The sequence below is a fragment of the Empedobacter sp. ULE_I140 genome, from assembly GCF_053482575.1.
Genome location: NZ_JBQMTX010000001.1, coordinates 3,229,600 through 3,281,851, shown reverse-complemented (window position 1 = coordinate 3,281,851; position 52,252 = coordinate 3,229,600). Strand labels below are relative to the sequence as shown.

Here is a 52,252-nt window from a genome sequence, read left to right as displayed (position 1 = left end):
TTTGCTAAATGAGAAGTTCATTTGAAATTATAAAATATACAGAAGAAAAAATAGCCGAATAAAACGAAGTCAATCCTTTAATAATGGAGCTATAGGAAATTCGAAGTTGTAAAAACATAGGTAGCAATACCAAACGAAATTATTTACAATGGAGAGTTTGATCCTGGCTCAGGATGAACGCTAGCGGGAGGCTTAACACATGCAAGCCGAGGGGTATAGTTCTTTCGGGAACTAGAGACCGGCGCACGGGTGCGTAACGCGTATGCAACTTGCCCTACTGAAAAGGATAGCCCTTCGAAAGGAGGATTAATACTTTATAACAGATTTAATGGCATCATTAGATTTTGAAAGATTTATCGCAGTAGGATAGGCATGCGTAAGATTAGTTAGTTGGTGAGGTAACGGCTCACCAAGACGATGATCTTTAGGGGGCCTGAGAGGGTGAACCCCCACACTGGTACTGAGACACGGACCAGACTCCTACGGGAGGCAGCAGTGAGGAATATTGGACAATGGGTGGAAGCCTGATCCAGCCATCCCGCGTGTAGGATGACGGCCTTATGGGTTGTAAACTACTTTTATCTGGGGATAAACCTACTTACGTGTAAGTAGCTGAAGGTACCAGAAGAATAAGCACCGGCTAACTCCGTGCCAGCAGCCGCGGTAATACGGAGGGTGCAAGCGTTATCCGGATTTATTGGGTTTAAAGGGTCCGTAGGCGGATTAATCAGTCAGTGGTGAAATCTCATAGCTTAACTATGAAACTGCCATTGATACTGTTAGTCTTGAGTGATGTTGAAGTTGCTGGAATGTGTAGTGTAGCGGTGAAATGCTTAGATATTACGCAGAACACCAATTGCGAAGGCAGGTGACTAAACATTAACTGACGCTGATGGACGAAAGCGTGGGGAGCGAACAGGATTAGATACCCTGGTAGTCCACGCCGTAAACGATGGATACTTGCTGTTGGGTTTTCGGATTCAGTGGCTAAGCGAAAGTTATAAGTATCCCACCTGGGGAGTACGTTCGCAAGAATGAAACTCAAAGGAATTGACGGGGGCCCGCACAAGCGGTGGAGCATGTGGTTTAATTCGATGATACGCGAGGAACCTTACCAAGGCTTAAATGCAATTTGACAGAACTAGAAATAGTTTTTTCTTCGGACAGAATGCAAGGTGCTGCATGGCTGTCGTCAGCTCGTGCCGTGAGGTGTTAGGTTAAGTCCTGCAACGAGCGCAACCCCTATCATTAGTTGCCAGCGTTTAAAGACGGGGACTCTAATGAGACTGCCGGTGCAAACCGCGAGGAAGGTGGGGACGACGTCAAGTCATCACGGCCCTTACGTCTTGGGCTACACACGTGCTACAATGGTAAGTACAGAGGGCAGCTACTTGGCAACAAGATGCGAATCTCAAAAACTTATCTCAGTTCGGATTGGAGTCTGCAACTCGACTCTATGAAGCTGGAATCGCTAGTAATCGCATATCAGCCATGATGCGGTGAATACGTTCCCGGGCCTTGTACACACCGCCCGTCAAGCCATGGAAGCTGGGGGTACCTGAAGTCGGTGACCGTAACAGGAGCTGCCTAGGGTAAAACTGGTAACTAGGGCTAAGTCGTAACAAGGTAGCCGTACCGGAAGGTGCGGCTGGAACATCTCATATTTAGAGAACGACGAATTTTCTTCTATTGTAAGAAGATTGATTTTGATTCGGCTTTTTATTCTGTAATATTTATAAATATATTAGAAGTTAGATATTAGAATTGAGAACTTAGATAAATCTAAATACTCATATCTCAATACTAAAATCTTACAACTAAAAAGACCACTCTTTAAGAGTATTAAAGAGTCTCATAGCTCAGCTGGTTAGAGCGCTACACTGATAATGTAGAGGTCGGCAGTTCGAGTCTGCCTGAGACTACTGAAATAGTTTTGAGTATTAAGTCTTGAGTTAAAAGTTTAAAAATAAACAACTCATTACTTACAACTTATCACTTATTACTTAATAAGAGGGGGATTAGCTCAGCTGGCTAGAGCGCTTGCCTTGCACGCAAGAGGTCATCGGTTCGACTCCGATATTCTCCACAAGCTTAATGCTTAAAGCATTAAGAGAAGAGTTCATTGACATTATTAGAAACAGATTATAAATTTATTTATAATCGCATACAATCAAAAACAAACAGATTTAGAAATAAATTAAAGTTTTATAAAGGTATACAATTAATCAAGAAAACGAGTAAGATTAACATAACCGCTCAATAATATGACGGTTAAATCGAGAAAAAAGTTACAAAGGGCGTACGGCGGATGCCTAGGCTTTGAGAGGCGATGAAGGACGTGATAAGCTGCGATAAGCTACGGGGAGCGGCACATACGCATTAATCCGTAGATTTCCGAATGGGACAACCCGGCATGTTGAAGACATGTCACTCTAATTTATTAGAGAGCGAACGTTGGGAACTGAAACATCTAAGTACCAATAGGAAAAGAAATCAATTGAGATTCCGTAAGTAGTGGCGAGCGAACGCGGATTAGCCCTAAAGACTTTATAAGGATAACAGAATAACCTGGAAAGGTTAACCGTAGAGGGTGATAGTCCCGTAAGTGAAATTTTTATATAGTTGATAACGAGTAAGGCGGAACACGAGAAATTCTGTCCGAATATGGGAGGACCATCTTCCAAGGCTAAATACTCCTCAAAGACCGATAGTGAACTAGTACTGTGAAGGAAAGGTGAAAAGCATTTCGAATAGAAAGTTGAAATAGAACCTGAAACCGTACGCCTACAAGCGGTCGGAGCACGTAAGTGTGACGGCGTGCCTTTTGCATAATGAGCCTACGAGTTAATGTTGCTGGCAAGGTTAAGCACTTCAGGTGCGGAGCCGTAGCGAAAGCGAGTCTGAATAGGGCGCTATAGTCAGTAGTATTAGACGCGAAACCTTGTGATCTACCCATGGGCAGGTTGAAGCTTTGGTAACACAAAGTGGAGGACCGAACCGGTTGACGTTGAAAAGTCTTCGGATGACCTGTGGGTAGGGGTGAAAGGCCAATCAAACTGGGAAATAGCTCGTACTCCCCGAAATGCATTTAGGTGCAGCGTTTAGTAAAGTATATTAGAGGTAGAGCTACTGATTGGATGCGGGGGCTTCACCGCCTACCAATTCCTGACAAACTCCGAATGCTAATATATGTTTCTAGGCAGTGAGGGCATGGGTGCTAAGGTCCATGTCCGAGAGGGAAAGAACCCAGACCATCAGCTAAGGTCCCCAAATATATGCTAAGTTGAAAAAACGCGGTTGGATTGCATAGACAGCTAGGATGTTAGCTTGGAAGCAGCTATTCATTTAACGAGTGCGTAACAGCTCACTAGTCGAGCGATCCGGCATGGATAATAATCGGGCATAAGCATATTACCGAAGCTATGGATTAGTACATTAGTACTACTGGTAGGGGAGCATTCTAACGGCGCAGAAGTCATCTGGTAATGGATGGTGGAGCTTTTAGAAAAGAAAATGTAGGCATGAGTAACGATAAAATAAGTGAGAAACTTATTCGCCGTAAGACTAAGGGTTCCTCAGCTATGCTAATCAGCTGAGGGTTAGTCGGGACCTAACACGAACCCTAACGGGGTAGTGGATGGCAAACGGGTTAATATTCCCGTACCTGCACTCAATAAAAGTGACGAATGATTGTAGGAGGTGCGTACTGACGGAATAGTACGTTGAACCTACGTAAAGTAGGGATAGTACACGAAGACTTCGGTTAGAGTGATAATCCTCTGAAAATTGTTCCAAGAAATAGCGAGATGTGCAGCCCGTACCGTAAACCGACACAGGTGGTCGAGGAGAGTATCCTAAGGCGCTCGAGCGATTCATGGTTAAGGAATTAGGCAAAATAGACCTGTAACTTCGGGAGAAAGGTCGCTGACAGCAATGTCAGCCTCAGTAAAAAGGCCCAGGCGACTGTTTATCAAAAACACAGGACTCTGCAAAATAGAAATATGACGTATAGGGTCTGACACCTGCCCGGTGCTGGAAGGTTAAGGAAGGAGCTTAGAGGTAACTCGAAGGTTTTGACTGAAGCCCCAGTAAACGGCGGCCGTAACTATAACGGTCCTAAGGTAGCGAAATTCCTTGTCGGGTAAGTTCCGACCTGCACGAATGGTGTAACGATCTGGGCACTGTCTCAACCATGATCTCGGTGAAATTGTAGTATCGGTGAAGATGCCGGTTAATCGCAACGGGACGAAAAGACCCTGTGAACCTTTACTATAGCTTTGTATTGACTTCGGGTAAATAATGTGTAGGATAGGTGGGAGACTATGAAGCAGTATCGCTAGGTATTGTGGAGTCATTGTTGAAATACCACCCTTTATTTACTTGGAGCCTAACTTCTTTATGGAAGGACAGTGCATGGTGGGTAGTTTGACTGGGGTGGTCGCCTCCAAAAGAGTAACGGAGGCTTTCAAAGGTACCCTCAGCACGCTTGGTAACCGTGCGTAGAGTGTAATGGCATAAGGGTGCTTGACTGTGAGACCAACAAGTCGATCAGGTGCGAAAGCAGGACATAGTGATCCGGTGGTTCCGTATGGAAGGGCCATCGCTCAAAGGATAAAAGGTACTCCGGGGATAACAGGCTAGTCTCCCCCAAGAGCTCACATCGACGGGGAGGTTCGGCACCTCGATGTCGGCTCGTCACATCCTGGGGCTGGAGAAGGTCCCAAGGGTTGGGCTGTTCGCCCATTAAAGTGGCACGCGAGCTGGGTTCAGAACGTCGTGAGACAGTTCGGTCTCTATCTGTTGTGATCGTTAGAAGTTTGAGCGGAGTTGACTCTAGTACGAGAGGACCGTGTTGAACAAACCTCTGGTGTATCAGTTGTGCCGCCAGGTGCACCGCTGAGTAGCTACGTTTGGAAGAGATAAGCACTGAAAGCATATAAGTGCGAAACTCGCCGCAAGATAAGACTTCTTTAAAGGGTCGTTGTAGACTACAACGTTGATAGGCTATAGATGTAAAGGCAGTGATGTCATAGTCGAGTAGTACTAATTACCCATAGACTTTTTCTAAAAAAGTAGAACGAATCAAAGCTAATGATAGCAATATCAAAAATAAAAAAGATTAAATACTAAGATTGATTTAATCGTCATAGAGAAGGTTAGTTAATCTTATTTGGATTAATAGAGTAATACCAAAGATTGTGTGAAGGCTTTAGGCCTAAAGCTTTAAGCTTAATGCATAAAGCTATCTAATAATGTCAAAATATACTAGGAACTAAGACCTATACAAAAATATTAGGGTGACTATAGCTGCAGGGCTCACCTCTTCCCATTCCGAACAGAGAAGTTAAGCCTGCCTGCGCCGATGGTACTGTTACTTACGGGAGAGTAGGTCGTCGCCAGTTTTTATTAAAAGCCTCAAGTGAACAACTTGAGGCTTTTTTTGTGGGTATACGTCGCGCTTTAGACTGAACGTTTTAAGCTTTACGCATCTCCAGACTATGTTTTATAAAACAAGAAGCTTCCAATCAGTAAATAAGAGGCTTCTAATTAGTCAACAAGAAGCTTCCTTTTTACAACTAACTCAGAACTTACAACTCATAACTCGAAAACAGCCCTATAATCTCCTCAAGGGGATAGTTTAACTTCTATTCCTATTCCTTTAAGTCTTATGTCTTATAACTTATCACTCAAAACTCAGAACTTATAACCCGCGTTAGGGATAGTAGTAAAAATCCTTTTGTAGGAATTGGAACTTTCTTACTTGAAATTGAATCTTCTTCTACAAAAGATTGGAACGGATAGTCCGACCGAAGGGAACGCCCAAATTAATTTTTGTTAGGCACTATAAATTATTTGAAATTTATTAATTTATATAGATCATTTATTTTTTTAATAGAATCATTATCTAAATAATATAGGAAAAATAGGTTCTTGTCTATCTCAACAAAACCAGTAATCATATAAGATTTTTCGTTTTTTGATTCAATTAATAAATCAGGTTTATAATCATTGTTAATATCTAGCTCAACCATACCTTTTAAAGCATAAAGCTTTATTCTATCATTTATAATTGAATCGATGGGATTTCCTTTTATATTATAATTTACAATGGGTTTATGTATAAAGAAATCATCTGGAAAGTACATTTCTTCATATTTAGTATTTTCAAAATTATATACATCAGGACTCCGAAAAAATGATATTTTTTTCATCATTCTTTTATTAATTTCGATAATTTCTCCTAAGTTATATATCCTTATGATTGATTTTATTTTATCATCAATTGTTTCAGGATTGTATGTGTAATTTAAATTTACTTGCCTTACTTTATTTGATTTGGAATCGAAATTTACTGTAATATTCTTTAAGTTTTTATCGTCAACAATTGAAAACAAGTGAGAATTAAAAGATTTTAACGATTTAAATTGTGCATTATTTACAGGTGGAACTTTATAATAAAGTTCATTATAAGATTCAAATTGATAATTATTAAAAGTCTTACGAACTAAATATAAAGTATAAGTTGCAGAAAGTACCAATAATATAAAGAATAGAAATATAAATATCTTTTTCATAATTAATTATTATCGAAATATCAATTGTAGTAGCTTTCATAGATGCTTTTACAAGTGTTATCCATTCATATTCATTATCCATAAATATATGAATAAAAAAGAATTACACATACAAAAAAAAGCCCAACCAAAGTTGAGCTTGTATTTATCCAAAATAAAATGAATCGCGATCATTTAGAAAATTGAAATGCTTTCGAGTTTTATCTTGTTCTTCTTTATCAATTTCGAACTGTAAAATTTCGGGATGATTGTTAATTGTTTCCAAATCTTGTCCCAATGTATCAAATAAATGCGAATCGCCTTGATACTCGAGATTATAGCCATCTACGCCAATTCTATTTACACCAGCAATAAAAGCCATATTTTCGATTGCTCGAGCTTTTAGGAGTGAAATCCAAGCTTCTCGACGTGCTTTTGGCCAACTAGCGTTACAAAGTATCAAATCGTAGGGATTTTCCTCAGTATTGCGAATCCAAACTGGAAATCGTAAATCGTAGCAAACAATAGGACGAATTTGCCATCCTTTATAATCTATCGTTACAATTTTATCTCCTGCAGAATATACCCCAGCTTCTTTTCCGTAACTGAACAAATGTTTCTTATCGTAAATATAAATAGAGCCGCTTGGACAGATGAAATAAAATCGGTTATAGTATTTATCGTTTTCATGTGTAGAAATGCTTCCAGCAATCACAGAATTCAATTCTTTGGCTTTGTGTTGCATCCATTCGAAGGTTTCTCCAAAAGGTTTTTGACCAATTTTTTCTACATTCATCGAAAATCCCGAAGCAAACATTTCTGGTAACAATATAATATCAGTTTGATGATTGGCTAATAATTCATTTAAATAAGCGTGATTAGCTTTTGCATCTTCCCAGATTATATCGTATTGTATTAATGATATTTTAAGTTTATTTTGAATCTCCATTGTTAATAAATTTTTGATCTAATTTTGGTTTATTAGATTGGTTGATGATGTAATACATAAAGATAAATATAAAAAAACCAATAAACGAACCACCAACGGTATCAATCGCAAAATGGCGCGATAAGTAGATTCTACTAATTGCGATACTTGGAAAATGAAGTGCAAAAAATAATTGTAACCATCTGTTTTTGGTTAATAAACATAAAGTCATCGAAATTATTGCAGCTGTTAATGAATGTCCTGAAGGAAAAGTTGAAGCCATTTGTATCGCATAATCTTTGACTAGAATAATGTCTATTTTTTTCTGTGTAAAATAATATCCAGGACGTAAAACTTGTTCGAAATAGACATTCTTAAAGAAAACACTAATTGTTGTTGCAACTGCTCCAGAAACTAATAAATAATAAAAATATCTTCGAGTTGTTTTCCAAAATAGATAACCAAGAAGTATAAAAAATAAATAATAGGTTCCGAAATCGGTATAAAAAACAAAGAGTTTATCGAGATAATGATTGCTGTATTGATTGAAATGCAGATGTAATTCGTCGCGACCATAATATTGCGTCATAGCAATTGCAGCAAAATTGTAGATAAAAAAAACGACAAAAAATGGCCAAATTCTTAGAAATAAATCTTTTTGTTGATTCATTTGAGTTGGGTTTTTAAATAACATTTATGATGAGATTCCAAATAAGTCTAGAATGACATTCATTCAAATTTAAGCAAAAAAAAAACTTGACTAAATAGCCAAGTTTTAAAACGTTTTAATATTGTTTAAAAAAATTATTTTACTTTTTCTACGATTGCTTTGAAAGCTTCTGGATTGTTCATCGCTAAGTCAGCTAAAACTTTACGATTTAATTCAATTCCAGCTTTGTGGATAGCTCCCATAAATTTAGAGTAAGACAATCCGTGTAATCTTGCTCCAGCGTTAATTCTTTGAATCCATAACGCACGGAAATTTCTTTTCTTTTGACGTCTATCGCGGTAAGCGTATACTAAACCTTTTTCTACTGCATTTTTAGCAACAGTCCAAACGTTTTTTCTTCTTCCGTAATATCCTTTTGCAAGTTTTAAAACTCTTTTTCTTCTAGCTCTTGACGCAACTGCGTTTACTGATCTTGGCATAATTTTTAATTTTTTTGTAGTGGGCGAGATTGCTCTGCTTTAAGGCCCATCGACAGGGTTAATAATGAATTAATAAACCAAATAAGAACACGTTCTTATTTTAATCTTAATTGTTGTTTTACTGAATGAACATCAGCTTGATCAACTAAACCAGTTTGAGTTAAATTTCTCTTTTGTTTAGTCTCTTTTTTTGTTAGGATGTGGCTTTTAAAAGCGTGTTTTCTTTTAATTTTACCTGTTCCTGTTAATTTGAAACGTTTTTTCGCTCCAGATTTTGTTTTTAATTTTGGCATGATTACAAATATTTAAAATTAAAACGTTTTTTATTTTTTGTAAGATGATAAGAACCTAATTATTTCTTAGGTCCCATCATCATAATCATTCTTTTACCTTCAAGTTTTGGCATTTGTTCTACTTTTCCAACATCTTCCAATTCTTGAGCTAAACGTAACAATAAGATTTCTCCTTGATCTTTAAAGATAATAGAACGTCCTTTGAAGAAAACATACGCTTTCAATTTTGAACCTTCTTCTAAGAAAGATCTTGCGTGACGTCTTTTGAATTCGTAATCATGATCATCTGTTTGAGGACCGAAACGAATTTCTTTCACGACAACTTTCTGCTGTTTAGCTTTAAGTTCTTTTTCTTTTTTCTTTTGTTCGTATAAGAATTTTTTGTACTCTACGACACGACAAACAGGTGGAATGGCTTTTTCACTGATCATTACCAAATCTAAACCTTGTTCTTCTGCAAGTTCTAAAGCTTTAGCTATTGGATATACACCAGGTTCTATACCTTCTCCAACAACGCGTACTTCTTTCGCGTCAATCTTATCATTGATCTTGTGTTGATCTTCCTTAATTACTCTGGCTGGACCTCTGCCGCCTTTTCTTCTAATTGCGATAGTTATTCTGTTTTAAATTATTTTAATTTGATTTGTTCTTTCATGAAGTCGATAAACGCTTGAATCGTCATCTCTCCTAAATCACCTTCTCCGTGTCTTCTTACAGAAACTGTACCGTTTTCTGCTTCTTTTTCACCGATGATTAACATGAAAGGAATTTTACCGATTTCGGCATCACGGATTTTTTTACCAGTTTTCTCGTTTCTACTGTCAATCAGTCCGTTAATTTCTTCTTCGGCCAGCAAATTTAATACTTTTTCTCCATATTCCACATATTTTTCGCTAATTGGTAAAATTGTGAATAAATCTGGTGTTAACCAAAGTGGTAAATTCCCTGCTGTATTTTCTAACAAAATGGCAATGAAACGTTCCATAGAGCCGAATGGCGCACGGTGAATCATTACTGGTCTGTGTTTTTCGTTGTCTGCTCCAGTGTAAGTTAAATCAAAACGATCTGGTAAATTATAATCCACTTGGATTGTTCCTAATTGCCATTGACGTCCTAATGCATCTTTCACCATAAAGTCTAACTTAGGTCCATAGAATGCAGCTTCGCCATATTCTACAACTGTTGGTAAACCTTTTTCTGCTGATGCTGTGATAATTGCTTGTTCAGCTTTTTCCCAGTTTTCGTCAGATCCGATGTATTTTTCTTTATTCTCTGGATCTCTTAATGAGATTTGAGCCGAATAATTATCAAATCCAAGATTTGTAAATACATATAATACTAAATCAATTACTTTTTTGAATTCTTCTAATAATTGATCTGGTGTACAGAATAAGTGAGCATCATCTTGAGTAAATCCACGAACACGCGTTAAACCGTGTAATTCTCCTGATTGTTCGTAACGATAAACTGTACCAAACTCTGCATAACGTTTTGGTAAATCGCGGTACGACCATTGAGATGTTTTGTAAATCTCACAATGATGTGGACAGTTCATTGGTTTTAACAAGAATTCTTCTCCTTCGTTTGGCGTTTTAATTGGCTGAAAACTATCTGCACCATATTTTGCATAGTGACCAGAAGTTACATACAATTCTTTTTGACCAATGTGTGGAGAAATTACCATTTCGTAACCCATTTTTTGTTGCTCTTTCAATAAGAAGTTTTCTAATTTTCTTCTCAAAGCAGCTCCTTTTGGTAACCAAAGTGGTAAACCTGCACCAACTTTTTCAGAGAAAGCAAATAAACCTAATTCTTTCCCTAATTTACGGTGATCACGTTTTTTTGCTTCTTCTAATAACTCAAGATATTCTGTTAAATCTTTTTGTTTTGTGAATGTAATACCATAAACACGAGTCAACATCTTGTTTTTCTCATCTCCACGCCAATAAGCTCCCGCAACATTCAAGATTTTTGCAGCTTTCACAATTCCAGTGTTTGGAATGTGTCCACCACGACATAAATCTGTAAAATTATCGTGTGTACAGAATGTAATATCTCCATCTTGTAGATTAGAGATTAATTCTATTTTGTATTCATTGTCTTTGTATGTCTCTAATGCTTCTGCTTTTGAAACTGAATATAATTTGAATTCAGCTTTTTTCTTTGCATTCTCTAACATTGCTTTTTCTACTTTCGCAAAATCAGCTTCTGTAAATTTATCCTCACCAAAATCAACATCGTAATAGAAACCTTTGTCAATCGCAGGTCCAATAGTTAATTTAGCATTTGGATAAAACTCTAAAATAGCTTGCGCTAATAAGTGAGCAGATGAATGCCAAAAAGCTTTTTTACCCATTTCATCATTCCAGGTTAACAATTTGATCGTTGCATCTGTGGTGATTGGGGTTGTTGTTTCAACTTGTTGATCGTTTACTATAGCCGAAATTACATTACGTGCTAAACCTTCACTAATGCTTAGCGCCACGTCCATAGGAGTTACGCCACTCTCATACTGTCTTACACTTCCATCTGGAAGAGAAATGTTTATCATCTTACTTTTAGAATTTGTACTAGGATGCAAAATTACGAATTTTCTGTAAGTTGACGAAATTTTTAAAGGGTTGATTTTGTTTGATTATTGATTATTTAGAATATTTTAAATATTAACTAGATGTCATACTGAAACGAGTTCCTTTAGATTTGAAAATCTTAAATTGTAGTATAAAAAGAAGAGAAAAGAGTTTGAGTACACTATAACGAGTTCAGAGCTATATAATCTCATATTCTGATTAAGACTCAACTCTTTCTTATCAAATTCTCAAATAGAAATTCGGGTTAAAAACCCATTAGTAAGGAATCGAGTTATTGATAAGTTTCTCTTCTCATTAAATTCAAATTTATGGAAAAAATTGTTATTGGTATTGATGTGAGTAAATTAACTTTAGACATCTGCATTCAAGAAAATGGAGTGAATCGTTTTGATACTATTGCTAATACTGAAAAAGCTATCAAATCTTTTTTGAAACAATTTGTTAAGAGACAAAATATTCTAATTGGAATGGAGAATACAGGGAGATTTAACATCCTTCTTTACAACGTATTAATTCAACATTCTTTTGCTGTTTATGTCATCAATCCTTTGCATTTGAAAAAAAGTATGGGATTAGTTAGAGGTAAAAATGATAAAATTGACAGCGAACGTATTGCTGTATTTTTACTTAAAAATTATATGGATCTTCAACAGTGGAAGCCTAATTCGAAAGTCATTGAAAAGATAAAATTATTGAATGCTGAAAGAAAACATCGCGTTAAAATAAGAGCAGGATTACTAGCTCAAGCAAAAGATGAACAATTCTTAAAATCAACTATGGATAAAGCTGTATTACGCTTAAACACTAAGCTTATTGATGTCTTAACGAAACAAATTAATGAAATAGAAGAAAGAATCTATCAATTAATTAACGAAGATGAACAGCTTCATAATCATTATAAAAGAATACAATCAATTCCTGGTGTAGGAAAAGTTTTAGCATTTAATATGTTGATTAAAACAGATGGTTTTACAACCATAAATACACCTAGACAAATGGCTTGCTATGCTGGAATAGCTCCATTTGATTTTCAATCTGGAACTTCCATAAGGCGAAAACCGAAAGTTTCATCAATGGCTGATAAAGATTTGAAGAAACTATTGCATTTAGCTGCAATGAGTGCTATTCGTTTAGATAATGACTTGGCTATTTATTATCATCGAAAGGTAGAAGAAGGGAAAAATAAAATGTCGGTCTTAAACGCAGTCAGAAATAAAATAATTCACAGAATTTATGCACTAATTAAAAATCAAAATATTTATAAAAATAACTTGGTTTTGTCATAGAAATCAGAAAGAAGCCCAACTTTTTTGCCTAATTCTATATTATTATCCAACATATATTTTTCGAAAGTAGAATAATCAATTCCTTTTTCTTTCGTTTTTTCTAAGATCGTTTCATCAGGATAAACTCTCGAACCAAAAGGTAAAGAATATAAAAAAGGTCCATCTGCAAAAAGTTGAACTGAGGTGAATAGAGTCAATAGAAAAGTAAAAAGTAGTTTTTTCATAAGGTTGATTTTTATATAATTAGAAATTTTATTGAATATTTTTTCAATTTTTAGATGATTTAACATGAATAAAATTTATTATTAAAGCATTTTCTTTATATTAATTCAAACAAGACAATTCTTCAAATTGTTCTTTTAGAAAATAGTTTTTACATATATTTAACAAATTAATACATCACACGTGAGTCAAATAAATAATACTGAAGAAAAAGAATTACAAAGAGGCCTTACTAACCGACATATTCAATTGATTGCTTTAGGTGGCGCGATTGGAACTGGTTTGTTTTTAGGAATTGGACCTGCTGCTGTTTTAGCTGGACCATCTGTTATTTTGGGATATGCAATTGCAGGAATTATAGCCTTTTTTATTATGCGCCAATTAGGAGAAATGGTTGTTAACGAGCCTGTTTCAGGAAGCTTTAGTCATTTTGCATATAAATATTGGGGATCTTTTGCTGGATTTGCTTCTGGTTGGAATTATTGGATTCTTTACGTTTTAGTAAGTATGTCCGAATTGACTGCAATCGGAATTTATGTACAATTTTGGTGGCCAGAAATTCCATTATGGGCGTCGAGTTTGTTCTTTTTTATTGTGATTAACGCATTGAATTTAGGCTCAGTAAAAATGTTTGGTGAAGCTGAATTTTGGTTTTCTATCATCAAAGTAATTGCCATTATTGCTATGATAATCTTCGGAGCTTACTTATTAATAAGCGGAACTGGAGGTGAACAAGCAACAATACAAAATCTTTGGAACAACGGAGGTTTTTTTCCAAAAGGTTGGTTATCTGGTAATAGCGAAGGCGGTTTTAGTGGATTATTCGCCGCAATGGCTCTTATTATGTTTTCTTTTGGAGGTTTAGAATTGATTGGCATCACAGCTGCTGAAGCTAAAAATCCAGAAAAAACAATTCCAAAAGCAACCAATCAAGTAATTTATAGAATTTTAATCTTCTATGTTGGAGCATTAATTATCTTATTTTCGTTAGCTCCTTGGGAAACGATTACGGATAAAAGTAGTCCTTTTGTAATGGTTTTTGAGAATTTGAATCATTTGAAACTAAATATTTTTGGTAACACAATTGATTTTTCAAGATTAATTGCCAATGCACTAAACATTATTGTTTTGACGGCTGCTTTATCAGTTTACAATAGCTCTGTTTACAGTAATAGTAGAATGTTATATGGTTTGGCAGAACAAGGAAATGCGCCTAAATTCTTAAAAAAATTAAACAAAAATCACGTCCCTGTTATGGCGATTTTAGTTTCATCTTTTTTCGCAGCAATTTGTATTTTAATTAATAAAATAATTCCAGAAGATGCATTTCATGTATTGATGTCTTTAGTGGTTTCTTCGTTGGTAATTAACTGGATTATGATTTCGATAACACATCTTAAATACCGAAAACAAAAGAATTTGGAGAATACAAAAACATTATTTCCATCTTTCTTGTATCCTATCAGTAATTATATTTGTCTAATTTTCTTATTTGGAATTTTAGTGATTATGTGGTTTACAGGACTTAAAATTTCAGTAGAATTAATTCCAGTTTGGTTGATCTTCCTTTACATCGCTTATCGAATTGTAAAAGAAAATAAAAAGACTAAGAATTCTTGATAAATTTTAATTTAAAATAGTTCATATAAAAGCTTCAAGATTACTTGAAGCTTTTTAATTTTACATCATGAAAAAAATAGTTGTTGGATTCATTTTGATGATGAGTTCTATTGTGTTTTCACAAGAAATTTATCAAGTTATAGCGCAAGAAGGATTGACAGTTAGAACAAGTCCGAATGGAAAACGAATTGGTAAAATTCCGTATGGATATCCTGTTAAAATTTCAGAAAAAGGTGAAGCGTTTGCAATTAAAGATAATGGGAAAGCAAAAAGTGGAAACTGGGTGAAATTAGATGTTAGCTCGTCTAAATTAATTTTGGATGAAGGAGTTAATGATTCTTCTGCTCAAGGCGATTTGTATGCGTTTAGTGGTTATTTAATCACACAACAAAATTTTGTCAATCAATTCGAAACAGAAATTTCTACGCACCCAGCTTTTAGCGAATTTTATTTAGCAACAGCTTACAAATGCTTCGCAATTAAAGGCGACTTTTTTGGTGACGGTGTGGTGGATTATTTATATAGAATGATTGATACAAAAGGAAATATCCGTTTATTTATTGTGAATAATATGAAAAAAGGAAGTCAAATTTATGGTTTGGGAGGAGCAAAAGATCCGTTCAAAATTACAAATTATGATTTCGGAACGTTGATGATGATTCCAAAAGGAACGCCACTTTATTCGAATTATAAAGATGGAGTGAAACGAAATTTAAATGGAGTTTCTAAAAATGAAATCGTAACTTTAGATCATGATGCGATTTATGTAAATCAAGATAATGCGAAGGAAGGTGGATTTATTTACCGAAAAGATGGTAAATGGAATTGGTTGAATCAAAAATAAAATTAAAATAATTATGCAAAATATAGAAGGTAAAGTAGCTTATATAACGGGGGGAACAAAAGGAATTGGATTAGGAATTGCAAAATCATTGGTAGAAAACGGTTTGAAAGTAGCAATTTCTGGACGAAATATTGATGATGTTGAAAAGGCACGTCATTATTTAGGAAATCAAAATGTATTGGCGATTCAGTCGGATGTGAGACATTTCGAAGATGAACAAAATGCAATTGAGCAAATTATTTCTGCGTTTGGACGTTTGGATATTGTGATTGCAAATGCTGGTTTAGGGAAGTTTGCTCCAGTTGATGAACTTTCTTTAGAAGATTGGAATGCGATGATTGATACAAATTTGACGGGAGTTTTTCATACGATAAAAGCTTCAGTTGAAGCATTAAAAGTTTCGAAAGGATATTATATTTCGATTGCTTCTTTGGCTGGAACAAATTTCTTTGCGAATGGAGCTGGTTACAATGCTTCGAAATTTGGAGTTGTTGGTTTTACGCAGGCTGCGATGCTAGATTTGAGAAATTATGATATCAAATGTACAACGATTATGCCTGGTTCTGTGACTTCAAATTTTAATGATCATGTGCCAAATTCTGAGGATGGATGGAAAATTCAACCTAAAGATTTAGGACAAATGATCGTTGATTTATTGAAAATGAATCCAAATGTTTTGCCAAGTAAAATAGAAGTTCGTCCTACGAAAACAAAATAATTTAAAGATCTCGATAAGAGATCTTTTTTTATGAAGAAAATATTTCGTAATTACCAATAGTTTACATAGTTTCGTGGAAAAATAAGAAATACAATAAAGGTATTTTTTAATGAACCCTTTTTAATGAGTTTTAAAAAATCAGTCAATCATTTTCGTCGTACAATTATGCGTCGATTAACAGGAGGAATAGGTGATGGTAATTTGCCAAAAGTAGACAAAGAAAAACCTCTTGAACTTAATAGAGTACTGATAAACAGACCCAATCAGCGTCTGGGAAATATTCTATTGATTACACCTTTGATTCAGGAAATTATCCGATATAATCCAGATATTAAAATTGACTTATTTGTAAAAGGAAAGGTCGCTCCGATTATTTTTGAGAACTATCCTCAAGTTGATCAAATTATTGAATTACCTAAAAAACCTTTCAAAGAATTGATTCAATACGCTAAAGTTTGGCTAAAAATCAAGAAAAAGGATTACGATTTAGTGATTAATGTTGATAAAAATTCATCTTCAGGACGACTTTCAACTTCTTTTGCGAATTCTAAGTATAAAATTTTTGGGAATGAATTTGAAATGAATTCGAATCAAGAAATTCATATTCATCAAGCGCAATATCCAGTTTATCTGTTTAGAAAATTCATAGAATTATTTAAAAATAAAGAAGGGAATTTAGATATTCCAACTCTAAATATTCAGCTAACAGAGAAAGAATCTTTGAAAGGAGTAGAAATGTTAAATGAATTGATTCAAGATCCTTCAAAGAGAACGTTGGCGTTTTTTACGTATGCAACAGGTGTAAAATGTTATGATGAGGAATGGTGGATAGAATTTTATAATTTATTTTATCCAAAATATTCGCAAGAATATAATCTAATTGAAATTTTACCTGTCGAAAATATTTCGATGTTAAATCATAGATTGCCTACTTATTATAGTAAAGATGTGAGAGAAATTGCAGCGTTGATGAAAAGTTGCGAATTTGTGATTGCAGCCGATTCTGGTATGATGCATTTGAGTTGTGCTGCGTCTACAAAAACAATTGGTTTGTTTAAAGATCAAAGCTTCTTAGAGCGTTATAAACCTTATGGAGTAGGAAATGCTGTAGTCTTGATTAATAATGAAGATAAGAGGATTCTTATTCAAGAAATGGATAAATTATTGGTTTAAAAAGCTGTTTTTTATCATTGAATAAAATTTATATTGATTTGATATAGAGTAAATTAACTTCTATAAAAATATTTTAATTTCGTTTGATAATTTCATAGCTTTGTCCTTTGAAATAATATAAAAATGTCAACAGAGTTTACAATTGTTATCCCAATTTATAATGAGGAAGATAACTTGATAAGATTGGAAGAAACAATGAATCAATATCTGTCAAAGTCAATAAAACAGACTGAAATTTTATTGATTAATGATGGTTCTAAAGACAAAAGTTTGGCTCTTATGAAAGAGATTTGTAGTAGAAATCAAGCTTTTCATTATATTTCTTTTGACAAAAATTATGGCTTATCTGCTGCTATAAAAGCTGGTTTTGATACAGTGAAATCTAAATGGGTTGGTTATATTGATGCAGATTTACAGACAGATCCAGAAGATTTCAATAAATTATTAGAGTTAGCAGATCAATTTGATTTGGTGACTGGTGTTCGTGCAGATCGCAAAGATTCTTTCGTGAAAAATATGTCATCTAAAATTGCCAATTCTATTCGTAGAGCATTTACCAATGACGGAATGGATGATACAGGTTGCCCATTAAAAGTTATAGATGCTGAAAAAGCGAAAAAAATTCCGATGTTCAAAGGATTGCACCGATTTTTACCAGCTATGATTTTATTACAAAACGGAACAGTAACTCAAGTTCCTGTCAAACATTTTCCACGTATAGCAGGCGAATCAAAATTCAATTTATGGAATCGTTTATTAGGACCGTTAATGGATTGTTTTGCATTTGTTTGGATGAAGGAAAAATACATCAATTATAAAATTCAAGAAAGAGCATAATGCCAAATTGGGTTATCATCAGTATTGGATTTCTTGCACAAGCACTTTTTTCGAGTCGTCTTATTTTACAATGGATTGTTTCCGAAAAGAATAAAAAAGTTCTTACACCAAAATTATTTTGGGAAGTTAGCTTGTTTGCCTCTGTTTTGCTATTTTTATATGGTTATTTGCGTCATGATTTTTCAATTATGTTGGGACAAACATTGACGTATTATATCTATATCAGAAATATTCAACTTCAAAATCATTGGAAAGAATTTCCAAAAATAGTACGTATTTTTCTGTATATTTTTCCTGCATTAATTGTTTTTTATGGCTTCAATAACGGAATTTTTGATGTAGATTTATTATTCAAAAACGAAAAAATTCCGATGTGGCTTTTATTTTTAGGAGTCGTATCTCAGGTACTTTTTACATTTCGTTTCGTCTATCAATGGATTTATTCCGAACGAAAACACGAATCGCAATTACCAATGGGATTTTGGGCAATTAGTTTAACAGGATCATTGTTGATTTTAATTTACGCGATTATTCGAAAAGATCCCGTTTTATTTGTTGGTCATTTTATGGGATTTATCGTTTATGCTCGAAATATATTAATCAAACGAAAAGAAAAAAATGGTTCAGTGGATTAAGCAAAATTCAGTTTTATTTTTAATCATCGTAACAATTTTGATGTTGTTTGTCAATCTTGGCGCTTTACAAACCAACATTATGGAAGCTCGAAACATTATTTCGGCGCGAGAAATGGTACACGATGGAAATTGGATTTTTACCACGCTTAACGGTTTGCCTCGTTATGAAAAGCCACCTTTACCAACTTGGATTACAGCTGTTTTTGGAAGTGTTTTTGGTTTCGAAAACTTTTTTTGGCTACGCATTCCAGTTGTTCTAATTACCATTTTATTAGTCGTTTGGTTCTATAAAACATTAACGCATTTCGATTTAACAAAACAACAAGTTGTTAATTCTTCATTGGTTTTAATCACTTCATTTTACGTATTTTTCTCAGGGAGAGATAACAATTGGGACATGTACACGCATAGTTTTGTGATGGGAGCAATATTGTTTTTGGTGAAAGAATTTCAATCATCAAAATTTAATTTATTCAATTTTATTGCTGCATTTTTCTTGTTGGCTTGTTCGATAATGAGCAAAGGTCCAGTTTCGTTGTATGCGTTATTTTTACCTTTTTTAATTGCCTATTTTATTGTTTATAGATACAAATTAGGAAGAAATTTAGGAATTACAATTTTAACGATAATATTAGGTTGTGTTGTAGGATTTGCATGGATGATGTATGTGAAATATTTTGATCCAGAACATTTTTTAGCGGCTTCTCAAAAGGAAGTGAACAATTGGCATAGCTATAATACTCGCCCAATTTATTATTATTGGAGTTTCTTTACGCAATCTGGTTTATGGACAATTCCGGCTTTGGTAAGTTTGATTTATCCCTATCTAAAGAATAAAGTTGCAAACAAAAAAGCCTATCAATTTGCTTGGTTATGGACGATTTTATCGGTGGTTTTATTATCTGTAATTCCAGAAAAAAAATCAAGATATTTATTACCAGTTTTAATTCCTTTAGCGATGAATATTGGCTTTTATATCGAATATTTACGATTAGAATTCAAAAATTTATCAAATAAAACTGAACGATATTTTACCAATTTTGCGTTTGGTTTATACGGAATAATAGGAATCGCAATTTCAGTTGGTGTTTTTATTTATACAAAAGATCGTTTGTCAGAATTTTTGGTTTGGTCGATTCCTTTTGCTGTCGTAGGATTAATTTTAGGAATCTCAATTTTTAAAGGATTAAAGATAAAATCATTCGAACAGATATTTTACTCAACTATTTTATTGATGTGCTCAGTTGTTGCGTTTGGATTTCCACTTTCCAAATTAACTTTTTCCGAAGAATTGTATTCTTCTGCTAAAAATCTGAAAAAATTAGAACAACAAAATCAAATCAAAACATACGAATGGCAAAGTTTTGTTCCTGAAATAGTGTTGGATTATGGGACTTCAATTCCTGCAATTAACGATGGAAAGAAAACTATCTTTCCGAAAGAAGAGAAATTTGGAATGTTAGCAAGTCCGTCAGATTCTACTTTTTTTGCGGATCATTTCAATAATTATTCAATCAAAAAAATTGGTGTGGTCGATTTGAATCATTCTTCAAAAAATCAAAAAAATTATAACGATCGTATCCAAAGAAACTATTATTTGATTCAAAAAAAGTGATTAAATTTCGAGTAAAATTTTTAGCTTAAATTTTCGTTATTCTAATAAAATCTTTTGCAGTTTCGGATTCTATTTTTTCTATGTTTTTGGTTAGTGAACAGTTTTGTTTTTGCTCAACATTTTGGGTGGAAAAATCCTAATTTTAGACAAGATTCTGTTCAACTTTCTGATACGATAAAGCTGCAAAATAAAGGAATTTTGTCAGAAAAATTTCAAATTTTAGATTCAATAGGAAATCCAATTTCAAAAGAATTTTATACGATAAATTTTGAACGAAACGAGGTTTATTTCAATTCTTCAATCGCCAAACAAATGGTGAAAATTCAGTATTTTGTTAATCCAAAATTAGCCGAATCTGTTTTTTATGCCAAAAATCCGAATATCATTGTTAATGATGCAAAACCAGTTGATATTTTTCATCGAATAGAACCGAATTCAAAACAAGCGAACAAAGATGTTTTTGATGGTTTGAATAGCAAAGGATCAATGGTTCGTGGAATTCGTTTCGGGAATAATCAAAGTGCGTCTGTGCAATCTTCGTTGGATTTGGAATTGTCTGGAAAATTATCGGATGATATTACAGTAAATGCGGCGATTGCGGATAATAATGTGCCAATAGAATCGGATGGATACACGCAAAATTTGCAAGAATTTGATAAAGTTTACATCGAATTAGCCAGTAAAAATTCGAAAATTAGAGCTGGACATATTGATATTAATACCAATCAAGAACGAGATTTTTTCAATCCATTTAATCAAAAAGTAACAGGTTTACAATTGTCAACTCAGTTAAAAAGCGAAAAATCCTCGACCAATATTTTTGCTTCTGGAAGCATTACACGAGGTGAATTTATGCGTGTTAATTTTGTTGGACAAGACGGAAATCAAGGTCCTTACAGGCTTTCTGGAAAGAATAATGAATTGTATGTGATTATTATTTCGGGAAGTGAAAAAGTATATATTGATGGTGTTTTGTTGGAGCGTGGCGAGCAAAATGATTATGTAATTAATTACAATACAGGAGAAATTTCTTTCACTTCAAACCGATTGATTACCGCAAATACGCGTATTAATGTGGAGTATTTGTACAATTCTCGAAATTATTCACAAGTTTTACTTTATGGTGGAGCTGAATACGAATCGGAACGATTGAAATTGTCAGGTTTTTTCTTTTCTCAAGGAGATTCGAAGAATAATTCACTTGGAAATGATTTGACAGATGCTGAAAAGCAAATTTTGGCAAATGCAGGGAATGATCCAGATAAAATGTACACCATTTCTGCAGAGAAAACGACGTATGATTCGAATAAAATCTTGTATCGAAAAGTAAATCAAAATGGATTAGATATTTTTGAATATTCGACGGATCCAAACGATGAATTGTATCAAGTGGCTTTCACGTATGTTGGCGCTAATCAAGGAAATTATCGACAAATAAATGCGAATCAAAATGGGAAAGTCTTTCAATATAACGAAGCAATTGCTGGAGTTTTACAAGGTGATTATGAACCAATAAAGCAATTAATTTCGCCTAAAAAGTTGCAGATTTATACGTTGAATGGACAATATCAATTGAGAAATAATGGAAATGTTGGTTTTAATTTAGGTTTGAGTAATTATGATCAAAATTTATTTTCATCGATTGATGATCAAAACAATTCTGGTTTAGCAACTCGTGTTTATGGTGAAAAAACATTTTCTTTCAAAAATTGGAAAATTACACCTTATGCGGAATGGAATTTTATTAATAAAAATTATAAAAGTGCAGAGCGTTTACGAGCTGTTGAATTTGCACGAGATTTTAATTTGGAACAAGAATTAAGTGGCGTAAATCAGAATTTTATCACAGCAAAAATCAATTCATCTTGGAAAGAAAAATTTAATGCACAATATAAATTCGATTATCTTGAAAATACTGGTTTGTACAAAGGTTTGAGAAATCAACTTGATGCAAATTATAAAACTGAAAAAGACGAAATCGTTGCGCAAGCAAATATTTTATCAACAAAAGCAACGCTTCAAAATACCAATTTTGCGCGTTATATGGTAGATGGAAAACGAAAAATTGGAAATAAATTTTGGGTTGGAGCGAGAGTTTGGGGCGAGAATAATGACATGGATGATTTGACAAAAAATCAAAAATCAGATTTAAGTTTTAAATGGAATGAATTTCAGTTGAAAGGAGGTTTTGCAGATTCGCTTGGTCATAAAATCGATTTGACGGTTTATCAACGTCAAGACGATTCGGTTCGTTTAGGGACTTGGCAAAATATTCAACAAAGTAAAGGAGCTATTTTTAATTCAACATTAATACAAAAACAAAATCATCAATTAAATTTAAATTTCCATTATCGACGAGTTAATTATCAATTTTTAGATGCGCCGAACGAAGATTTTATGACAGGAAGCGTAAAATGGTACAAAGCTTTTTTCAATCAAGGTTTACAATTAAATGTAGATTATGAAGTGGGAAGCGGTGTGGAACCGCAGCGTGAATTTCAGTATGTAAAAGTTTCGGATGGAATGGGAATTTACAAATGGACGGATTATAACGGCGATGGAATTGAGCAAATTGACGAGTTTGAAGTGGCAGAATTTATCGACCAAGCAAATTATATTCGCGTGTATACGAATACAATCGAGTATTTGAAAACGAATAAAAATCAATTCAATTTTACGTTGCGTTTTCGTCCAAAACAAGTTTTTAATACCGAAAATGAATTCTGGAATCGTTGGATGTTTCAGCAAAATATCTCGGCAAGTAACTCGTTGCGCAAAGAAGGAACGACGTTAGAATGGAATCCTTTTACGAATTCGGCTCAAATTTTAGGTAAAACAAGAAGTATTCGTTCGTCGATTTTCTTTAATCAAGGAACACAATATAAATGGTCGTCAAATTTTATTTACAATCAACAACAATCCCAAACGTATGTTTACACAGGTTCTGAATACCGTGATTCAGACAGTTATTTGTTGCAAGCGCGTTATAAGATTTTGCAAGATCTAATCGCAAGTTTCGATACTGAATATATGGTGATTAACAGCGATTCTGAATTATTTTTGAGTAGACGATATAAGTTAAATAATCTTCGTTTATCACCAAAAATTACGTATCAAACAGAAAAAAATCTTGTTGCGTCGTTGTTTTATAATTATCAAAATAAGAAGAATGTTTCGGGTGAAGAGCAATTAAATCAGTCGGATTTGGGAACAGAAATTCAATGGAACGGTTCGGATAAAATGAGTTTGTTGGGAAGTTTTAGTTTTATCAACAATAAATTTATCGGAAACCAAGAATCTGTTGTTGGAAATCAAATGATGGAAGGTTTGCGCGCTGGAAATAATTTTGTTTGGCAGTTGCAAATCCAACGGCAAATCACAAGTTTTTTGCAATTGAATATTTCGTATGATGGACGAAAAACCGAAGAAAATAAGCCAATACATACGGGAAGTGTGCAAGTGCAAGCGAGGTTTTAAATAAAAAAAGACGATTTTATAAAATCGTCTTTTATTATTATTTTTACATTCTATTTACTTCATCTTGATTTCCAGTTTCGCGATTTTTTACTGATAATTTATTACTTCCGAATTTATAATTCAATCCAATTCTTATGCTTTGAGTATCCCATACATTCGCAAAAGTTTGTACGATTCCATTGTTATTTTGTGATAAATATTCTTGCGCTTTGAAAATATCTGTTGCATTCAAACTCAATTCTAATTTTTTATCTAACATCAAATATTTGAACGAAAGATTGAAACGAGCATAAGGTTTTAGTTTATAATTTTGGAAAGTTTCTCCAAAATTTTGAAAATAAATCAAGTTAATAAACATCGTTTTTTGTTGATTAAGCGTAAAATCATTTGTCGAAAATAATGAACTCGACCAACCTTTGAATCGCTTAGAAGAAATTGCAACATTTGCGCTCGAATAAGAAACTTCAAAAGTAGTAACGCTTGACCACCATTTTGTAGGATTTATCGTCATATTTTGGCTCAAACCAAAGCTATCCGAATCTACAAAATTCATCCAAACAAAAGTATTATGTTTTGTGTTCTCATCAATGATTGAAGCTTGATTGACACCATCTCTCAAACTTGAATAATAAAGTCGAGTATCAAATTTTTTGTAAGTAAAAGTAAGTTCTAAATTGTGTGTAAAAGCTGGTTTCAAAAAAGGATTTCCTTCGTTGTAAACATATTCGTTTTGTATCATTCGAAAAGGATTTAAACTTTCGTAATTTGGACGATTGATACGACGCGAATAATTAATTCCTAAACTTTTACTTTTATCAAAAGTATGCAACAAATAAAATGACGGAAACAGTTTGATATAATCTGTTTTATTCGTTTGATTATTTTCTCTCGAAAAACCTTCTGTTTGTGTTGCTTCTAATCTCAAACCAGCTTGCATCTGCCATTTTTCTCCAAACTTTTTACTTCCGTTCAAATAAATTGCTTCGTTATTTTCTTTGTATTTGAAAAGATTCGACAAATTTTCATCAAATGTATAGTTGTAATTTTCGTCTGCTTTATATGCTTCAACCAAATTATTTGATTTTGATTGCGAAAATTTAGCACCAAAACTCCAATTGAAATTTGTTAAAGGAAGTTCTACATCAATTTTTGTCGAAAAATTCTCAATTCGATTGTTTAAATTACTTTTTCCACTAAAAAAAGAATTTTCTATTAACTGATTATTTTTGTAAGAATTGGTTGCATAAGTTCTATTCATTGGAGATGAATAATTGGCGTAATCGGCATCAAACGAAATCTTTTTACCTAATGAATCAAGTGCAAATTCAGAATAAAGATTGACCAAAGATTGATTCGTCTTACTATTTTCAAAAGAATTTCCTTTATTTGTTTGATAAACTTCGTTCGCTAAATTCTTGAAAAACATTTCTTGTGGATTTTCTGAATTATATTTCGAATTGTTGAATGAAAATTTAGAACCAATTGTCCATTTATCGGTTAATTTATAATCAACAGAGAATCGCCCTCCAAGATATTTATTAATATAATCTGTGTAAGAAATGTTATGTCTGCGCGCGTCAGAGAAAAATAATTCGTTGTTCCATGTTCTTAGAAATCTTCTATCTCCAGCATTCAACGAAGTCTGAACTGTCCATTTATCTTTTTGTAAATTGTAAGCTGCATTGTAGCGCTCTGTGTTTCTTTTACTTCGCGTATATGATGCTCCAATAGTGGAATTCCAGCTATTATTTTTTATTTTTTTTGTTACAATATTTATAATTCCACTATTTCCTTCTGCTTCATATTTTGCAGGCGGAGTCGTGATGACTTCAATTTTTGAAATATCAGAAGCGCTAATACTTTCCAAATAATTAATCAAATCCGTTTGTGACATATAAGTTGGTTTGTCATCAATCAAAACCATTACAGAATTTTTTCCAGAAACCGCAATATTATCATTTGTTACATTCAAACCAGGAGTGACGCGCAAAACATCCATTGCAGTTCCGCCAGCCGCTGAAGTAGAATTTTCTACATTGAAAACAAACCGATCGATTTTTCGTTCCATGATTTTCTTTTCTGCTCCAACGACAACTTCTTTCAAGTTTGTAGATGTTTTAATTTCAATCTTTCCTAAATCGATAGAATTATTCAATTGAATATCTTTCTGAAAAACAATTTCTTCAAAATAGTTGATTTCAAATTTGTACGTATTTTTCTTTGCTTCAATAGCGAATTTTCCAAGTTCATCTGTTGTTAAATTGATAATTGTGTCTTGATTAGATAAGGTAATGTCAACATAAGGAAGCGCTTTATTTTGCTCCATAACTTCGCCTGTTAGTGTATAGTTTTGAGCAAATAGAAAACTAGCGCTAAATAAAATGATAAGTTGAATAAATGTTTTCATGTTGAATTAATTTTAAACAAATATTCTCCAAATCGATTCTTTTTGAACTTTAAAATCGACAAACCCTACTATATTATCGACGAATTTGATTAAAACCAAAAACCTCGAGAATCTCTTGAGGTTTTTGATTTAATTTATTTTTCCTTCATAATAAACAGGATTTCCTTTTTCATCGAAACCAATTATAGTTAATTGATAATCTTTTGGTTTATCGTTGTTGAAATATTCTATTTCTGTGTCTTCTCCTGGAGCTGTATACAAATTAGGATTCCAAAATAAAGTACTTCTTATGTCATTCGGAACATCGTTGTAAAGCGATTCGTAATCATCATTGTTAAAATATGGAAGGGATTGATTATAACCACCAATTTGAATTAAATTATTAGGTAACATAGGCGTGTTATCAACTGGCGCATCACTTCCTCGTTTAGAGTAAATTGCAATTGCATTACCAAGTAAACCAGCGCCTTTGAAAATTTTTACCATCGCAATATCTCTAGGATTAATACTAGTTAAATTATCTGAAGTCATTTTCATTTCGTTCCAATAAATTGCAACTTCAGAATTTCTAATTTTTGGAACTCCGTTAGAAACCGTTAATCCTGCAACTCGTCCAGCTAAAAAGTCCATAATATTTGTATAACCTTCTATTGGCTGAGATTCGTTTACGAAATCTATCACAGTTTCGTTTATGTTATTGAACATTCCGCTACTTAATTCATTGTTCAGCTTCTCAGTTTTCGATTTTTTATCCGCTTTTACAACAACTTCTTTCAGACGAATACTTTTATCATTGATGATTTTGATGTTCTGTTTATACGTATTCTGCTTCTCGACTTCTTCTTTATTCGTAATTTCTTCTAATAAATAAGGCGTTGCAGGCAATTTGGATTTATAACTTGTACTTTTATAATTTGGCACAACAGATAAAGTTAAAGTTCCGTTGTTGGCAGATTTTCCATTTTCCGAATTCAAGAAATAATTCATCGCCATTGGCCCATAATAAAACAAATTATTCATCTCGAAGTTTCCTTCATAATCAGTATCAAGCGTTGCAAATTCTTTTCCATTATTCTGCATTTTATAAATAATACTCAACGAAGCATTGCTCAATTCTCTCCCGTTATTATATGCTTTCACTTTGTAGGAAAGATATCTACGATCGTTGTCAATAGTAGGTTTTACGATATTTCCAACCACTAAATCTTCCCAATTAAATCTTTTCCATTTTTCTGTTATTAAAAGCGCATCCAGATTTTCTGAGAATTCATTATTTTTAAAATATTGTGTAGGATGATTAATTTTCGAACTAAAATCTCGCGTCAATAACATTGCAGAAATTAAATTGTCTTCATCATTATTTTTTTGATCTTTGATAACAGCCGAAAAATTAATTTCTTCAGGATATTTTACCTTAATTGTGTTTAATTCTCGTGGATTAGCCGTTGTTTCGAAAGAAATTTCAGGTTTTTTGTACGATTCTTTTGGATTGATAAATATCAAACGATGAGCAACCTGAATATCATTTGCATCAAAAATGGCAATGTTCAAAATACCTTTGTCATTGTCTAAAACCTCTTTTGGAACATAAGTTGAAACCGATTCCACACTTTTTACAATTTGAGAACTCATTACAAGTTCATTATTAATTGTTCCAATAATTTTATGATTCAATAAAGGATTTTCTTGATTGATGCTTTTTAATTGGATCACAATGTCTTTGCTATTTCGAACAACTTTCATCAGAATCCCATCTTTTTTAGCTTCAGGTAAATCAATAATTTGTTGATTTCCTTTTTCGTCATTTAATTGTACTTGATAAGATTTGCCTTCTTCTGCTCTCAACGCAAAAGTCGCAACGTTTTCATCTAGATTATCAAATGTTGTAATTTTATTGGTAGGATTATTTTTCTCGAATACAAAACCATTCCATTTTTTTGGTAAATCTCCGTCCGATTTTAATCTTACAGCAAATTTAGTTGTCTGATTTTGAATAAAATTTCCACCTTCAGCAAAAGCTTTCGCATTCCATTTCAAATTTGGATTTGGAACAAGTTTTAACTTAGAATTTGGATTATAAATTTTAATTTGATTGATATGTTGAAATTCTTCTGAGAAGAAAGTCATGTACGTTGTGTAGGCTCTTACAAAGTAAATTCCTTCCTCGTTTTCGTTTTTGGTATTTAGCGTTCCGTCACTTTCACCGTTTACAATCGGAACCAATTTTCGGTCGATTATTTTTTTGTCTTTATCGTATAATTCTACAATAAGATTTGTAGAAATTAAGCTAGGTTTGTAGCCATTTAATGTATAAGCTTTGAACCAAATATTATCTCCAGCAATATAATCTTTCTTATCAAATAATAAATAAACTTTTTCCTGAGCGTAATTTGTATCCAGACTTTTTATAGCAGTTTCCAATTTTGATTGCGCAAAAGTTGTAATCGAGCAAAAGTATAATGCGAGTAAATAAATATATTTCATGCGAGAATGATTAATCTAATAGAATGAATTTGAATTCTTAAAATTATCATTATTTAGATGATTTTCATTCATACTTTTTATTAAAATTTATCATAACTTTTGATTGAATGACGATTTTTCTTCTCGAATAATGTTAATTTTTGTTAATGAATTTAATTAAAAGACTTTAACAAAAAAACCTCGAGAATTTCTCGAGGTTTTGATTTATAAAGAAATGTTGTTAGATTAAATTCCGTCAACAATTGCATTTAATGTTGCAGATGGACGCATTGCAGCAGTTGTTTTAGCAAAATCTGCTTTGTAGTAACCACCAATATCTTGAGGTTTACCTTGCGCACCAATTAACTCTTCGTTAATTTTTGCTTCGTTTTCTTCCATAGCTTTTGCAACAGGAGCAAATTTAGCAGCTAAATCAGCATCTTTTGTTTGATTTGCTAACGCTTCTGCCCAATACATTGCTAAATAGAAGTGAGAACCACGGTTATCGATAGTTCCTAATTTACGACCTGGAGATTTGTCAGTTGCTAAGAATTTAGCATTTGCTTCATCTAAGGCATCAGCTAAAGTTTGAGCTTTTGCATTTCCTTGTGTTTGAGAAACGTGCTCTAAAGAAGCTTGTAATGCTAAGAATTCACCTAAAGAATCCCAACGTAAGTAACCTTCTTCTACGAATTGCTCAATGTGTTTTGGAGCAGATCCTCCCGCACCAGTTTCGAATAATCCACCTCCGTTCATTAATGGAACGATAGATAACATTTTAGCAGAAGTTCCTAATTCTAAAATTGGGAATAAATCTGTTAAGTAGTCACGTAAAACGTTACCAGAAACAGAAATAGTATCTTTTCCTTCTCTTGCACGGCTTAAAGTTTCTTTCATCGCGTCTTTAACGTCCATGATACGAATATCTAAACCTGTTGTATCGTGATCAGCTAAGTATTTTTCAACTTTTTTGATGATTTGTTGATCGTGAGCTCTTCCTTTATCTAACCAGAAAATTGCTGGAGTATCAGATAAACGAGATCTGTTAACCGCTAATTTAACCCAGTCTTGAATAGGAGCGTCTTTAGTTTGAGACATTCTGAAAATATCAGAAGTTTCAACTTTTTGCTCTAATAAAGTGTTTCCGTTTGCGTCTTCAACTTTGATAGTTCCGTTTGCAGGAGCTTGGAAAGTTTTGTCGTGAGAACCATATTCTTCCGCTTTTTGAGCCATTAATCCAACATTAGGAACTGAACCCATTGTTGTAGGATCTAAAGCTCCATTTGCTTTCATATCGTCTACAACAGCTTCGTAGAAACCAGCGTAAGAACGGTCTGGAATAATAGCTACTGTATCTTCTTCAGCACCATCTTTGTTCCACATTTTACCTCCGTTTCTTACCAATGCAGCCATAGATGCATCAACAATAATATCAGAAGGAACGTGGAAGTTAGTAATTCCTTTATCAGAATTCACCATTGCTACACGTGGTCCGTTTGCTAAATCAGCTTCAATTGCAGCTTTAATTTCTGTTTCTTGAGGTTGACCTTTGATTTTTTCGAATAAATCAGCTAAACCATTGTTTGGATTAATATCTAATGCTTTGAAAGTATCAGCATATTTTACGAAAACATCTTTAAAGAAAGTTTCAACGATAGCTCCAAAAATAACTGGATCAGAAACTTTCATCATTGTTGCTTTTAAGTGAGCAGACAATAATACGTTTTTGTCTTTTGCTTCTTGAATCGCTTCTTGAACAAATGATCTTAAAGAGTTTAAGTTCATTACAGAAGAATCAATTACTTCTCCAGCTTTTAAAGGTGCTGCTGATTTTAATTCTTGAACAGAACCATCTTCTCCGTAAAATTTGATTGTATATTCAGTTGCGTTTTCTAATGTAGTTGAATTTTCAGTACCATAGAAATCACCGGATTTCATGTAAGCAACTTCTGTTTTGCTGTCTGTAGCCCAAGCTCCCATTTTGTGAGGATTAGCTTTTGCATAGTTTTTAACAGCTTTCGGTGCACGACGGTCAGAGTTTCCTTCACGTAAAACTGGATTTACAGCAGAACCTAAAACTTTTCCGTATCTAGCTTTGATTGCTTTTTCATCTTCATTTTTTGGTTCAGCTGGATAATTTGGTACAGCAAAACCTTTCGCCTGCAATTCTGCAATCGCTTCGTCTAACTGAGGAACAGAAGCCGAAATATTAGGTAACTTAATGATATTTGCTTCCGGAGTAGTCGCCAAAGCTCCTAATTCTGCTAAAGCATCAGGAATTCTTTGTTCTTCTTTTAAGAATTCAGGGAAATTAGCTAAAATACGTCCAGCTAAAGAAATATCTGGAACTTCGATTGTAATATCAGCTGTTTTCGTGAATCCTTGTACGATTGGCAAAAATGAGTGAGTTGCCAACATCGGAGCTTCATCCGTAAGTGTGTAATGAATTTTTGACATTATGTTTTAAATTTTTTTGAGACTATTTTAATAATAGTCAATTAAAAATACATTTTTTCAATTTTGAATGCAGAAACTGCAAACTTTGCAAATATACAATATTTAGCAGATTAAGTTGACCATAAATCAATCATTTACACTAATTTTAGTATAATTTTTAACATGATTTTTGATAGGTCGTCAAGTTGATAATTTATTGAAAGAAAATTGTTCAAGTTGATAATTTTTGACTGATTTTTTTTTCAATTTTATGTATAAGTTCACTTTTGAGAAAGTCGTCTTTTTAATGCTTCTTAAGAAACCAATTTTTATAAACTTAGTTTCTTTCTTAATTTTGCAGAAAACAATTCTTTTGAAACAAAATTTAGCGACAATCGCATTTTATAATGTCGAAAATTTTTATTCTAAATCTTCAGACGAATCTTTTTTGCCCAGTAATTTTATCAAATGGAAAGATAATCGTTATGATACAAAGGTGAATAAGATTGCATTTTGCATCTCTAAAATTGGTAAATTAGAAACAAATGAATTGCCATATTTGGTTGGTTTGGCTGAGGTTGAAAATGAAGAAGTTTTGCAAGATTTGATTCAAAATGATTTTTTGAAAGATGGCGATTATAAAACACTTTTATATGAATCATTAGACGAAAGAAAAATAAATGTTGGATTAATTTATCGTCAACAATTTTTTGAAGTTTTAGAAAGCGAACCAATTAGATTTGTCTTTAAAGATCAATATGATACAAAATCTTACACACGGGATATTTTATATGTGAAAGGAAATTTAGTTGGCGAAATTATTCATCTTTTTATTGTTCATTTACCTTCTAAAATTGATAAAGAAGTCAATCAATTAAAACGTCAACATATTTTTAAAACGATTCGAAAAAGAATTAACGATTTGTTAACCGAAAATTATTCGGAAAAAATTGTAGTGATGGGAGATTTTAATGATTCTCCAACAAATTCTGACTTAATTGATGAATTGGATACACGTTCTAAACAAGAAGAAATAAACAGAAACGAATTATTCAACCCAATGGTCAGTCTACAATCCTATAAAAGAGGTTCGATGATCTTTAAAAAACAATGGATGTTGTTTGATCAACAGCTTTTTTCGAAAGGATTTTTTACTTCTCAATCAAATTTAGAATATATAAAAACAGATATTTTTGATGCTGATTTTTTGAAGAATACAGGCGGAAAATCAACTGGTTTGCCATTCAGAACTTTTGTTGGCGGAAAATATTTCGGTGGATATAGCGATCATTTTCCCGTTTATACCATTTTAAAATATTAAATTTGTAGCAGTATAATTTAAGAATAGGTGAGAATCCACGAAAATGGTCAGGTTGAGATTGACGGAATCGATAAGTTGATTCTGAATGCCTTTATGGACAATGCTAACATGCCTGTTTCGCAATTAGCAAAAGAATTAGGTATATCAAATACGGCAGTTCATCAACGTATCAAGAAATTAGAAGCTTCTGGTGTGATTGATTCAACTAAAGTAATTGTAAATCCTACAATTTTAGGTTATTCAACGATGTCATTTGTTGGTGTTTTTATGGACAAACCTTCTTCTTATAAATTAGTTGTGAAAGCTTTGGAAGAGATTCCAGAAGTAGTGGAAGCTCATTTTACAACGGGAAATTACGGGATTTTCCTTAAAATTTTGAGTCGTGATAATCTACATTTAATGAATGTGTTGAACAAAAAAATTCAGCAAATTGATGGCGTTACACGTACAGAAACTATAATTTCGTTGGAGCAACCAATAGATAGACAAATAAAACTTTAATATACAAAGATGAATATTAATCAATATTTAGACTCGACGTATCTTAAAACACCTGAACAAGCAGGTATTTCGAATTCTGATACATTAGAGATGGTGCATAAGTTAGCACAAGAAGCTATTGATAATGATATCTATGCGGTAATGATTCGTCCTGATTATGTAAGATCAGTTCGTGAATTATTGGATGAGAAAAAATCGAATGTTGTTTTGGGAACTGTAATTGGTTTTCCTGAAGGGACTTACGATTTGAATGAAAAGTTGAGAGAAGCGCAAAAAGCAATTGCTGATGGAGCCGATGAATTAGATTTTGTAGTAAACTACGAAGCGTTCAAAAAAGGTGATAGCGATAAAGTAAAAGAAGAAGTAGAAGCTGCAACATTAGTCGCATTGCGTGAAGGTAAAGTTGTAAAATGGATTATCGAAACTGCTGCTTTAACAGATGAACAGATTGTTGGTATAACACAATTAATTCGTGATACTGTTTTAGAGAAAGCAGGTGAAGAAAATGCATCAAAAGTTTTTGTAAAATCTTCTACAGGTTTTTATAAAACTGAAAATGGAGAACCAAATGGAGCAAACGAGCATGTTATTAAATTGATGCTTGAAAATTCAGGTTCACTTCCAGTGAAAGCTTCTGGTGGAGTTCGCACAACAGAAGAAGCTGAAAAAATGATCGCTTTAGGCGTGAAAAGAATTGGAACATCATCTGCTTTAGCGATTGTAAAAGGAGAGCAAGGAGCAAAAGGTTATTAGAAAATTTCTACATTATAATACATTTAAAAGTCTCAATATTTATTGAGACTTTTTTTTATTCATTAAAAATAAGCTTTCTTTTTTAGTTAATTTTTTAAAATACTTAAATAGCATATTGTATTTTATTATTTTTGGAGCACTAAAATTATAACTTGATTTATATCAAGTAATTTGGTTAAAAATGGTCGTAATTTTGCATTGATAACACTGATAAAATAGTATAGACGTATGTTGTGGAATAATCGTAAAGTTTATAATAATTTGGTTTTTGATGTAGGTATAACTGCATTTGAATTGAATGATATCCTACATACAGAAAAATTGAGAAAAGAGTTATCCGTTGATGACTATTTTGGAATAATCTGGTCTGGTTCTAAAAAATTTGTTCATAAAATAAATGGAAAAGAATATTCGATTCCTAAAAACCATTTTCTTTTTATAGCTCCCAATATCTCTCAAGAATTTGTGAAACAAACTACTCGTACTGATGCTTATTATATTGTTTTTAAACAAGAATTTTATTCAAAATCAATCGAAGAAAACTTGAAGTTAGAAAATTCTACACTTTTTTCGCGAGATATTATAAATATTGTTGAGAATACAATTTGTTCTGCGCCAATTTTTGAGGCTAATTATTTGCAATATTTCATTACTGCATTCGAAAATGAATTAGATATGAAGCTTGCTCATAATCTCTTGGAACGTATTATTATCAATGGTCAAATGGAAACATTTGATATGCAAACCCAATTTATACAAGATGATTTTGATGTAGAACTTGCGACAAAATTCAAAAAACTTTTACAAGAAAATGTCAAGGAAAATAAACAAGTATCTTTTTACAGTGATAAACTTTTTATTACAAAAAGAAGGTTAGATAAAGCAACTCAAATCGTTTTTGGAAAAACAGCAAAAGAAATGATTGTGGAAGAATTGATGAAAAATGCAAAGATTTTATTAGTCAACTCAAAAATGTCAATAAAAGACATTGCGCTGGAACTCAATTTCCTTCAAGAAACCAATTTTACTGCGTTTTTCAAGAAAAACACTGGGATTTCTCCGACTAAATTCAGACAAAGCACTCCGAATTAAATAGTTAGAAATGTCGTTTTTCATCATCTTTTGGTATGATTTAATCTTTTAAGAATAAAAAACAACTTCTACATTTGCATCGCATTTGAGAATAACCAATCTTAAATATACAAACTACCAGTTTATTTAACAAATATTTTTTAATAAATTTTAACAAATTATAAAATCATGAAAAAATTAGCATTTTTTTTAACAGTTTTCTGTGGATTAGTTTCTGGAATGGCTTTAGCTCAAGAGACAGCAACAGCAAAATTGAATGTAAAATTAAACCCAATTCAAACAATTGTTATTGGTGGTACTGAAGTAAACTTAGAATATACAACAAAAGACGATTATTCTAAGGGTGTTACATCAAACATGATCGACCACTTAATTGTATATAGTACTGGTGGTTTTGCTGTAAAAGTAAGATCTGAAAATGAAAACTTAGTTAGAGAAAAAGGTGAAAGTAAAATTGCTGTAAAAACAATTAACTTAGTAGCAACTTTAGGTTCAGATAATAAATCAAAATCAACTTTCAGTAAAGTTGTATTAGATACATCAGACAAAAACTTGATTTCTAGTAAAGTTGGTGGTACAGATTTAAAATTCAACGTTGCGTATAATGGAAAAGGAGGAGACGCTTATGTTAACAAATATAACAATGTTGAGAAACCTACCGTGTATACAACTACTGTAACTTATACAATAGAAGCACAATAATATAAAAAATAGGAAGTGATATTGAAAAATATCACTTCTGTTTTTGCTTATGAAAGTTCTTCGTTTTTTAACAATCGTTTCTTTTTTAGCATTAATCGTTTCAACTAAGATTAGTGCACAATCAGGTATTACTGTAAGTCCACCAAGGACTTATTTTGCGTTAAATCCTGGTGAGTCTGAGCGTAAAAAGATTATGGTAACCAATGTAAGTGATGTACATACATTAGAGTTGTCTGTTTCTTTTAATGATTGGAAGTATGATGAGTTTGGAGGTAATGTTGTCTCTGAACCTAATACTTTACCAACAAGTAATGCAAACTGGATCACAGTTTTACCAAGTAATACATTTACACTTTTGCCAAGAGAATCGAAAGAAATAGAAGTTCTGATGCAAGTTCCAGAAAAGATAAACACAGAGAGTGTGCATACAGCAATGATGTACATCACGCAAACAAATCCGATTGCTGGACAAAATAAAAGTGGAGAAAATATTATATTCTCGATTCGTACAGGTATCAAAATTTATCAACGGTTAAATATTGCACGTGATACAAATGTAGAGTTTACAAATTTTGTTTACGATAAAACTGAAAATCGTTTGGTGCTTAATATTTCCAATGAAGGAAATGTTTGGAGCGAAGGAACGATTACAAATGAAATCATTAATCAAGAAAATGGTCAACAAATAAAATTGCAAGATGCAGTTTTTTATAGTTTACCAACTGATAAAAGAATTGTATATATACCATTGCCAAAGGATTTGCCAAAAGGCTCGTATATTGTTACCTCAACTTTAAGTTTTGAGAAAGATGATCAATTGAAAATTGCTGAATTGACGTTCTCAAATGATAAATAATAATTTGTTTCAGAAAATAGTTTCAACAATTACATTATTGTTGACAATGGCAGTTTCTGCTCAGTTTACGTTAAATGCTCATAATAAAGGTTGGGTGCAAGTAAATGGAAGTAATGGAGTTACGACGGCTAATGTTGTGGCTGTAGAAATGCACATGTCTGGTGCTTTAAATTATAAAAATTGGTCTTTAGTTGCGCGTGTTGTTTCGCCTATTGTAAATTCTGAGAAAAAAGAATTTCCTGTCGAAAAACTGAAACTAAAATTTAATAATTATACAACTTCTCAATATTATTCAGAGAATTATCCTACAATAAATCAATTAGGAGTTATTCAGAATAACATCGCGATGAGTTTTTCTCCAAATTATTTTATTCGAAATTCTCCTTTAACAATAGCAACATCAGCAGGAAAATATGGAGCAATTGTCTTGAATTATGATATTGTGATTGATGCAGGAACATATCTAAATGCTCTAAAATCATGGAACAATTATCCTATTCAATTCGAGTTTTCTTTATTGAATGAATTTGGAACCCTGATTGGTAAAAGTCTTTTTCCGATTGAAATGCAAATTAGTCCAAACGGAAATTACGAATCAGCTCCGGCGTTTTCTATTGCGGTCGATGGTTCTGCTGTAAATGCAGAATTGGTTTTCAATACAATACAAGATTATAGAAATGGTGTGAAGAAAGAATATCAAAATGGCTTAATTGTTTCTTCTGATACAGCTTACGATATTCAAGTTTCGTCGATTAATCAATATTTACAATCAAGTGATGCGCAGAATTTGGAATTAAATTCAATCAATGTTCAGATAAAAGACACCGAAACAAATAATCTTTCTAAGGTTATAAAACTTTCGAATTACAATCAATCATTGATGACGAATAGTTCTAAAACAGCTTCAAAAAAGTATAATATTATTTATTATACAACTCCGTCGGATAATAAAATTTTGAATAGTAAACCTGGGAATTATTCAACTTCTTTGTTGTACACGATTACACCTTTGTAAAACAATATGTTCTTTTCAATCAATTATTTTCGGAGCGTATTTTTTATTCTGCTTATGCTTGTTAGCGGACAAAATTTGCGTGCTCAAGCTATAAATAATGGTTTGAAATTTAGTACAATAAAAGAAGTTAAATTAGAAGATAGCAACAACTTTTCTGTTATTCTTCAATTAGAAAATACAACCAATGATACGATAAATGCTCGTCTAGGACTTAAAATCCCTTCGGCTATAAGATCGTATTCGCAAGATAATCTTCAAATAAAAATCAATCCAAACAAGAAGGCTTTTATTCCTATGCAATTTACGGTGAGTAAATCGCAAATGGCTGGGAAGTTAGATTTAGAATTCAATATTATTGATTTTTTAAGTAAAAAAGAAATAGGAAAATCTGTTACTTCAGTTGTTGTTTTACAAAAGAGAAACATCAAAATTTTTCCTGTCCAGAGTAATATTTTTTACCGTCAAGAAGGAGATTCTATTCATTATGAATTAAAAGTAATGAATATGGGAAATCAAGCCGAAGAAATTTTGTTAACCAATGTACTTCCTGATTTCAGAGGAAGTTATACTTATAATAACAAACGACTTATAGTTGAAGCTTTTCAAGAAAAAATTGTTCGATTTTCTAAATATGTCGACCGAGATATGATTAAAATTGAAAGTTTTCAGGCAAATGTTTCGGGTTATACAACGACCAAAGATTTTGCAGGAAATGTGTTTTTTACGATACAGAATGCAAGTTCCAATCGTGTGTATATAGATCCAACAATGCTAAATCAGAATTGGACCAATTTTTCTTCAAATTATGTTCGATTAACTGCTCGCGATATTAATTCTGCTAATGCGAATTATAACTTAATGGCTCATCAAGAATTTTCGGTTGGGTTGAATGAATTTGCATATAATATTAATGGAACAACTTGGAATAAGAATCAAGACATGGTTTTGACAGATTCTTGGGTGAAATATCAACGCAAAGACAAAGGAATTTTAATCGGATCAATCAATAACAACGATTTTGATATTCCAGTTAACGGACGAGGAGTGATGTTGTTTAATAATTATGATAAGAATGATAACCGAATTGTAGTCGGAACGGTCGAAAAAAATTATAATTTATTAGATGATTTGACGAACGATGTTTTCAAGAATAGCAACACAACTTTTGCGAATGGACGATTTTTAATAAAAGATAAAAACGAATTAGAAACAACAGCTTTGTTAGATAGAACTTCTTCTACAACGAACTTTATTTTGACAAATGGTTACAAATGGATTACACCAAATAAGTGGAATCATTCAGTGAAATTTGGGTATGGTTTGTCAAAATTTAAAGAGACAAATGATGTTGAAAATTCATTATCGGTTTCTGCAAATGTTTCTGGAACAATTGGTAAATTTGATTTTTATAGTTCCAATTATTACAGTTCGGGGTATTATCCGGGGACGCGACGTGGAGCATTGTATCTTAATCAGCGTTTTCAACGAACGTTTTCTAAATTTTCGTTGTGGTCTTCGTTAACGGTTACCAATAACAATCCGAAATCTATCGATCCATATTTGATGAATTATACAAAAGCGAATGAGTCGAAAGCGTTACGTTTTGAGACGGGTATATCATTCAAATTGGCAAGTCATTTTAATGTTTCGATTTCTCCTAAATTGAATTTAGAAAAATCAAATATTCTGAATTATGAGACGTTTAAGTATATGCCGATGGACTTTAAATCAGCTTATTTGAACGGAACATTTACGTGGTTGTCTAATTCTCGTGTGCATCAGTTGGTGTTGAATGCTTTGGGAGGATTTTCTGAACTAAAAGAATTGAGAAATGCTGATCCAATTGTTTATGGACAATTAACGTGGAGTGTTAAAAACTTTCAGTTAAACTCAATTTATCAAAGAGGAAGTATGATGATTGCAGAAGTTTATTCGATGAATAATTTAAATCATCAATTAGAACGTTTTACAAATTCGGCGAGTTTTCGTCAAAGCTTTTTTCAAAAAAAATTAAATACAGCAGTTTCTACTTATTATAATATTGACAAAAATTTTGGAAATACCCTAACTTTTGGAGCTTCTGTGGATTATCAACCAATTGATAATTTTATTGTAAGTACACAAGCGAATTTTAGTCATTATGATTCGAAAACTTTTAACAACAAACAAACTTATTTGCAGGTTGGTGTTCAATATAATTTGCCTGCGAAACGCACTGTGACAGATGTAAAAGAAGGAACATTGAATTTGTTTGTGTTTTATGATTACAATGCAAATGGTATTTTTGATGAAGGTGATAAAGTGGCTGATAGTCGTAATGTAAAGATAAATGAAACGAATTTTATTACAGATTTAGAAGGAAATATCAAGTATAAAAAAGTTCCTTATGGTAATTATATAATCAAACTTCCTGGACAAAAATGGTTTGCACAAGATTTCGCGGTTAATATCAATGCGAAAACGACTTCTATTTCTATTCCAATGCAACAAACTGGTATTGTGAGAGGAAAAGTTGAGTATGAATTATCTTCAAATTTGGAGTATCAGGTTTCGGCAAATTTATTCGGATTTACATTGATTTTTAATCACGAAAATGGACAGGTTTTTACAGTTAAAACAAATGATAGAGGTGAATATACAGCTTTTTTACCTGTCGGAAATTATACGTTTCATCTTGTAGAAAATAGTTTACCAGAACATGTTTATGCAAAAACATATTTGAATAAAGTAACGGTAGAAAAGGAACAAAATACAGAATATGAACCGCTTATTTTGAAAATTAAGGAGCGAAAAGTTAACATCAAACGTTTTGGTAATTAATGGATATTTTGATTTACTTTGCATCAAAATAAAACCTAAATGCCACTAACTTTTTGCCATCCAGCAATTGTTCTTGCGCTAAAAAAGCTAAAATCGAATTGGTTTTCGATGACGGGATTAATCATTGGTTCGATGTCGCCAGATTTAGAATATTTCTCTCGAATGGAGATTGTAGCGACGTATATTCATTTGTTTTGAGGCGTTTTGTATTTTGATTTACCAATTGCTCTTATTTATTGTTTCGTTTTTCACTTATTTGTCCGAAATGTTTTAATTCATCATTTACCTTATTTTTTTAAAGAACGATTTGCTCAATTCCTAATTTTTGATTGGATTGATTATTTCAAAAAACATTGGATAATTGTAATTCTCTCAATTATAATAGGTGCATATTCACATCTTTCTTGGGATGCTTTTACCCATGAATGGGGATTTTTTGCGAAACATTTTCATGCTTTACAGAAAACTTGGGTTCAAATTCCTTTCAAAAATTTCGAAGTAAAAGGGTATAAATTTCAACAACATTTTAGCACTTTTTTAGGTACGATTTTTATCGCTTTTTGGATTTATAAAATGCCAAAACAAATTCTTCTAAAAACTAAATTTGATTACATTTTTTGGTTAAAAGTAGTTCTATTTACAACTATTATTTCCACAATACGATTAGTTTTCTTCCCAATAGAAATTGGATTAAGCAACATCATTGTCGTTATCGGAATGAGTATTTTTTTGAGTTTGATTATTTTTGGGTTAATGGAGAAACTATTAATAAAAAAATAAAAGGTTATCAAATAATTGACAACCTTTTATTTTAGAAGTGATTAAAAACTCACTTTATCTTTTATATAATTTCCGTTTTGACAGAATTGTTTCAATTCATTTTCGATAAAAATTTCAATAGCTTCCGCATCTTGCGAAGGATACAATAAATGAATATTTGCTCCTGCATCAAGTGTAAAATATAATTGATTTCCAGTTTCACGACGGAATTCCCACAGTTTTTCTAAAGCTGCAACTGTATTTGGTTTCATCAAAATAAACGCAGGATTCGACATCATCATCATGGCGTGCAACGTTAAGGCTTCGTGTTCCACTAATTCTCCAAATGCTTTGATATCGCCAGATTTTAAAATTGGTAATAAAGCTTTTAAGTTTTCATTTGCTTCCACAAAACGACGTTCTGCATACGGATGTCCATTCATTAAATTGTGACCAACAGTAGAAGAAACCGATTTTTGACCTTCGTGAATCAATAAAATGGTATCATGAAAAGTTTTGAAAACATCATGAATTTCGACATCTGGATATTTTGTTCCAAATAAATCTGAACTACCTTCGATAAAATCATTTTCTCCCCATTCAACCAAACCTTTGTAAACCGAGCGACAAGCACTTCCAGAACCTAAACGAGCCAAAAAAGAAGCTTTTTTCTTGGCGTCTTCTTCAGATAAATTAGCTCCTAACATATTCTCAATTTGAACTAAACACAAAGCCATTGCCGACATTCCAGAAGCAGAAGAAGCAATTCCAGAACTATGTGGAAACGAATTATGTGTGTGAACTTCAAATTTGAATTGATTCAAAAATGGAATATATGCTGTAATTCTTTCGAAAAAAGTAATGATTTTTGGTGCAAAACTTTCTTTTAATTCACCTTCCAAATAAACGTCTACCTCAAAAGTATCTGAAGTTTTTGGAGAAAATCTTAATTCAGTTTCCGTGTAACTATTCGTTAATGTGTAACTGATAGAGCTATTGGTTGGGATTTGATTTTTCTTTTTTCCCCAATATTTAACCAACGCAATATTTGATGGACTTTTAGCTGAAACGCTTCCTGATGTTAATTCTGAAGCAGTTATTGAAAGTGTTGAAATGAATTGTTGTTCCATAAAACAAAAGTAAACTATTTTGTAGAATTTAGTTTTTGAAAACGAGTATAATGATAATCCACGGCATCTTTTACCGAAATGAAATTGTAATCTAATGCTTTTACGACTTTAGAATTATCGTATTTTGTCACAGATGTTAACGAATAATAATTGGCTTTCGTCATGTATTTTCCTCCAAAAATGCGACTGAAAATAGAAAGGTTTTTAATGATTTTTAACGTTGAATTCGAAACGTTTTTTACAGATCGCTTGCTATTGATTGCGACATAATCAAATACTTCTTTGTATGTTTTATTTTCAGAAATTACAATGAATTTTTGATTAAAAAGTTGCTTGTCAATCAACTGAAATAAAATGTTGACAACGTCTCGTACATCAACAAAAGCTGTTCCGCCAGAAGGAGCATAATCATTTTTCGAGGAATTTTGTTGGAACAAACTTTCGCTTGCGCGTTTTGTATCTAACGTCCCGATGATGACACCTGGGTTAATAATAATCACCTTAACACCTTCTTGTGAAGCGCGCCAAACTTCCATCTCAGCTCTAAATTTTGAAATAGAATACGACGAATGCGTTAAGCTATTGTTCCAAGGAGAAAGTTCATCAATCATTTTTGTAACAGGATTGATATCATCCATGGAAGCAATAGAACTGATGAAGAAAAATTCTTTCACGCCAGAATCAATCGCTTCATTTACTAAAGATTCAGTTCCTAAAATATTCGTATTGAAAATTTCTTCTTCTTGACGTTCATCAAATGAAACAAAAGCCGCAGCGTGATAAATTGTCTCGATTCCGTCTAATAAATTCGGAAGTTCAGTTACATCCAACAAATCACCATCAATCCAATTGATATAGCTATAAAATTGCGATGCATTTTGTTCTGCAAAGAAATTTTCGATGGTTTTTGTGTTGGATGTTTTTCGTTTTAAAGCACGAATAGGCTGTTGCTTTTTTGCTAATTCTACCAACAAATGCGCACCAACCAAACCTGTTCCTCCCGTTACGAAAATCATACTGAATTATAAATATCTCTTTTTCTTGAACCAAAAGTAAATAAAAATTATCACTAATAACATGATAAGTAAACAAATTGGATAACCTAATTTGTAATTCAATTCGGGCATAAAATCGAAATTCATTCCATAAATACCAGCGATAAATGTTAAGGGTAAGAAAAATGCTGAAAAAACGGTAAGCGTTTGCATGATTTCGTTAGATTTCTGTCCATTTAACGAAAGATAAATTGTTAACAAACTTTGTACATCATCTACAATTTGCGAATGTAAGTGTAACATTTTTACGTTTTCTTCGTACAAATCCTGCGATGAACTTGTCTTTTTGTTATCTGCGCGATATTCTTTCAGTGCTTCAAGCGTATAATCTAATATTTTTTTGCAAGCTGTAGCTTCTCGTTTGATTTTATATAAGGTAGGAAGTTTAATTTTTCTGAAATCATCCGTAAAAATCAAATGTTCGAGTTGATTAACTTCTTCGTCCATTTGATATGCAGGCTCTTCGTAAGTTTTGATGGTTTCGGAAATAATACGATATAAAATACCTTTGATTAAGATTCTAGAAGAATCAGTATTAGCTAAATACTTTTTATGAATTTTGTCAAAAATATCCGTTTCCTTTTGATGAACAGTCACAATAAAATCTGCACCGATGTAAATACTGATTTTGTGACTAAATTCTCGAACAGTGTTTTTCAACATACGGTGTTCTTTATCAAAAAAACGAATTAACAAAAACGAAACTTTTGAATCATCTGATTCATATTTAGGTAAATGTCCAGGCTCCAAACTATCTTCAATCGTTAATTTCTGAAAACAATATTTTGTAGCAATTTCATCTAACTCAATTTTTGTTGGATTTTGTAAATTAATCCATTTGAATTTTTCATTCTCGAAAAGTGTTTGCATGACGATTAGATATTGATTATAATAATACAAAAATATTATATTGTTGAGATTAATTTTATTTATTGATTTTTCATTAAATAGGTGTTATTGTTAAAAATAATTTATTTTATTTAACAATAATTGAAAATATCACTTTATAATGTTAAAAAAACATTTTTTTTTTTTTATCATGTTAAAAAATGTTAATATTGTATTAAAATAAACTATAAATACACATGAGAAAAAAATTGACTTCTTTGTCATTGTTAGCTTTTCTTGGGTTGAGTACAGCAGTATTTGCTCAAACAAAAGGAACAGTGAATGATGCAAATGGTTTTCCTGAAGCTGATATTGAAGTTTCAGTAAAAGGAACTGATAAGGTTGCTTATACAGATGAGAATGGTAACTTTGATATTGATGCTAAAATTGGTGATACATTAATTATTGATGGAAAGGAATATATCGTTTCTAAAAATGATTTAGGTGTTTTAAAACCGAGCAAATCAGAAATTGTAGATTTAGAAGAAACAGTTGTTACAGCATATGGTTCTCAAAAAAGAGAGACTATTGTTGGATCAAATACTCAAATTAATTCAGATAAATTTGAGGATAGACCCTTAACTAATATTGGGAAAGCTTTAGAAGGAGCTTCTTCAGGAGTTCAGTTTTCTACTACATCTGGACAACCAGGAAATTCAACAAATATTAGAATTAGAGGTTTTTCTTCGTATAACTTAAGTAATGCACCTTTATATGTAGTAGACGGAGCTATTTTTACGGGCAGTTTAAGTGATATTAATCCTAATGATATTGAATCTTTAAATATTCTTAAAGATGCAGCGTCGACTTCTTTATATGGAGCATCGGCTGCAAATGGTGTTGTAATGATTACAACAAAAAAAGGAAGAAAAGGGAAAAAAGGGAATTTCACTTTCACTTCTAATACAGGTGTTGTAACAAGAGCTTACAAAGATTATGAAACTGTAGGTCCAGAGGATTATTATAGATTAACATGGACAGCTATGAGAAATGGCTATATGGAGTCAAATCCTAATGTTACAGAGCAACAAGCAAATGATTATGCATCTAAGAATTTGATTACAGGTACTTTGAAGAATAATATCTATAATGTGCCAGATGATCAGGTTATTATTAATGGACAGTTAAATCCTTTGGCTAAAAAATTGTACGATGATTTTAATTGGCAAGATTATGTGACTAGAGTTGGTAGTATTGCTCAATATAATTTAAGTTTTGCTGGTGCAGATGATAAATCAGATTACTTTGCATCTATTGGTTACAATAATGAAAAAGGGTATGTGATTAAATCTGATTTTGAAAGATACTCTGCAAGAGTAAAAGCAAATAGTAAGGTAACAAGTTGGTTGAAATTAGGAGGAGATATTTCTGGAAGTTTAACAAAATCTGCTTTAGCTGATAGTGATGGAGGATCTTCATACATAAATCCTTTTTATATAGCAAGATTTATGGCGCCTATTTATTCTCCATTTTTATATGATGCTCAAGGTAATAAAGTTTATGATATTGAAGGTAATCAAAAATATGATGGAGTTACTACAAGGGGTAGAGCAGGAGGTTCTGCTGGTAGAAATGTATTGCAAGAGACTTTATTGAATGATAAGTATGAAAAAACTACATCTGTTTTCACTAGATGGTTTGCAGAATTGCAATTAGCAAAAGGATTGACGTTAACTGGTAATTTATCTTATGATGTTCAAAATTACTACTATCAATCTTATCAAAATAATGTTGTCGGTGATGGTGCAGGAAAAGGAAGATTGTATAATCAAAATCAAAGAACTGTCGGAATTACAATCAACCAAATTTTAAACTATAGTAAATCTTTTGGAAAACATAATTTTGAATTTTTAGTTGGACATGAATCTTTCATCAGAAATGTAAAGTATAATTATCAAGGAAAAGAAGGGCAAATTATTCCGGGAATCTTAGAATTAGTAAATTTTACAACTAGTACATCTAATACAGGTTATACATGGGATTTATCTAAAGAATCATTCTTTGGTCGTGTAAATTACGATTATAATAGATTATACTCTGTTTCTGCATCGATTAGACAAGATGAATCTTCTCGTTTCTCTCCGGATAAAAATAAAGGAATTTTCTGGTCAGCTGGAGCTGCATGGAACATAGGAAATGAATCATTTTTACAAAATACATTTGTTAATTCTTTAAAACTAAGATCATCTTATGGAGAAGTAGGAAATGATGGAGGTTTAGGGTCTACTCCAGGTTATCAAGCTGATTTAAGCTTATATGGTTTAGGATGGAATAATGGATCAGAACCAGGTGTAATGTTGAGCCAAATCGGTAATCCAGCATTAACATGGGAGACTAATAAGCAATTTGATGTAGGAGTTGATTTTGGATTATTTAATAATCGTATTTCAGGATCGATAGAGTACTATAACAGAAAAAGTGATCAAATGATTTTCTCAGTACCTACTCCAGGTTCAGCAGGTGTACCAGGAAATAGTATCGATCGAAATTTAGGGACAATGCAAAATAAAGGAATAGAGGTTTCTTTAAATTTTGGAATTGTACGTAGTGATAATGTTAAATGGGATTTAGGTGTAAACGCATCAACTATAGAAAATACTATGGTTAAAATGCCAGGGGATCAACAAGAGATTATTAACGGAACTAAAAAAATTACTAAAGGAAGATCAATTTATGATTTCTGGTTAAGAAAATTCTATGGAGTAGACTCTGACACAGGACGTTCATTGTATTATCAAGATCCTACTAAAGGTGATGATGGAAATACTAAAACCATTAATGGGCAAAAATTCACATATAATCATGTAAATGCAGAATATGATTATGTAGCTTCTGCTATTCCTGATTTATACGGAAGTTTTACAACTAATTTAGAAGTGAAAGGATTTTATTTAAATGCTTTGTTTACATATCAAATAGGTGGAAAAACGTATGACGGTAACTATACTGGGTTTGTGAGTCTTAATCCAAACGGAACTGCTTTACATAAAGATATGTTAAATGCATGGACGAAACCAGGTGATGTAACGAGTGTAAATAAGTTTTCAACAAATAATACAACTCAAAATTTAGCAGCTTCTTCTAGATGGTTAGTTGATTCGGATTATTTAGCGTTTAGAACACTTACTTTTGGATATAACTTTAAGAAAAGTATGATCGAAAGTCTTGGTTTATCTAGTCTTAAAATGTACATCAGTGGTGAAAATATTGCAGCTTGGACAGCTAGAACAGGATTAGAGGCTGTACAGAGTTTTAATGGAACGACAACTTATAGATACTTGCCTTCAAGAACAGTAAGTGTTGGATTAAATGTTCAATTTTAAAATCAAACTAAATGAAAAAAATAAAATATATATTACCAGCAATATTGCTAGGTTCGACGATATTGGTGTCATCTTGTAACGAAGATTTTACAGATACAAAACCAACTTCTTCGGTTGGAGATCAACAAATTTATTCTACTGCAGATAACTTAATGGCTGCTGTGAGCGGAATGCATAGAAATATGTATGTTCGTTGGGGAGACCAAGGACAAGTTGGTTATTTTGGAATGTTGATGAGAAATGACCTTTTAGCAGACGATCTTATTTACCCTTCTGTTGGAAATAACTGGTTTGTGACTGATATGAGATGGGAGCATCAAGTTAATGATAACTCTACTGTTGCAGGTTATATCTGGAATTATTGGTACCGTGTAATTAGAAATGCAAATAATATAATTACTTACGGTAAAGATGCAACGGGGGATCCTAAATTAAAAGATCAAGCTACGGGTGAAGCATATGCTTATAGAGCTTTTGCTTTATTTGATTTGGTTCAAAAATTTAGTAGTAGATATGTCGGAGGTCAAGATAATAAACAAGATGGAGTTATTATTAGAACAGACCCTAATGATATGGGACAGAAAGCAAGAGCAAGTGTAGAGGAGGTTTACAAGCAAATTTGGGCTGATTTAGACGCTGCAGAGACTCTTTTGACAGGGAAAACAAAAGCTAATAATTCACATTTTGGAGTTGATAATGTTCAGGGTCTTAAAGCTCGTGTAGCATTAGTTCAACAAGATTATAAAAAAGCAGCTGATTTTGCTAAGAAAGCAAGAACTGGTAAAGTTTTGATGAGCCAAGAGGATTACAAAAAAGGTTTTAATGATTATACAAACCCAGAATGGATGTGGGGAGTTAGAATAGCGAGTGATCAAGATGATGTTTTTGGAAACTTTGGTGCTTATATGACACGTAATTTTAATTCAGGACAAATTAGATCAGCTCCTAAAGTAATGAGTAAAAAATTATATGACTTATTCCCAAGTACTGATGTACGCAGACAATTAACAGATCCAACAGGATATCATTTACCATGGTTTTCTGAAACAAATAGTGCTGGTAAAGTAGTAAGAAAATCTCCTTATACTGCATATTCAGCTTTTGCATATACATCTGAGAAGTTTATGACAACTAATCCAGCGAATGCTAATACTGATGTTCCGTTTATGCGTGTGTCAGAAATGTATTTAATTGAAGCAGAGGCTAAATATATGTCTGGAGATGAAGCAGGTTCAAAAACTGTATTAACAGAGTTGGTTAAAGCAAGAGATAAGTCTTTTACAAGTTTTACAACTACAGGAGTTGCTTATCTTGACCAAGTTTTATTAAATAGAAGAATGGAACTTTGGGGAGAAGGTTTTAGATTTCTTGACTTGAAAAGAAGAGGCGAAGCCTTAGATCGAACTGGTTCTAATTTTGTGACTGTTGTAATCAATAGTGTTTTTAAAGTAGAAGCGAATGACAAAAGATGGACCTACTTGATTCCAAGAACAGAAATTGAAGCTAACCCATTGTGTAAGCAAAATCCATCTTAACATTTTATATATAATTTATCCTCATAAAATTATATAGCCAAGTCAAGGTTTTCCTTAAGGAAAACCTTGACTTTTTATTTTAAACACTATTATTATCAATCTAAAAATCATAACTTTGCAACTCGTAAAAATTTGATAAAAAAATATATTAAAATACTATGAATCCATTAATTGAAGAATTGACTTGGAGAGGATTGGTTCACAATATTATGCCAGGGACAGAAGAACAACTAAATAAAGAAATGACTTCTGGTTATGTAGGTTTCGATCCTACAGCAGATTCTCTTCACGTGGGAAGTTTGGTTCCTATTTTCTTATTGGTTCATTTGCAACGTCACGGTCATCGTCCAATCGCCTTGGTTGGTGGTGCAACTGGTTTTATCGGTGATCCTACTGGTAAAGCAGCAGAGAGAAGTTTATTAGACGAAGAAACATTGAATAAATATGTAGCTGGAATTAAAGCACAATTGTCTCGTTTCTTAGATTTTGATACGAATAATGGAAATTCAGCTTTATTGGTGAATAACTATGATTGGATGAAAGATTTTTCGTTCATCGATTTTGCTCGTAATGTAGGAAAACACATTACTGTAAATTATATGATGGCGAAAGATTCAGTAAAATCTAGACTTTCTTCTGAATCGAATGTCGGAATGTCTTTCACAGAATTTACATATCAATTGATTCAAGGATATGATTATTTACATTTGTACAAAGAATTAGGTGCAAAATTGCAAATGGGAGGTTCTGATCAATGGGGAAATATTACAACAGGAACAGAATTAATTCGTCGTACAGTACAAGGTGAAGCTTTTGCTTTTACTTGTCCATTAACAACTAAAGCGGACGGAACTAAATTTGGAAAATCGGAAGGAGGCGAAAATATTTGGTTAGATAAAAACCGTACTTCTCCTTATAAATTCTACCAATTTTGGTTAAATCAAGCGGATGCTGATGCTGAACGTTACATCAAAATTTATACGTTCTTAGAAAAAGAAGCGATTGATGACTTAATCGAGCGTCATCGTCAAGAGCCACATTTACGCGAATTACAACGTAAATTAGCAACTGAAATTACAATTTTAGTTCATGGTGTTGAAGAATTACGCAAAGCAGAAAAAGCATCTCAAGTTTTATTCGGAAAATCAACTTCAGAAGATTTGAAAGAATTAGATGGAGATACTTTCTTATCAGTTTTCGAAGGTGTGCCTCAAGCAACTATTGCAAAAACTGATATCGAAGCGGGATTGGATATTGTTACTGCTTTAGCAGAAAAATCAGGCTTCTTAAAATCAAATTCAGAAGCGCGTCGTGAATTAAAAGCAAACGCAATTTCTGTAAACAAAGAAAAAGTAGCGGAAGAATTTGTATTAACAACAGAAAATTTAATTGCTGATAAATATGTTTTATTACAAAAAGGTAAAAAGAATTATTTCATCTTAATTGTTGAATAATTTTTTAGATAAAACATTTCCAAAATAGAAAGCAAGCTGAATTAAGCTTGCTTTTTGGTTTGAAAACTATTTTTTTATCTCAATTCTGAAAGATAATCTTTAATTGCTCCAGAAAGATTTCCATTCGAATTTTCTAAAACACGTAAAAAAGCACTTCCGATAATTGCTCCATCTGCGTAATTCCAAGCTTTTTCTACATCAGCTTTTGTCGAAATTCCAAATCCTATTTGATGTGGTTTTGTTAAACCTAAATTTTTAACATTTGACAAAAAATCTTCATTATAATTAGATTGTGTAGCACCAGTTGTAGCTGAACTCGAAACGATATAAACAAATCCAGAAGTTGCATCATTAATCTCTTTAATGCGTTTTTCTGTTGTTAAAGGTGTAATTAAAAATGTAACTTTTTGATCGTATTTCTCAAATAATTCTTTGTGTTGCGTCAAGTAAATTTCGTACGGCATATCAGGTAAAATCAAGCCTGAAACTCCACTTTCTTGACAATTTTGTAAGAATTTTTCTAATCCAAATGTCATTACTTGGTTGTAATAACCCATCAAAACAATTGGTGCAGAAATTTCATTTTGAACCGATTTTAATTGCTCAAACAAAATGTCCAATGTCATTCCATTTGCTAACGCTTTTTCGCTTGTAGCCTGTATTGTTGGACCATCAGCCAAAGGATCAGAATATGGAATACCGACTTCGATAATGTCAACATTGTTTTGATCTAATTCTTTTAAAATAACAGGGGTATCCGATAAATTCGGATACCCAGCTGTTGTGTATATTGTAATGAGGTTTTTATTTTTTTGACTAAATAATTGCTCTAATTTGTTCATTTTTATTTTGCTTGTTTTAATAAGATTGTATAGACTGGAAAGTGGTCAGAATAACCGTTTGCACGATAAGTATCGCCGCTCCACATACGGTTAGGGAATCCTTTATATGCACCTTCTGTCGCTTTTAAATAATCTTTGTTGTAAATTTCAGTTTTGAAGATTTTATACGTTGAATAATCTTTATTTTTTGTAACCAATGATGAAGTTGAGATAAATTGATCAAATAGATTCCAAGCATCACGATAAGCTAAAGTACCAACACCTTTTTTATATAAAGGTAACATAGGATCGTAATATCCGTTATCCGAAACTTTAGCAATTTCTCCAGCCGGATCAAATATGTTTTTAATACTTGGAGAAATAGGATCATCATTAAAATCACCCATTGCAATTACTTTTGCATTTGGATTTTTAGATTTTAACTCATCAAAAATTCCTTTCATCACCTTTGCTGCTTCCATACGAGCTGGCATCGAAACTTTTTCTCCACCACTACGAGAAGGCCAGTGATTCACTAAAAAAGTGATTTCTTCACCGTCTAATAAACCTGTAACTTGTAGAATATCACGCGTATATTTGCGTTTACCTTCAGCATCATAATTGAAAATTGGATGAGGTCTTGCATCAATAACCTTGAAACGAGATTTTTGATACAATAAACCTGTATCAACTCCACGAGCATCAAACGAATTGAAATGAACAACACCATAATCGTATTTTTTCAAAGCAGAGCTTTTTGCTAAATCTTCTAAAGTTTCTCTTGTCTCGATCTCACAAATACCTACGATTACTGGAGCAGAGCCTGTAACATCTGCGCCTAATTCGCTAATAACTTTTGAAATATTATTGACTTTTTGGAAATATTTTTCTGTATTCCATCTTTTATTTCCGTTTGGTAAAAATTCTTCTTGAAGAATTAATGGACGGATAATTTTCTTTCCTTTTATATTTTCGTACG

At 32.5% G+C, this 52,252-nt stretch carries 36 protein-coding genes, 2 tRNA genes, 3 rRNA genes and 1 pseudogene (1 of these 42 cut by a window edge); 26 read left to right on the top strand and 16 right to left on the bottom strand.

Annotated elements, in window-relative coordinates:
• Positions 1-145: 145 nt before the first annotated feature.
• From ACTS9J_RS15745 to rrf, 5 genes are all read left to right on the top strand, one after another.
• Positions 146-1,664: ribosomal RNA gene (locus ACTS9J_RS15745) — 16S ribosomal RNA — on the top strand.
• A 184-nt stretch (positions 1,665-1,848) separates the two neighbouring features.
• A tRNA-Ile gene (locus ACTS9J_RS15740) sits at positions 1,849-1,922 on the top strand.
• A gap of 90 nt (positions 1,923-2,012) precedes the next feature.
• Positions 2,013-2,086: transfer RNA gene (locus tag ACTS9J_RS15735), tRNA-Ala, on the top strand.
• Positions 2,087-2,281: 195 nt separating this feature from the next.
• Positions 2,282-5,067: ribosomal RNA gene (locus tag ACTS9J_RS15730) — 23S ribosomal RNA — on the top strand.
• 226 nt (positions 5,068-5,293) lie between these two features.
• Positions 5,294-5,402 (top strand): 5S ribosomal RNA (rrf, locus tag ACTS9J_RS15725).
• The 16S, 23S and 5S rRNA genes sit together here with 2 tRNA genes alongside, the layout of an rRNA operon.
• A gap of 447 nt (positions 5,403-5,849) precedes the next feature.
• On the opposite strand, the gene ACTS9J_RS15720 is transcribed toward rrf, so the two are convergent.
• From ACTS9J_RS15720 to thrS, 7 genes are all read right to left on the bottom strand, one after another.
• Entirely contained in the window at positions 5,850-6,575 is a 726-nt protein-coding gene (locus ACTS9J_RS15720) for a hypothetical protein (protein WP_286496430.1), read from the bottom strand.
• A 145-nt stretch (positions 6,576-6,720) separates the two neighbouring features.
• The gene (locus ACTS9J_RS15715) at positions 6,721-7,503 is read right to left on the bottom strand and encodes a nitrilase-related carbon-nitrogen hydrolase (protein ID WP_286496429.1); all 783 of its coding nucleotides are present in this window, start codon (positions 7,501-7,503) and stop codon (positions 6,721-6,723) included.
• Positions 7,487-8,152 carry a phosphatase PAP2 family protein gene (locus ACTS9J_RS15710; RefSeq protein WP_185144154.1) on the bottom strand — a complete coding sequence of 222 codons (666 nt, stop codon included), beginning with the start codon at positions 8,150-8,152 and terminating at the stop codon, positions 7,487-7,489. Before ACTS9J_RS15710 ends, ACTS9J_RS15715 begins: the two co-directional genes overlap by 17 nt.
• Positions 8,153-8,286: 134 nt before the next feature.
• Positions 8,287-8,631 carry a 50S ribosomal protein L20 gene (gene rplT, locus ACTS9J_RS15705; RefSeq protein WP_038337134.1) on the bottom strand — a complete coding sequence of 115 codons (345 nt, stop codon included), beginning with the start codon at positions 8,629-8,631 and terminating at the stop codon, positions 8,287-8,289.
• Between the two features lie 95 nt (positions 8,632-8,726).
• On the bottom strand, positions 8,727-8,924 hold the full coding sequence (gene rpmI, locus ACTS9J_RS15700; protein WP_038337133.1) for a 50S ribosomal protein L35: 198 nt from the start codon (positions 8,922-8,924) through the stop codon (positions 8,727-8,729).
• Between the two features lie 59 nt (positions 8,925-8,983).
• Entirely contained in the window at positions 8,984-9,493 is a 510-nt protein-coding gene (infC, locus tag ACTS9J_RS15695; RefSeq protein ID WP_236688239.1) for a translation initiation factor IF-3, read from the bottom strand.
• A 59-nt stretch (positions 9,494-9,552) separates the two neighbouring features.
• Positions 9,553-11,475: a threonine--tRNA ligase gene (gene thrS, locus ACTS9J_RS15690; RefSeq protein ID WP_416411148.1), complete on the bottom strand. Its 1,923-nt coding sequence runs from the start codon at positions 11,473-11,475 to the stop codon at positions 9,553-9,555.
• A gap of 348 nt (positions 11,476-11,823) precedes the next feature.
• Between thrS and ACTS9J_RS15685 the strand changes: the two genes are divergently transcribed.
• Entirely contained in the window at positions 11,824-12,801 is a 978-nt protein-coding gene (locus ACTS9J_RS15685) for an IS110 family transposase (protein ID WP_038337380.1), read from the top strand.
• Here ACTS9J_RS15685 and ACTS9J_RS15680 read toward each other — a convergent pair.
• Positions 12,774-13,025 carry a hypothetical protein gene (locus tag ACTS9J_RS15680; protein WP_448353460.1) on the bottom strand — a complete coding sequence of 84 codons (252 nt, stop codon included), beginning with the start codon at positions 13,023-13,025 and terminating at the stop codon, positions 12,774-12,776. The two genes, ACTS9J_RS15685 and ACTS9J_RS15680, sit on opposite strands and share 28 nt — an antisense overlap.
• Positions 13,026-13,206: 181 nt before the next feature.
• Here ACTS9J_RS15680 and ACTS9J_RS15675 point away from each other — a divergent pair, with 181 nt between their 5' ends.
• The 8 genes from ACTS9J_RS15675 to ACTS9J_RS15640 all read left to right on the top strand — a co-directional run bounded on the left by ACTS9J_RS15675 (position 13,207) and on the right by ACTS9J_RS15640 (position 23,942).
• Complete coding sequence (locus ACTS9J_RS15675; RefSeq protein ID WP_371875724.1) at positions 13,207-14,643, top strand: amino acid permease; 1,437 nt, start codon at positions 13,207-13,209, stop codon at positions 14,641-14,643.
• A gap of 67 nt (positions 14,644-14,710) precedes the next feature.
• Entirely contained in the window at positions 14,711-15,487 is a 777-nt protein-coding gene (locus tag ACTS9J_RS15670; protein ID WP_448353459.1) for a hypothetical protein, read from the top strand.
• Positions 15,488-15,500: 13 nt separating this feature from the next.
• Positions 15,501-16,205: an SDR family oxidoreductase gene (locus ACTS9J_RS15665; RefSeq protein WP_448353458.1), complete on the top strand. Its 705-nt coding sequence runs from the start codon at positions 15,501-15,503 to the stop codon at positions 16,203-16,205.
• Between the two features lie 123 nt (positions 16,206-16,328).
• Positions 16,329-17,378, top strand: a complete 1,050-nt coding sequence (locus tag ACTS9J_RS15660; RefSeq protein WP_448353457.1) for a glycosyltransferase family 9 protein — start codon at positions 16,329-16,331, stop codon at positions 17,376-17,378.
• 123 nt (positions 17,379-17,501) lie between these two features.
• Positions 17,502-18,215 carry a glycosyltransferase family 2 protein gene (locus ACTS9J_RS15655; protein WP_448353456.1) on the top strand — a complete coding sequence of 238 codons (714 nt, stop codon included), beginning with the start codon at positions 17,502-17,504 and terminating at the stop codon, positions 18,213-18,215.
• Positions 18,215-18,850 (top strand): lipid-A-disaccharide synthase N-terminal domain-containing protein, encoded by a 636-nt coding sequence (locus ACTS9J_RS15650; RefSeq protein ID WP_221855455.1) that lies wholly within the window; start codon positions 18,215-18,217, stop codon positions 18,848-18,850. Before ACTS9J_RS15655 ends, ACTS9J_RS15650 begins: the two co-directional genes overlap by 1 nt.
• On the top strand, positions 18,834-20,465 hold the full coding sequence (locus tag ACTS9J_RS15645) for an ArnT family glycosyltransferase (protein WP_125349996.1): 1,632 nt from the start codon (positions 18,834-18,836) through the stop codon (positions 20,463-20,465). Before ACTS9J_RS15650 ends, ACTS9J_RS15645 begins: the two co-directional genes overlap by 17 nt.
• 93 nt (positions 20,466-20,558) lie before the next feature.
• Entirely contained in the window at positions 20,559-23,942 is a 3,384-nt protein-coding gene (locus ACTS9J_RS15640; protein ID WP_280050062.1) for a hypothetical protein, read from the top strand.
• Positions 23,943-23,985: 43 nt separating this feature from the next.
• Here ACTS9J_RS15640 and ACTS9J_RS15635 read toward each other — a convergent pair whose 3' ends face one another.
• The 3 genes from ACTS9J_RS15635 to ACTS9J_RS15625 all read right to left on the bottom strand — a co-directional run bounded on the left by ACTS9J_RS15635 (position 23,986) and on the right by ACTS9J_RS15625 (position 31,269).
• On the bottom strand, positions 23,986-26,349 hold the full coding sequence (locus tag ACTS9J_RS15635; RefSeq protein ID WP_448353455.1) for a TonB-dependent receptor domain-containing protein: 2,364 nt from the start codon (positions 26,347-26,349) through the stop codon (positions 23,986-23,988).
• 129 nt (positions 26,350-26,478) lie between these two features.
• On the bottom strand, positions 26,479-28,833 hold the full coding sequence (locus ACTS9J_RS15630) for a hypothetical protein (RefSeq protein ID WP_448353454.1): 2,355 nt from the start codon (positions 28,831-28,833) through the stop codon (positions 26,479-26,481).
• A 225-nt stretch (positions 28,834-29,058) separates the two neighbouring features.
• Positions 29,059-31,269: an NADP-dependent isocitrate dehydrogenase gene (locus tag ACTS9J_RS15625; RefSeq protein WP_448353453.1), complete on the bottom strand. Its 2,211-nt coding sequence runs from the start codon at positions 31,267-31,269 to the stop codon at positions 29,059-29,061.
• Positions 31,270-31,621: 352 nt separating this feature from the next.
• On the opposite strand from ACTS9J_RS15625, the gene ACTS9J_RS15620 reads away from it, so the two are divergent.
• The 9 genes and pseudogenes from ACTS9J_RS15620 to ACTS9J_RS15580 all read left to right on the top strand — a co-directional run bounded on the left by ACTS9J_RS15620 (position 31,622) and on the right by ACTS9J_RS15580 (position 41,088).
• Positions 31,622-32,569: an endonuclease/exonuclease/phosphatase family protein gene (locus ACTS9J_RS15620; RefSeq protein ID WP_448353452.1), complete on the top strand. Its 948-nt coding sequence runs from the start codon at positions 31,622-31,624 to the stop codon at positions 32,567-32,569.
• Between the two features lie 27 nt (positions 32,570-32,596).
• On the top strand, positions 32,597-33,070 hold the full coding sequence (locus ACTS9J_RS15615; RefSeq protein ID WP_180905762.1) for an Lrp/AsnC ligand binding domain-containing protein: 474 nt from the start codon (positions 32,597-32,599) through the stop codon (positions 33,068-33,070).
• A 9-nt stretch (positions 33,071-33,079) separates the two neighbouring features.
• Complete coding sequence (deoC, locus tag ACTS9J_RS15610) at positions 33,080-33,823, top strand: deoxyribose-phosphate aldolase (protein ID WP_180905763.1); 744 nt, start codon at positions 33,080-33,082, stop codon at positions 33,821-33,823.
• Between the two features lie 228 nt (positions 33,824-34,051).
• Positions 34,052-34,915 (top strand): helix-turn-helix domain-containing protein, encoded by an 864-nt coding sequence (locus ACTS9J_RS15605; RefSeq protein ID WP_448353451.1) that lies wholly within the window; start codon positions 34,052-34,054, stop codon positions 34,913-34,915.
• A 168-nt stretch (positions 34,916-35,083) separates the two neighbouring features.
• Positions 35,084-35,617, top strand: a complete 534-nt coding sequence (locus ACTS9J_RS15600; RefSeq protein WP_448353450.1) for a hypothetical protein — start codon at positions 35,084-35,086, stop codon at positions 35,615-35,617.
• A gap of 49 nt (positions 35,618-35,666) precedes the next feature.
• The gene (locus tag ACTS9J_RS15595; RefSeq protein WP_313252711.1) at positions 35,667-36,473 is read left to right on the top strand and encodes a molecular chaperone; all 807 of its coding nucleotides are present in this window, start codon (positions 35,667-35,669) and stop codon (positions 36,471-36,473) included.
• Positions 36,463-37,488, top strand: coding sequence for a hypothetical protein (locus tag ACTS9J_RS15590; RefSeq protein ID WP_448353449.1), 1,026 nt, complete (start codon positions 36,463-36,465; stop codon positions 37,486-37,488). The genes ACTS9J_RS15595 and ACTS9J_RS15590 overlap by 11 nt, the downstream gene beginning before the upstream one ends.
• A gap of 102 nt (positions 37,489-37,590) precedes the next feature.
• A complete protein-coding gene (locus tag ACTS9J_RS15585; protein WP_448353448.1) occupies positions 37,591-40,308 on the top strand; it encodes a COG1470 family protein in 2,718 nt (905 codons plus the stop codon).
• A gap of 39 nt (positions 40,309-40,347) precedes the next feature.
• Positions 40,348-41,088: pseudogene (locus ACTS9J_RS15580) on the top strand (DUF4184 family protein).
• A gap of 41 nt (positions 41,089-41,129) precedes the next feature.
• On the opposite strand, the gene ACTS9J_RS15575 reads toward ACTS9J_RS15580, so the two are convergent.
• Genes ACTS9J_RS15575 through ACTS9J_RS15565 form a run of 3 tightly spaced genes read right to left on the bottom strand, consistent with a single transcriptional unit; the run spans position 41,130 to position 44,122 of the window.
• On the bottom strand, positions 41,130-42,197 hold the full coding sequence (locus ACTS9J_RS15575; RefSeq protein ID WP_448353447.1) for a diphosphomevalonate/mevalonate 3,5-bisphosphate decarboxylase family protein: 1,068 nt from the start codon (positions 42,195-42,197) through the stop codon (positions 41,130-41,132).
• 14 nt (positions 42,198-42,211) lie between these two features.
• Complete coding sequence (locus ACTS9J_RS15570; RefSeq protein ID WP_448353446.1) at positions 42,212-43,213, bottom strand: NAD-dependent epimerase/dehydratase family protein; 1,002 nt, start codon at positions 43,211-43,213, stop codon at positions 42,212-42,214.
• A gap of 6 nt (positions 43,214-43,219) precedes the next feature.
• A complete protein-coding gene (locus tag ACTS9J_RS15565; protein WP_448353445.1) occupies positions 43,220-44,122 on the bottom strand; it encodes a CorA family divalent cation transporter in 903 nt (300 codons plus the stop codon).
• A gap of 215 nt (positions 44,123-44,337) precedes the next feature.
• Here ACTS9J_RS15565 and ACTS9J_RS15560 point away from each other — a divergent pair, with 215 nt between their 5' ends.
• The 3 genes from ACTS9J_RS15560 to tyrS all read left to right on the top strand — a co-directional run bounded on the left by ACTS9J_RS15560 (position 44,338) and on the right by tyrS (position 50,452).
• Complete coding sequence (locus tag ACTS9J_RS15560) at positions 44,338-47,463, top strand: SusC/RagA family TonB-linked outer membrane protein (RefSeq protein WP_448353444.1); 3,126 nt, start codon at positions 44,338-44,340, stop codon at positions 47,461-47,463.
• An 11-nt stretch (positions 47,464-47,474) separates the two neighbouring features.
• Positions 47,475-48,998 carry a RagB/SusD family nutrient uptake outer membrane protein gene (locus ACTS9J_RS15555; RefSeq protein WP_448353443.1) on the top strand — a complete coding sequence of 508 codons (1,524 nt, stop codon included), beginning with the start codon at positions 47,475-47,477 and terminating at the stop codon, positions 48,996-48,998.
• A gap of 158 nt (positions 48,999-49,156) precedes the next feature.
• The gene (tyrS, locus tag ACTS9J_RS15550; protein ID WP_280050042.1) at positions 49,157-50,452 is read left to right on the top strand and encodes a tyrosine--tRNA ligase; all 1,296 of its coding nucleotides are present in this window, start codon (positions 49,157-49,159) and stop codon (positions 50,450-50,452) included.
• Positions 50,453-50,526: 74 nt separating this feature from the next.
• On the opposite strand, the gene trpA is transcribed toward tyrS, so the two are convergent.
• Positions 50,527-51,294 carry a tryptophan synthase subunit alpha gene (gene trpA, locus ACTS9J_RS15545; RefSeq protein WP_448353442.1) on the bottom strand — a complete coding sequence of 256 codons (768 nt, stop codon included), beginning with the start codon at positions 51,292-51,294 and terminating at the stop codon, positions 50,527-50,529.
• A gap of 2 nt (positions 51,295-51,296) precedes the next feature.
• A protein-coding gene (locus ACTS9J_RS15540; RefSeq protein ID WP_291047845.1) for an endonuclease/exonuclease/phosphatase family protein crosses the window boundary here: on the bottom strand, positions 51,297-52,252 show its 3' portion. 250 nt of this gene lie beyond the right edge of the window; 956 of the gene's 1,206 nt are visible here — the last part of the coding sequence; its start codon lies off the right edge, out of view; its stop codon occupies positions 51,297-51,299.

Excerpts from the sequence above, each read along its gene's own strand:
- ACTS9J_RS15720 (WP_286496430.1), bottom strand. The coding sequence starts at position 6,575 with ATGAAAAAGATATTTATATTTCTATTCTTTATATTATTGGTACTTTCT.
- ACTS9J_RS15715 (WP_286496429.1), bottom strand. The coding sequence starts at position 7,503 with ATGGAGATTCAAAATAAACTTAAAATATCATTAATACAATACGATATA.
- ACTS9J_RS15710 (WP_185144154.1), bottom strand. The coding sequence starts at position 8,152 with ATGAATCAACAAAAAGATTTATTTCTAAGAATTTGGCCATTTTTTGTC.
- rplT (WP_038337134.1), bottom strand. The coding sequence starts at position 8,631 with ATGCCAAGATCAGTAAACGCAGTTGCGTCAAGAGCTAGAAGAAAAAGA.
- rpmI (WP_038337133.1), bottom strand. The coding sequence starts at position 8,924 with ATGCCAAAATTAAAAACAAAATCTGGAGCGAAAAAACGTTTCAAATTA.
- thrS (WP_416411148.1), bottom strand. The coding sequence starts at position 11,475 with ATGATAAACATTTCTCTTCCAGATGGAAGTGTAAGACAGTATGAGAGT.
- ACTS9J_RS15685 (WP_038337380.1), top strand. The coding sequence starts at position 11,824 with ATGGAAAAAATTGTTATTGGTATTGATGTGAGTAAATTAACTTTAGAC.
- ACTS9J_RS15680 (WP_448353460.1), bottom strand. The coding sequence starts at position 13,025 with ATGAAAAAACTACTTTTTACTTTTCTATTGACTCTATTCACCTCAGTT.
- ACTS9J_RS15670 (WP_448353459.1), top strand. The coding sequence starts at position 14,711 with ATGAAAAAAATAGTTGTTGGATTCATTTTGATGATGAGTTCTATTGTG.
- ACTS9J_RS15665 (WP_448353458.1), top strand. The coding sequence starts at position 15,501 with ATGCAAAATATAGAAGGTAAAGTAGCTTATATAACGGGGGGAACAAAA.
- ACTS9J_RS15660 (WP_448353457.1), top strand. The coding sequence starts at position 16,329 with ATGAGTTTTAAAAAATCAGTCAATCATTTTCGTCGTACAATTATGCGT.
- ACTS9J_RS15655 (WP_448353456.1), top strand. The coding sequence starts at position 17,502 with ATGTCAACAGAGTTTACAATTGTTATCCCAATTTATAATGAGGAAGAT.
- ACTS9J_RS15650 (WP_221855455.1), top strand. The coding sequence starts at position 18,215 with ATGCCAAATTGGGTTATCATCAGTATTGGATTTCTTGCACAAGCACTT.
- ACTS9J_RS15645 (WP_125349996.1), top strand. The coding sequence starts at position 18,834 with ATGGTTCAGTGGATTAAGCAAAATTCAGTTTTATTTTTAATCATCGTA.
- ACTS9J_RS15635 (WP_448353455.1), bottom strand. The coding sequence starts at position 26,349 with ATGAAAACATTTATTCAACTTATCATTTTATTTAGCGCTAGTTTTCTA.
- ACTS9J_RS15630 (WP_448353454.1), bottom strand. The coding sequence starts at position 28,833 with ATGAAATATATTTATTTACTCGCATTATACTTTTGCTCGATTACAACT.
- ACTS9J_RS15625 (WP_448353453.1), bottom strand. The coding sequence starts at position 31,269 with ATGTCAAAAATTCATTACACACTTACGGATGAAGCTCCGATGTTGGCA.
- deoC (WP_180905763.1), top strand. The coding sequence starts at position 33,080 with ATGAATATTAATCAATATTTAGACTCGACGTATCTTAAAACACCTGAA.
- ACTS9J_RS15605 (WP_448353451.1), top strand. The coding sequence starts at position 34,052 with ATGTTGTGGAATAATCGTAAAGTTTATAATAATTTGGTTTTTGATGTA.
- ACTS9J_RS15600 (WP_448353450.1), top strand. The coding sequence starts at position 35,084 with ATGAAAAAATTAGCATTTTTTTTAACAGTTTTCTGTGGATTAGTTTCT.
- ACTS9J_RS15595 (WP_313252711.1), top strand. The coding sequence starts at position 35,667 with ATGAAAGTTCTTCGTTTTTTAACAATCGTTTCTTTTTTAGCATTAATC.
- ACTS9J_RS15590 (WP_448353449.1), top strand. The coding sequence starts at position 36,463 with ATGATAAATAATAATTTGTTTCAGAAAATAGTTTCAACAATTACATTA.
- ACTS9J_RS15575 (WP_448353447.1), bottom strand. The coding sequence starts at position 42,197 with ATGGAACAACAATTCATTTCAACACTTTCAATAACTGCTTCAGAATTA.
- ACTS9J_RS15570 (WP_448353446.1), bottom strand. The coding sequence starts at position 43,213 with ATGATTTTCGTAACGGGAGGAACAGGTTTGGTTGGTGCGCATTTGTTG.
- ACTS9J_RS15565 (WP_448353445.1), bottom strand. The coding sequence starts at position 44,122 with ATGCAAACACTTTTCGAGAATGAAAAATTCAAATGGATTAATTTACAA.
- ACTS9J_RS15560 (WP_448353444.1), top strand. The coding sequence starts at position 44,338 with ATGAGAAAAAAATTGACTTCTTTGTCATTGTTAGCTTTTCTTGGGTTG.
- ACTS9J_RS15555 (WP_448353443.1), top strand. The coding sequence starts at position 47,475 with ATGAAAAAAATAAAATATATATTACCAGCAATATTGCTAGGTTCGACG.
- tyrS (WP_280050042.1), top strand. The coding sequence starts at position 49,157 with ATGAATCCATTAATTGAAGAATTGACTTGGAGAGGATTGGTTCACAAT.
- trpA (WP_448353442.1), bottom strand. The coding sequence starts at position 51,294 with ATGAACAAATTAGAGCAATTATTTAGTCAAAAAAATAAAAACCTCATT.